Annotated in this window: 47 protein-coding genes (1 of these 47 running past the window's edge); 20 read left to right on the forward strand and 27 right to left on the reverse strand. The window is 64.7% G+C overall.

Annotated elements, in window-relative coordinates:
• Positions 1 to 178 precede the first annotated feature (178 nt).
• The 12 genes from ASE52_RS06640 (at position 179) to ASE52_RS06695 (ending at position 13,653) form a co-directional block, all read left to right on the forward strand.
• Complete coding sequence (locus ASE52_RS06640) at positions 179 to 1,171, forward strand: threo-3-hydroxy-L-aspartate ammonia-lyase (RefSeq protein ID WP_057225279.1); 993 nt, start codon at positions 179 to 181, stop codon at positions 1,169 to 1,171.
• Between the two features lie 406 nt (positions 1,172 to 1,577).
• Complete coding sequence (locus ASE52_RS06645; RefSeq protein ID WP_057224675.1) at positions 1,578 to 2,627, forward strand: hypothetical protein; 1,050 nt, start codon at positions 1,578 to 1,580, stop codon at positions 2,625 to 2,627.
• Between the two features lie 116 nt (positions 2,628 to 2,743).
• The gene (locus ASE52_RS06650; RefSeq protein WP_057224677.1) at positions 2,744 to 4,657 is read left to right on the forward strand and encodes a hypothetical protein; all 1,914 of its coding nucleotides are present in this window, start codon (positions 2,744 to 2,746) and stop codon (positions 4,655 to 4,657) included.
• Positions 4,658 to 5,026: 369 nt separating this feature from the next.
• On the forward strand, positions 5,027 to 5,671 hold the full coding sequence (gene upp, locus ASE52_RS06655; protein WP_057224679.1) for a uracil phosphoribosyltransferase: 645 nt from the start codon (positions 5,027 to 5,029) through the stop codon (positions 5,669 to 5,671).
• A 226-nt stretch (positions 5,672 to 5,897) separates the two neighbouring features.
• Positions 5,898 to 6,908 (forward strand): BMP family protein, encoded by a 1,011-nt coding sequence (locus ASE52_RS06660; RefSeq protein ID WP_057224680.1) that lies wholly within the window; start codon positions 5,898 to 5,900, stop codon positions 6,906 to 6,908.
• A 134-nt stretch (positions 6,909 to 7,042) separates the two neighbouring features.
• Entirely contained in the window at positions 7,043 to 8,008 is a 966-nt protein-coding gene (locus tag ASE52_RS06665; protein ID WP_140426149.1) for a 5'-methylthioadenosine/S-adenosylhomocysteine nucleosidase, read from the forward strand.
• Positions 8,009 to 8,193: 185 nt separating this feature from the next.
• Positions 8,194 to 9,738: an ABC transporter ATP-binding protein gene (locus ASE52_RS06670; RefSeq protein ID WP_057224681.1), complete on the forward strand. Its 1,545-nt coding sequence runs from the start codon at positions 8,194 to 8,196 to the stop codon at positions 9,736 to 9,738.
• A 25-nt stretch (positions 9,739 to 9,763) separates the two neighbouring features.
• Positions 9,764 to 10,825 (forward strand): ABC transporter permease, encoded by a 1,062-nt coding sequence (locus ASE52_RS06675; protein ID WP_057224682.1) that lies wholly within the window; start codon positions 9,764 to 9,766, stop codon positions 10,823 to 10,825.
• A gap of 114 nt (positions 10,826 to 10,939) precedes the next feature.
• Complete coding sequence (locus ASE52_RS06680) at positions 10,940 to 11,863, forward strand: ABC transporter permease (protein WP_057224683.1); 924 nt, start codon at positions 10,940 to 10,942, stop codon at positions 11,861 to 11,863.
• Positions 11,864 to 12,502: a LysE family translocator gene (locus ASE52_RS06685; protein WP_057224684.1), complete on the forward strand. Its 639-nt coding sequence runs from the start codon at positions 11,864 to 11,866 to the stop codon at positions 12,500 to 12,502. It abuts the gene before it with no gap.
• A gap of 36 nt (positions 12,503 to 12,538) precedes the next feature.
• Positions 12,539 to 13,162: a DUF4230 domain-containing protein gene (locus tag ASE52_RS06690; protein WP_057224689.1), complete on the forward strand. Its 624-nt coding sequence runs from the start codon at positions 12,539 to 12,541 to the stop codon at positions 13,160 to 13,162.
• A gap of 47 nt (positions 13,163 to 13,209) precedes the next feature.
• A complete protein-coding gene (locus ASE52_RS06695; RefSeq protein ID WP_057224693.1) occupies positions 13,210 to 13,653 on the forward strand; it encodes a hypothetical protein in 444 nt (147 codons plus the stop codon).
• A gap of 126 nt (positions 13,654 to 13,779) precedes the next feature.
• On the opposite strand, the gene ASE52_RS06700 is transcribed toward ASE52_RS06695, so the two are convergent.
• Entirely contained in the window at positions 13,780 to 14,169 is a 390-nt protein-coding gene (locus tag ASE52_RS06700; protein ID WP_057225280.1) for a VOC family protein, read from the reverse strand.
• Here ASE52_RS06700 and ASE52_RS26420 point away from each other — a divergent pair.
• Both ASE52_RS26420 and ASE52_RS06705 read left to right on the forward strand, forming a co-directional pair.
• Positions 14,168 to 14,296 carry a hypothetical protein gene (locus ASE52_RS26420; RefSeq protein ID WP_255509300.1) on the forward strand — a complete coding sequence of 43 codons (129 nt, stop codon included), beginning with the start codon at positions 14,168 to 14,170 and terminating at the stop codon, positions 14,294 to 14,296. The two genes, ASE52_RS06700 and ASE52_RS26420, sit on opposite strands and share 2 nt — an antisense overlap.
• Positions 14,289 to 15,563, forward strand: a complete 1,275-nt coding sequence (locus tag ASE52_RS06705) for an amidohydrolase family protein (protein WP_057224694.1) — start codon at positions 14,289 to 14,291, stop codon at positions 15,561 to 15,563. Before ASE52_RS26420 ends, ASE52_RS06705 begins: the two co-directional genes overlap by 8 nt.
• A 58-nt stretch (positions 15,564 to 15,621) precedes the next feature.
• On the opposite strand, the gene ASE52_RS06710 is transcribed toward ASE52_RS06705, so the two are convergent.
• The 3 genes from ASE52_RS06710 to ASE52_RS06720 are packed head-to-tail and all read right to left on the reverse strand — an operon-like array spanning position 15,622 to position 20,592.
• Positions 15,622 to 16,755 (reverse strand): ABC transporter permease, encoded by a 1,134-nt coding sequence (locus tag ASE52_RS06710; RefSeq protein WP_010458712.1) that lies wholly within the window; start codon positions 16,753 to 16,755, stop codon positions 15,622 to 15,624.
• A 1-nt stretch (position 16,756) separates the two neighbouring features.
• Positions 16,757 to 19,528 (reverse strand): ribosome-associated ATPase/putative transporter RbbA, encoded by a 2,772-nt coding sequence (rbbA, locus tag ASE52_RS06715; RefSeq protein ID WP_241776932.1) that lies wholly within the window; start codon positions 19,526 to 19,528, stop codon positions 16,757 to 16,759.
• Positions 19,525 to 20,592, reverse strand: a complete 1,068-nt coding sequence (locus tag ASE52_RS06720) for an HlyD family efflux transporter periplasmic adaptor subunit (RefSeq protein WP_010458709.1) — start codon at positions 20,590 to 20,592, stop codon at positions 19,525 to 19,527. Before ASE52_RS06720 ends, rbbA begins: the two co-directional genes overlap by 4 nt.
• 154 nt (positions 20,593 to 20,746) lie before the next feature.
• Between ASE52_RS06720 and ASE52_RS06725 the strand changes: the two genes are divergently transcribed.
• Entirely contained in the window at positions 20,747 to 21,403 is a 657-nt protein-coding gene (locus tag ASE52_RS06725; protein ID WP_057224697.1) for a hypothetical protein, read from the forward strand.
• Between the two features lie 138 nt (positions 21,404 to 21,541).
• Here the strand turns inward: ASE52_RS06725 and ASE52_RS06730 are convergent, their stop codons facing one another.
• From ASE52_RS06730 to ASE52_RS06760, 7 genes are all read right to left on the reverse strand, one after another.
• The gene (locus ASE52_RS06730) at positions 21,542 to 22,171 is read right to left on the reverse strand and encodes a DUF1569 domain-containing protein (protein ID WP_057224699.1); all 630 of its coding nucleotides are present in this window, start codon (positions 22,169 to 22,171) and stop codon (positions 21,542 to 21,544) included.
• A gap of 206 nt (positions 22,172 to 22,377) precedes the next feature.
• Positions 22,378 to 23,577, reverse strand: a complete 1,200-nt coding sequence (locus ASE52_RS06735) for a GGDEF domain-containing protein (RefSeq protein ID WP_057224700.1) — start codon at positions 23,575 to 23,577, stop codon at positions 22,378 to 22,380.
• Positions 23,578 to 23,809: 232 nt separating this feature from the next.
• Entirely contained in the window at positions 23,810 to 25,102 is a 1,293-nt protein-coding gene (locus ASE52_RS06740) for a hypothetical protein (protein ID WP_057224702.1), read from the reverse strand.
• A 169-nt stretch (positions 25,103 to 25,271) separates the two neighbouring features.
• Positions 25,272 to 26,030, reverse strand: a complete 759-nt coding sequence (locus tag ASE52_RS06745) for a hypothetical protein (protein WP_010458701.1) — start codon at positions 26,028 to 26,030, stop codon at positions 25,272 to 25,274.
• Between the two features lie 166 nt (positions 26,031 to 26,196).
• Positions 26,197 to 26,781 carry a hypothetical protein gene (locus ASE52_RS06750; RefSeq protein WP_010458700.1) on the reverse strand — a complete coding sequence of 195 codons (585 nt, stop codon included), beginning with the start codon at positions 26,779 to 26,781 and terminating at the stop codon, positions 26,197 to 26,199.
• A complete protein-coding gene (locus ASE52_RS06755; protein WP_057224704.1) occupies positions 26,778 to 27,068 on the reverse strand; it encodes a DnaJ domain-containing protein in 291 nt (96 codons plus the stop codon). The genes ASE52_RS06750 and ASE52_RS06755 overlap by 4 nt, the downstream gene beginning before the upstream one ends.
• A gap of 67 nt (positions 27,069 to 27,135) precedes the next feature.
• Positions 27,136 to 27,849, reverse strand: a complete 714-nt coding sequence (locus ASE52_RS06760; protein ID WP_010458696.1) for a YebC/PmpR family DNA-binding transcriptional regulator — start codon at positions 27,847 to 27,849, stop codon at positions 27,136 to 27,138.
• Positions 27,850 to 28,087: 238 nt separating this feature from the next.
• On the opposite strand from ASE52_RS06760, the gene ASE52_RS06765 reads away from it, so the two are divergent.
• The gene (locus ASE52_RS06765; protein ID WP_057224706.1) at positions 28,088 to 29,317 is read left to right on the forward strand and encodes a spore maturation protein; all 1,230 of its coding nucleotides are present in this window, start codon (positions 28,088 to 28,090) and stop codon (positions 29,315 to 29,317) included.
• Between the two features lie 98 nt (positions 29,318 to 29,415).
• Here ASE52_RS06765 and ASE52_RS06770 read toward each other — a convergent pair whose 3' ends face one another.
• Positions 29,416 to 30,288, reverse strand: coding sequence for a ZIP family metal transporter (locus ASE52_RS06770; protein ID WP_198928086.1), 873 nt, complete (start codon positions 30,286 to 30,288; stop codon positions 29,416 to 29,418).
• A gap of 388 nt (positions 30,289 to 30,676) precedes the next feature.
• On the opposite strand from ASE52_RS06770, the gene ASE52_RS06775 reads away from it, so the two are divergent.
• The gene (locus ASE52_RS06775) at positions 30,677 to 32,956 is read left to right on the forward strand and encodes an EAL domain-containing protein (protein ID WP_241776933.1); all 2,280 of its coding nucleotides are present in this window, start codon (positions 30,677 to 30,679) and stop codon (positions 32,954 to 32,956) included.
• A gap of 40 nt (positions 32,957 to 32,996) precedes the next feature.
• On the opposite strand, the gene ASE52_RS06780 is transcribed toward ASE52_RS06775, so the two are convergent.
• From ASE52_RS06780 to sbcB, 3 genes are all read right to left on the reverse strand, one after another.
• A complete protein-coding gene (locus tag ASE52_RS06780) occupies positions 32,997 to 34,334 on the reverse strand; it encodes a protein kinase (protein ID WP_057224707.1) in 1,338 nt (445 codons plus the stop codon).
• 31 nt (positions 34,335 to 34,365) lie between these two features.
• Entirely contained in the window at positions 34,366 to 35,613 is a 1,248-nt protein-coding gene (locus ASE52_RS06785) for a cystathionine gamma-synthase family protein (protein ID WP_057224709.1), read from the reverse strand.
• Between the two features lie 150 nt (positions 35,614 to 35,763).
• Positions 35,764 to 37,206: an exodeoxyribonuclease I gene (gene sbcB / locus ASE52_RS06790; protein ID WP_057224711.1), complete on the reverse strand. Its 1,443-nt coding sequence runs from the start codon at positions 37,204 to 37,206 to the stop codon at positions 35,764 to 35,766.
• 265 nt (positions 37,207 to 37,471) lie between these two features.
• On the opposite strand from sbcB, the gene ASE52_RS06795 reads away from it, so the two are divergent.
• Positions 37,472 to 38,791 carry a lytic murein transglycosylase gene (locus tag ASE52_RS06795; RefSeq protein WP_241776952.1) on the forward strand — a complete coding sequence of 440 codons (1,320 nt, stop codon included), beginning with the start codon at positions 37,472 to 37,474 and terminating at the stop codon, positions 38,789 to 38,791.
• 30 nt (positions 38,792 to 38,821) lie between these two features.
• Here ASE52_RS06795 and ASE52_RS06800 read toward each other — a convergent pair whose 3' ends face one another.
• The 4 genes from ASE52_RS06800 to dnaE form a co-directional block, all read right to left on the reverse strand.
• Complete coding sequence (locus ASE52_RS06800) at positions 38,822 to 39,967, reverse strand: hypothetical protein (protein WP_057224714.1); 1,146 nt, start codon at positions 39,965 to 39,967, stop codon at positions 38,822 to 38,824.
• Between the two features lie 300 nt (positions 39,968 to 40,267).
• The gene (clpA, locus tag ASE52_RS06805; RefSeq protein WP_010465500.1) at positions 40,268 to 42,616 is read right to left on the reverse strand and encodes an ATP-dependent Clp protease ATP-binding subunit ClpA; all 2,349 of its coding nucleotides are present in this window, start codon (positions 42,614 to 42,616) and stop codon (positions 40,268 to 40,270) included.
• A 57-nt stretch (positions 42,617 to 42,673) separates the two neighbouring features.
• On the reverse strand, positions 42,674 to 43,042 hold the full coding sequence (gene clpS / locus ASE52_RS06810; protein WP_029414237.1) for an ATP-dependent Clp protease adapter ClpS: 369 nt from the start codon (positions 43,040 to 43,042) through the stop codon (positions 42,674 to 42,676).
• 97 nt (positions 43,043 to 43,139) lie between these two features.
• Complete coding sequence (gene dnaE / locus ASE52_RS06815) at positions 43,140 to 46,673, reverse strand: DNA polymerase III subunit alpha (RefSeq protein WP_057224716.1); 3,534 nt, start codon at positions 46,671 to 46,673, stop codon at positions 43,140 to 43,142.
• A 186-nt stretch (positions 46,674 to 46,859) separates the two neighbouring features.
• Between dnaE and ASE52_RS06820 the strand changes: the two genes are divergently transcribed.
• Positions 46,860 to 47,657, forward strand: coding sequence for an outer membrane protein assembly factor BamD (locus ASE52_RS06820; protein ID WP_057224718.1), 798 nt, complete (start codon positions 46,860 to 46,862; stop codon positions 47,655 to 47,657).
• Here ASE52_RS06820 and ASE52_RS06825 read toward each other — a convergent pair.
• A complete protein-coding gene (locus tag ASE52_RS06825; RefSeq protein ID WP_057224720.1) occupies positions 47,620 to 49,668 on the reverse strand; it encodes an ATP-dependent DNA helicase in 2,049 nt (682 codons plus the stop codon). The genes ASE52_RS06820 and ASE52_RS06825 overlap by 38 nt on opposite strands.
• Positions 49,668 to 49,871 carry a YdcH family protein gene (locus ASE52_RS24970; RefSeq protein ID WP_081474686.1) on the reverse strand — a complete coding sequence of 68 codons (204 nt, stop codon included), beginning with the start codon at positions 49,869 to 49,871 and terminating at the stop codon, positions 49,668 to 49,670. The genes ASE52_RS06825 and ASE52_RS24970 overlap by 1 nt, the downstream gene beginning before the upstream one ends.
• Before the next feature lie 105 nt (positions 49,872 to 49,976).
• Between ASE52_RS24970 and ASE52_RS06835 the strand changes: the two genes are divergently transcribed.
• Positions 49,977 to 50,783 carry a protein phosphatase 2C domain-containing protein gene (locus tag ASE52_RS06835; protein ID WP_010465509.1) on the forward strand — a complete coding sequence of 269 codons (807 nt, stop codon included), beginning with the start codon at positions 49,977 to 49,979 and terminating at the stop codon, positions 50,781 to 50,783.
• Positions 50,784 to 50,943: 160 nt separating this feature from the next.
• On the opposite strand, the gene ASE52_RS06840 is transcribed toward ASE52_RS06835, so the two are convergent.
• The 6 genes from ASE52_RS06840 to ASE52_RS06860 form a co-directional block, all read right to left on the reverse strand.
• On the reverse strand, positions 50,944 to 51,648 hold the full coding sequence (locus tag ASE52_RS06840) for a hypothetical protein (RefSeq protein ID WP_057224722.1): 705 nt from the start codon (positions 51,646 to 51,648) through the stop codon (positions 50,944 to 50,946).
• Positions 51,645 to 52,742, reverse strand: a complete 1,098-nt coding sequence (gene zapE, locus ASE52_RS06845; protein ID WP_010465513.1) for a cell division protein ZapE — start codon at positions 52,740 to 52,742, stop codon at positions 51,645 to 51,647. The genes ASE52_RS06840 and zapE overlap by 4 nt, the downstream gene beginning before the upstream one ends.
• 85 nt (positions 52,743 to 52,827) lie before the next feature.
• Complete coding sequence (lpdA, locus tag ASE52_RS06850; RefSeq protein WP_057224724.1) at positions 52,828 to 54,255, reverse strand: dihydrolipoyl dehydrogenase; 1,428 nt, start codon at positions 54,253 to 54,255, stop codon at positions 52,828 to 52,830.
• The gene (locus tag ASE52_RS25525) at positions 54,248 to 54,709 is read right to left on the reverse strand and encodes a hypothetical protein (RefSeq protein ID WP_140426150.1); all 462 of its coding nucleotides are present in this window, start codon (positions 54,707 to 54,709) and stop codon (positions 54,248 to 54,250) included. The genes lpdA and ASE52_RS25525 overlap by 8 nt, the downstream gene beginning before the upstream one ends.
• A gap of 12 nt (positions 54,710 to 54,721) precedes the next feature.
• Positions 54,722 to 55,996, reverse strand: coding sequence for a 2-oxoglutarate dehydrogenase complex dihydrolipoyllysine-residue succinyltransferase (gene odhB, locus ASE52_RS06855; protein ID WP_057224726.1), 1,275 nt, complete (start codon positions 55,994 to 55,996; stop codon positions 54,722 to 54,724).
• 51 nt (positions 55,997 to 56,047) lie between these two features.
• On the reverse strand, positions 56,048 to 57,671 hold the 3' portion of the coding sequence (locus ASE52_RS06860; RefSeq protein WP_010465520.1) for a 2-oxoglutarate dehydrogenase E1 component. The gene runs 1,256 nt beyond the window's last position; 1,624 of the gene's 2,880 nt are visible here — the last part of the coding sequence; the start codon falls outside the window, past its right edge — the gene reads right to left on this strand; it ends in the stop codon at positions 56,048 to 56,050.

Raw genomic sequence — 57,671 nt, forward strand, 5'->3', positions numbered from 1 at the left:
GGCAGGGCACCTGCGCTGATGCGCGCGTGCCAAACTATCAAAATTCATAGCTACCCACGCTTTCAGGACAAGCGCTGGCGGCCATTTTTACTTAAAACTCCATGCTGACGGGCTATCATGTAGCCGCCCAGGGGTGGGCCATCGCCGCCCCGCTTTCGCCCTGATGGAGGATGCCGCCATGACGCTGCCCAGTGTGACCCCGCCTACCTACGACGACGTGGCCGCCGCCGCGCACCGGCTCAAGGGCATGGCGCACCACACGCCGGTGCTGCGCTCCACCACCGCCGACGAACTGCTCGGCGCGCAACTGTTCTTCAAATGCGAGAACCTGCAGCGCACTGGCGCCTTCAAGTTTCGCGGCGCCTTCAACACCCTGGCCCAATTCACCGACGAACAGCGCGAGCGCGGCGTGCTGGCCTTCTCGGCCGGCAACCATGCACAGGCCATTGCACTGTCCGCCCGGATGCTGGACATGCCCGCCGTCATCGTCATGCCCGCAGACGCGCCCGCCTCCAAGATGGCGGCCACGCGGGCCTATGGTGCCCAGGTCGTCACCTACGACCGCTACACCGAAGACCGCGAAGCCATCAGCCGCCACCTGGCGCTGGAGCGCGGCATGACGCTGGTACCGCCGTTCGACCACCCGCACGTCGTTGCAGGCCAAGGCACCGCTGCCAAGGAACTGTTTGAAGAAGTGCCCGACCTGGACTACCTGTTCGTCTGCGTGGGCGGCGGCGGCCTGCTGGCCGGAAGCCTGCTGGCCGCGCAGGCCCTGGCGCCCCAGTGCCGCGTGGTGGGCGTCGAGCCCGAAACCGGCAACGACGCCCAGCAGTCGCTGCGCGCCGGGCACATCGTCCGCATCCCCACACCCCACACCATCGCCGACGGCGCGCAAACACAGGCCCTGGGCGAACTCACCTTTCCCATCATCCGCGACCATGCCGAAGACATCATCAGCGTGAGCGACGAACAGCTGATGCAATCCCTGCGCTTCTTTGCCGAGCGCATGAAGATCGTGGTGGAACCCACCGGCGCCCTGGCCTATGCAGGCGCGCAAGCCTTCTCGGGCGCGGACAACGGCGGCAAGTTGCTGCACGGCGAACGCGTGGGCATCCTCATCAGCGGGGGCAATGTCGATCTGGCGCGCTATGCGCGGTTTCTGGCAGATTAGGACCTGACCCTGCTGTTTTTGCCTGCTGCTTTGCCATCCAAGGGGCTAGGCGATGGCTCTTGTATGTCTCAGCTTTCTCCAGGGTCGATTTGTTGGGTTATCCCCACATCGTCACCTTCCAAAGGAGCATGCAGTGCCGTCCTCCAGTGCAGGCCTTCCTTTCCTGACAGGCGGCCCAGTCAACCTATCCCGGCCTCTCGCCCCCCAAAAAAGGCCATGCGAGCCGTTTTTCCCGGGGAGGCACGCGAATTGATGCTGCAGCAACACAGGGAAAACTTCAGCGAGACGACCTGCGCGTACAACAGTTAGACACAATCTTTAGCCACAGCGTTACCGAGTGGCAACACTCCTTCAACGGCTCCCTACGTGAAATGGCGCGACCCACCGAGTCACCACGGAGTCCGCCATGCCCCCACCAACCGCCCGCGACCTGCGTGCAACCACACTGTGCCGCCTGATCACCACCACCCTCGCACTCGGCCTGGCCGCGTGCGGTGGCGCTGACAATGACGGCAGCTTTGCCACCGCGGCCGCCCCCCTCGCTCATGAGCAAGCGCAGACAGAAGCCCCCCCAGGGTGCACCCCCACCGCCCCAGCAACACGCACGCTCAGCCCCGACAAAGACCATGACACCCTGTGCTGGGGAAATGCGGGTTGGAACGAGCCCACCCTGGACGGTGCAGCGCTGCAGCAAAACCTGGATTTCTACCCCGCAACCGGCTCGGCCTCAGCGACAACCGCGCCGCTCATCGTGTGGGCCCACCCCAACGGCCGCACAAAGGCACTTGATGCCACCCTGCGGGACACGCTGCTAAAACCAGCGCTGCTCGGGGGCTACGCATTTGCGTCCTTGGAATTCCGCCATCCCGTAGTCAACGCACCCACGCAGCCCAACAGCCCTGTCCCCCACACCGATATTGCCCAGGCCTTGAACTACCTCGTGGCTCATGCATCGGCGCTGCAAGTCGACCCACGCAACATCTTTCTGGTGGGCCAGTCACGCGGCACGCTCGGTGTATGGACGGCCTTGCAACCGCACCTCACCTCCCCCCGCGTGCGCGCAGTGTTTGGGGTCAACGCGCAAACGAGTTACGACGGCAACGACTTCGCGCAGTGGTTTCTCGTCGAACCCGCACGGGACGACTTTCTGCGCGCGTTCAACCGCAAGAACCCCAACGCCGACCGCTATGGCAGCGCCGTGCGCGACGTCACCCGCAATGCCCCGGCTGTGCATCTGCGCTATGACAGCCCCGTGGTAGGCCAGCAGCTCACCCTGGCTGAGATGCAGCAGCAAGACGCGCTGCACTACCCCGACTTTGGCCCTGCGCTATGCAAGGCCTACACGCAAGCCCAGGCCAAGGCCTGCAGTTACGACGCTGACTCTCGCTACCACGACCGTCCCGACCTCGCCTACGAAGGTTACGTGCGCTTTTTTGATCGCCACCGAGCACCTTAAGCCGCGTCCCCACCAAGAAAAATACAAATGCAAGCCAGGGAGGAGACCAGCCACCACGACGACACCAAGCCACACACCCCCTCACCTATCCATCATTCAATGAACCCATTCATTCCATGAAACTCACCCATCACGCCCTGTGGGGCATCCTTCTCGCGAGTCTGCTGCAAGGCTGCGGCGGTGGCTCCGCCAGTACCAGCACCACGCAGTCCACCACCAACACCATCCACGCCAGCACCATTGGCGAAGACGATGGCAACGGCCTTGCCCCGCTGGATACGTCCCTGGTGCGAACACGCCACGCTGGTGGCGCAGCCATCAATCTGGTGGCATTCACCTCCGACAGCAGCGACATGCCCACCATCGACCTGGCCAAGCGCATGCAAAAGTGGAGCCCTACCAGCAAGACCGGCGCATGGGGCTCTGCTCCCTATGAGCGCCTTGACCTGGATGCCAACGGCTGGGTACAAAGCCTGCCAGCCAACCCCGACGAGGCGGGCTACGCCAGTGTCAGCTCCGCCATCCTGGACAACAAAAGCGCCAAGTCCCGCCTGACAGGTATCTATCATGTCTACTACGAAGGAGAGGGCGACTTCTACATTGCAGGTGCTTCGGCCAGAGACTTCAAGAAGGTGGAACCAGGCCACGCCACCTTCAACATGCTGGACGACGCCGGGCTGAGTGAAAACCTGTTCATCAACATCTCCAAGGTCACCCCCGGCAACCATCTGCGCAATATCCGCATCCTCGCACCAGGAGGAATCTGTGGAAACAACCGATTCAAATGGGTTGCGGACAGCAGTGCCTGCGTGGGCACAAGCTACAAGTCACTGGTGGAGCTGTCGCAGACCCAAATATGGTTTCCCAATTTCCTGGGCGACCTCAGCGGCTACCGTGCCTTGCGTTTCATGGATTGGTTCAAGACCAACAGCTCCCCCCTTGCGACATGGGAAACGCGGCCACTCAAAGCCCACTACACCTGGAACACGGACTACGGCGTTCCTGTGGGCATGGCCGTGAACCTGGCCAATACCCTGCAAGCCGATGCCTGGCTCAACATCCCCTTCCACGCCAGCGACGACTATGCGCGGAGCCTCGCCCAGCTCGTGAAGCAGAGCCTCAACCCGGCCGCCAAATTCATCGTGGAATACGGCAATGAACCGTGGAACAACGGCTACGGCTTCTCGCAAAACTACCAGTGGCTCGCGGGTCAGGGCAGTGAAAAATTCAACGGTGAAGGCAGCGTGCACGACCGCGTCATCAACTACTACGCACTGCGCTCCAGCCAGCTGTGCCAGATCATCAAGCAGGAGTTTGGTGCGCAGTCGTCCCGCGTGCAATGCGTGGTCAATCAGCAGATCTCCGTGATAGACCCCGACCTGCCCCTGCTGCGCTGCCCCCTGGCCGTGAAACACGGGCACATTGCAGGCGGCTGTGCCAGCGCCATCGACGCTGTGGCCGTGGCCCCCTATGTGGGCGGCTATCTGGGCGACGGTGAGCACATTGCGGCCGTGGAGACATGGACGCATGAATCCGACGGCGGACTCAGCACCCTCTTCAAGGAACTGCGCGCCAAAGACGCAAATGGCAACTCCATTGCCGACACCCCGCTCAAGTCCCCCGAAATCCCGCATGGCGCCATCGACCAGGTGACCAGCTGGATCAACGGACAAAAGGCTATCGTCTCCGACAAGAATTTCAAAAAACCCCTGTTCGCCTACGAAGGGGGGCAACACCTTGCCGTGGTCACCACGGCCAACGCAGCCGTCACTCAGCTGTTTACCAACGCCAACCGCGACGCACGCATGGGCGATGTGTACCGCGATCTGATGGGCGTGTGGACCAATGCCAACGGCACCGCCCCAGGGCAGGTCTTCACCTACTTCAACAACGTCTACAAGCCCGGCTCCGACGGCGCATGGGGCCTGCGCGAAGCTGCGTTTGACAACGCAGCCAGCAACCCAAAATGGGTTGCCGTTCAGCCCTACCGCGAAAACATTGCCTGCTGGTGGGCCCAGTGCGCCCCATGACGCTGCATTACTCGTAACGCACGCCCCATAACGCACACCCTCGACATCCGCGAGGGTGCGCGCAAGCACCATGCACCGAGAGCGCCGCGCCAGTAACGCCGCCCGGCCCACCACGTGGCCATGGGAGTGCAACAGCAAGTGGCACGGTCGGGGCTCCCTTCGCACAGGAATAGACAGGGAAACGGGCCCTGGAATACTTTCCGAGGCCCCCTGCGGCCCCCTCCTCTCAAGGGGGCGACTCCGGTGGCCTGGCACAGCCAGCTCCACAGCTCCCCAGGGCCTCAAGGCCAGTTTCTACGGACCGGGGAAGAAGGGAGGTCAAAATACGGCCAACACCCTTCATTCATCCCGTAGACCAGAGGCCGCGCCATGAGCTCCGCACCCCAAAGCAATGTCACCGTCATCACCCACCCCCTCGTGCAGCACAAGCTCACGCTGATGCGCCGAAAGGACGCCAGCACCAACAGCTTTCGCCGCCTGCTGGGCGAGCTCTCGACCCTGATGGCTTACGAAGTGACGCGCGACATGCCGCTGCAGGACTTCGAGATCGAAACCCCGCTGGAGACCATGACCGGCAAGGTCATCGACGGCAAGAAGCTGGTGCTGGTCTCCATCCTGCGCGCGGGCAACGGCTTTCTGGACGGCATGCTCAACGTGGTGCCAGGCGCCCGCGTCGGCCACATCGGCCTGTACCGCGACCCGGCCACGCTGCAGCCCGTGGAGTACTACTTCAAGATGCCGTCCGAAATGGACGAGCGCGACATCATCGTGGTAGACCCCATGCTGGCCACCGGCAACTCGGCCGCCGCCTGCGTGGACCGCTTGAAGAAGCTCAACCCCCGCTCCATCAAGTTCGTCTGCCTGCTCGCCGCGCCCGAGGGCATTGCCACGCTGCAAAAGGCCCACCCCGACGTACCGATCTTCACCGCCGCCATCGACCGCGAGCTCAACGACCACGGCTATATCCTGCCGGGCCTGGGGGATGCGGGGGACCGGATTTTTGGCACCAAATAAGCGCATGGCACTGTTGCATGCCCCAGCCACCATCGCGCCTTTGGGCGCTGCGGTGGCTTTTTTTTGATGGAGACAACCGCAGCGCCGCGATTTTTTTACCACTTGGTGGCTTTCCTCTGGCAGACTTGTCTGCGGCCCGCTCCCCTGGCGCTGCGCACGACTGGCGCACAAATTGCATGAGGACCGGACCTCTCCTCCTCATTCGATTGCCTGAAGGACCCCCACCATGACCACTCGCCGTATCTTCACCGGACGCCTGCTCTGCACCTCCATGGCCTTGTCTGCCGCCATGGCGATGGCACCCTCTTTGGCCACAGCGCAGTCCAAGATCAAGGTTGCGGCGATCTACACGGTGCCTTTTGAACAGCAATGGGTCAGCCGCATCCACAAGGCGCTCAAGGCGGCCGAAGCACGCGGCGAGATCGAATACAAGGCCAGTGAAAACGTCAGCAACGCCGACTACGAACGCGTGATGCGCGAGTACGCCACGGGCGGCAACCAGCTCATCGTGGGCGAAGCCTTTGCGGTGGAAGCCGCCGCCCGCAAGGTGGCCAAGGACTTCCCCAAGACATCGTTCCTGCTCGGCTCCTCGGGCAAGCCGCAGGCACCCAACTTCAGCGTGTTCGACAACTACATCCAGGAGCCTGCTTACCTCAGCGGCATGATCGCGGGCGGCATGACCAAGTCGAACAAGATCGGCATGGTGGGCGGCTTCCCCATCCCCGAAGTCAACCGCCTGATGCACGCCTTCATGGCGGGCGCCAAAGAGACCAACCCCAAGGTCGAGTTCACCATCACCTTCATCAACAGCTGGTTTGACCCACCCAAGGCCAAGGAAGCCACCTTTGCCATGATCGACAAGGGCGCCGATGTGCTCTATGCCGAGCGTTTTGGCGTGAGCGACGCGGCCAAGGAAAAAGGCAAACTCGCCATTGGCAACGTGATCAACACGCAGGACAAGTACCCCGACACCGTCATCGCCTCGGCCCTGTGGCATATGGAGCCCAGCATCGACCGTGCGCTCAAGCTGGTCAAGGAAGGCAAGTTCACCCCCGAGGACTACGGCCCGTATTCGATGATGAAGCACAAGGGCTCGGAACTCGCCCCACTGGGCACGTTCGAGAAGAAAATCCCCGCCGACATCGTCGCCAAGGTCAAGGCCAAGGAATCTGACATCCTGGCGGGCAAGTTCACCGTGAAGGTGGATGACAGCCAGCCCAAGTCCACGGCCAAGTAGACACACCTCCATCGCGGGCGCACTGCCCGCTTCGTGTCTAAGAACCTGTTCTAAAGGCCACCCCTGCAACGCGGTGGCCTGTTTGCTTGTATCTCCTCACACCCTTCTGTCTCTGACCCACAAGGCACCACACCATGCACACGCCCCGTACCACCAAGCCGTCTCTGACAACCCGGTGCACCCGCCTGCTGGGCGCCCTGGCCCTGGCCGCAGTGGTCGCGGGCTGTGCCGCCACCTCGCCTGGCAAAACAGCCGTTCGGCTGGATGACACACCGCGCATCGCCGTCATCTCGGCCTTTGCGCCCGAACTGACGGTGCTGCTGCCCAAGGTGCAACAACCCGCCAAGCACAGCGTCAACGGCGTGGAGTTCACCACCGGCACGCTCGAAGGCAAGCCCGTGGTCGTGTTCCTCTCGGGCATCAGCATGACCAACGCGGCCATGAACACGCAGCTGGTGCTGGACCGCTTCCATGTGAGCCACATTGTCTTTTCCGGCATCGCCGGTGGCGTGAACCCCAGCCTGCACATTGGCGACGTGACCGTGCCCGCGCAGTGGGGCCAGTACATGGAATGGCTGATGGCGCGTGAAGACAAGCCCGGGCAGTACAGCGCCCCAGCGTGGATGAAAAGCGAGCTGACGATGCCCGCCTTCGGCATGATGCACCCGCGCCCCGTCGAAGTGCGGTCGGCAGCCAAGCCCGGCATCACCAAACAGTTCTGGTTTGAAGCCGACCCGAAGATGCTGGCCACCGCACGCAGCCTTCAGAACGTAGGCCTGGAGCATTGCCTGGCGAGCACCTGCCTGAAGCAACGCCCGCAACTCGTGGTGGGCGGCAGCGGCGTGTCGGGCCAGGCATTTGTGGACAACAAGGCATTCCGCGAATACGCGTTCAAGACCTTCGAGGCCAACGTGCTCGACATGGAAACCGCCGCTACCGCCATGGTGGCGCACAGCAATGGCGTGCCGTACATCGCTTTTCGCTCGCTGAGTGACCTGGCGGGTGGTGGTGACGGCGAGAATGAAATGGGCACCTTCATGGGCCTGGCAGCTGCCAATTCGGCGAAGGTGCTGCAGGCGTTTCTGGCGGCCTGGAAGTGAGTTCACTTCAACCGCACTGTTCGCTGCGCGCCCTGAGCCCCTTCCCCCTCGTGAGGAAGGGGTTGGGTAGAGGGGGAAGCTGGAAACCGGCGCTGTGCTTGATGCGTAAGCCGCGCCCCTCTCCCGCGAGGGGAGAGGGGGCGACAGCCAACTGCAGTTAGCGCGCGGCACCGTGGAGGACTGACATGGCACCCGTACTGCGCCTCACAAACATCACCAAGTGCTTTGGCAAGCTGGTCGCCAACGACGGCATCAGCTTGACCCTGGCGCGTGGCGAGGTGCTGGCCCTGCTGGGCGAGAACGGTGCAGGCAAGTCCACGCTGATGTCCATCCTGTTCGGGCACTATGTAGCCGACGAAGGACACATCGAAGTCTTCGGCCAACCCCTGCCGCCCGGCCAGCCGCGCGCAGCGCTGGCGGCGGGCATTGGCATGGTGCACCAGCACTTCACACTGGCCGACAACCTCACGGTGCTGGACAACGTGCTTCTGGGTACCGAGCCGCTGTGGCAGCCGTTCTCGCGCCGCAGTAGCGCGCGGGCCAAGCTGCTGGCCGTGGCGCAGCAGTTTGGTTTGCCCGTGAATGCCGATGCCCGCGTGGGCGGCCTCTCGGTGGGTGAACGCCAGCGGGTCGAAATCCTGAAAGCGCTGTACCGGGGCGCGCGCATCCTCATCCTCGACGAACCCACTGCGGTGCTCACCCCGCAGGAGAGCGAGGCCTTGTTCGACACCCTGGCGCAGATGGTGGCGCAGGGCCTGTCCATCATCTTCATCAGCCACAAGCTGGGCGAAGTGCTGCGCGTGTCGCACCGCGTGGCCGTGCTACGCCAGGGCAAGCTGGTGGCCGAGGCGCCCGCGCAGGGCACCACCCAAGGGCAACTGGCGCAGTGGATGGTGGGCCATGCCATCGAAGCCCCTGCGCGGCGCCCGGCCCGGGTGGTGGGTGCTGCCGTCTGCAGCCTGCACAACGTGAGCACCACACCCACCGGCCGTGACCGGTTGCAGAACGTGTCGCTCACCCTCCACGCAGGCGAAATCGTGGCCATCGCGGGCGTCAGCGGCAATGGCCAGGTCGCGCTGGCCGATGTGCTGTGTGGCGTGCGCGCCGCCACTGCGGGCCAGGCCACGCTGCGCGGCGCGCCCTTGCAAGCCCGGCCCGCGTGGTTGGTGAACCAGGGCGTGGCCCGCATCCCTGAAGACCGGCACGCTGTGGGCGTGGTGGGCGATTTGCCGGTGTGGGAAAACGCCGTGTCGGAACGCCTGCGCAGCCACTGGTTTGCGCACCCATGGTTCAAGGCCTTCTGGGTCAAGCGCCGTGCAGCCCGACAACACGCGCAGCACGTGGCCGAGACCTTTGATGTGCGTGGCGGCGGGCTCGACACGCCAGCCCGGTCGCTTTCGGGCGGCAACATGCAAAAGCTCATCCTTGGCCGGGCACTGCTGCCGCCTGAGGATGAGGCGGGCCACAGTGCTACTGCGCCCCAACTCATCGTCGCGCACCAGCCCACTTGGGGGCTGGATATCGGTGCCGTGATGTTTGTGCAGCAGCAGCTCATCAACGCGCGCGACGGCGGCGCGGCCGTGCTGCTGATTTCGGATGACCTCGATGAAGTATTGGCCCTGGGCGACCGCGTGGCGGTGATGCACGATGGGCAGCTGAGCGAGGCGCGGCCTGCGGATACTTGGACGCGCGAGGCGGTTGGGCTGGCGATGGCAGGCGCCATGCACTGACCCAACGTACAAGAACAAAATCACCATGCGACTCGAAAAACGCAATCACACCTCTCCCGCAGCCTACGTGCTGGCACCGGTGGGCGCCGTGGTTTTCACGCTGCTCATCAGCGGCCTGCTGGTGATGTGGGCCGGAGCGCCGGTGGGGCAGACCTATGCGCTGCTGCTGCAAGGTGCATTTGGCTCGGTGTTTGCGCTGACCGAAACACTGACCCGCGCCACGCCGCTGATCCTGACGGGACTGGCGGCGGCCGTGGCGTTCCGCGCGCGGCTGTTCAATATTGGGGCGGAGGGGCAGCTTTACGCAGGTGCTCTGGCTGCCGTGGCCATGGGCGGCATGCATGGCGGCACGGGATTGGAATGGTCGCCTTACCTACTCTTCCCGCTCATGATGCTGGCGGCAGCGCTGGCCGGGGCGGCCTTGCTGCTGGGCCCGGCACTGATGAAGGCGCGGCTGGGGGTGGACGAGGTGGTCACCACGCTGCTGCTCAACTTCATCATGCTGCTGCTCGTCTCGGCCCTGCTCGACGGGCCGATGAAAGACCCGCTCTCCATGGGCTGGCCGCAGAGTGTGGCACTGCAAAGCGACATGGAACTGGGCAAGTTGGTACCCCAGACGCGCCTGCACACGGGCCTGCTGTGGGCCATCTCTCTGGCCGTGATGCTGTGGGCGCTGCTGGCACGCACAGTGCCGGGTTTTGACATCCGCACCGCCGGTGCCAATGCGCGGGCTGCCGCGTTTGCCGGTGTGCCCATCACCCGCACCGTCGTGCTGGTGGCCCTGCTCTCGGGCGGGCTGGCGGGGCTGGCGGGTGCCATCGAGGTGGCGGGCCGCACCAGCTATGTGACGCTCGACATGTCGCCGGGCTACGGCTACAGCGGCATCGTGATTGCCATGCTGGCGGGGCTGCACCCGTTGGGCGTGATCGCAGCGGGCACCTTTGTGGCGGGCGTGCTGGTGGGGGCCGACAGCATGAGCCGCGCGGTGGGCGTGCCCACCTACATTGCGGATGTGATCGTGGCGACCTCGTTGATTGCGGTGCTGGTGGCTGGCTTGCTCACGCAGTACCGCATTCGCTGGAAGTGACACCGCCATGAACAATCACTCAGACCAAAATTTCAAGCAAAATTGGCCTCTAGCGCTTATCCATAAATCGCCAGCAGCTATCAAAACAGAAGTAAATCACTCAGAGGCGAGCGCATGACCGAACTGCTCGACATCCTCGCCAACCCCGCCTTCTGGATCGCCACCCTGCGCGTGGCCACGCCGCTCATCCTGGGCACGCTGGGCGTGCTGCTGTGCGAACGCGCGGGCGTGCTCAATCTGGGCATTGAAGGGATCATGGTCGCGGGCGCCTTCACCGGCTGGCTGGCGGTGTACGCAGGCTACGGGCTGTGGACGGGGGTGCTGGTGGCGGCGCTGACCGGGGCGGTGTTCGGGCTGCTGCACGCGTGGCTCACGGTGGGGCTGGCGCTGTCGCAGCATGTGTCAGGCCTCGGTATCACGCTGCTGGCCACGGCGCTCAGCTACTACGGCTACCGCGTGAGTTTTCCGAAGGTGAACACGCCGCCCACCATCGAGCCGTTTGCGCCCATGGAGTGGCTGGGCATTCCTATCCTGTCTGCACAGACGCCGCTCACGCTGTTGGCCCTGTTGCTGGTGCCGCTGCTGGCCTGGGTGTTGATGCGCACACCGCTGGGCCTGGCCGTGCGCATGGTGGGCGAGAACCCGCAGGCGGCCGAGGGCCAGGGCATCTCGGTGGCGGCCACGCGCACGGGCGCCATCGTGGCGGGCTCGGCGCTGATGGGCATCGCAGGGTCGTTCCTCACGCTGTCGGCGTTCAACGCGTTCTTCTTCAACATGGTGAACGGGCGCGGCTGGATCTGCGTGGCGCTGGTGGTGTTTGCCTCGTGGCGGCCGGGCAAGGCGCTGCTGGGGGCCCTGCTCTTCGCGTTCTTCGATGCGCTGCAGTTGCGGCTGCAGCAGGCGGGCGACGCGTGGCTGCCGTACCAGGTGTATTTGATGCTGCCGTACCTGCTCTCCATCCTGGCGCTGGTGCTGGTGGCGCGCGAGGCAGCGTATCCTCAGGCGCTGATGAAGCCCTACCGCAAAGGAGAACGCTGAATGCCTACGCTGCAAACGCTGCTCATGTTCGCTGCCGCCTCGCTGGCGCTGGCCGTGATCCCTGGTCCCACGATGCTGTTGGCGCTGGCCAATGGCATGGCCGGCGGCATGCGGCGCGCGGCCTGGGGCATGGCGGGTGCGGGGCTGGGCGCGGGCATCCTGATCGCGGTGGTGGCCGTGGGGCTGGGTTCGCTGCTCAACGCATCGGCCACATTGTTCAATGCAGTGCGCATCGGCGGGGTGTTGTATTTGCTGTGGCTGGCGATGCAACTGTGGCGCAGCCCGCCGGTGGATGTGAAAGCTGCCCTGGCCCATGTGCCGGGCCAGCAGGCCGTGGGCCGGGCCGCTTTTGTGCGCAGCCTGGGCGTGGCGCTGTCCAACCCTAAAACGCTGCTGTTCTTTGCTGCGTTTCTGCCGCAGTTCGTGGACCCGGCCCAGCCCCAGACGGTGCAGTACGCCGTGCTGGGTTCGCTTTTTGTGGGCCTGGACACGCTGGTCATGGTGGTCTATGCCACCGCCGGCTGGCAAGCCGTGCGCTGGCTCTCGCAGCGCGGCCTGCGCTGGCTCAACCGCAGTTGCGCCGTGGGCATGGGCGTGCTGGCGGCACTGTTGGCTGGCTACCGGCGCCACGGCGCCTAGCTGCAGCAGCGTGTGCAGCCCCCACAGGTACGGGCCATGAGCCGATTTCAGCTTTTCCTTGCGGCAATGGCGGCCGCTGCCCTGGGCGCGGCCGGCATGTGGTGGGTGGCGTTCAAGCCCGCGCCGCCTGTGCCACCGCCCGCGCTGCTGGCGGTCGAAGGCATGGGGCATCTGGTCTCGGTCAAGGTGCGTTACGCCAACGTCATCGAGTTTACGCAGCAGATTACGCAGGGCATTCCGTGGACGCAGTGGGAACTGCGCCTGGGCGGCACTCAGGTGCTGCTGGTGGCCAAGGGGGACTGCCTGGTGGGCGCCGACATGCGCCAAGCCCGCTATGAAGCCGTGGACCCCGCCGCCCGGACGGCCGTGTTGTGGCTGCCCATGCCCGCCACGCTGTCTGCCCGGGTCCACCACGGCCCCCGGGACCAGGGCGGGTCTTACTTCTATGCCGTGCAGGGGACGGGCATCGAACCGCTGATCCCCGGCACCGCCAACCGCACCCAGGCCATCGACACGGCCCTGCAGCGGGCCCAGCAGGACATGGAGCGCGCCTGCCAGGCTGGCAACACGCTGGCCACGGCCAAGGAAAATGCCGAGGCGGTGCTCAAGCAGTTGCTTGCCGCCACGGGCTGGGCGGTGCAGGTGCGCTGGCAGCCATGAGCTTGCCCAGCCCCACACGGAGGCGGACGGCGTCAGCTTTTTGGGCCATGGTGCTGACGCTGGCCACCATTGCCAGCACCGGCGGCAAAGCCCACGCGCTGGGTGCCGACATTCCTTACGCCGCCTTTGCGGCAGCGCCGGACGTGGACTGGGTGCAGGTGTGCGGCCAATGGCCCATGGCCGCAGCAGAGGGCGCGGGCACGTACCGCATCGTGCACGCCACGCGTTATGCCCAGTCGTTTGTGTATGTGCAATGGCTGCGGCGCGACAGTAATGGCAGCGCGGCAGAGGTGCATACCGAGGGCATTGCGGCGCTCAACAACGACCACGCCGAGATATCGCTGAGCCAGATGCGATGCCAGGCCACCCGGCAGGGCATCCGCTTCACGGCGCGGGCTGAGTCAGGGCACGATGGGGCACTCTTTGGCATCACCATCGACGCAGGACACCGGCCTGGCGCACTGCGCTGGCGCACCACCCCAAGGCGTTGAGCCATGCGCCTGCGCCCCCCCCCGCTCCTCCACTGCACGCCAGCGCGCACCGGTTGGCAGGCCATCATGCACCGCCTCTGCAGTGACAGCTGTCTCCTGAATCCGTTTCAAGGCTGTGCAATACGCTCAGGCGGGCGCCCCCATGGGCGTGCACAGCTCCACCAGCGCGCCATTGATGTCCGCCACATAGGCCACGGTCTGGCCCCAGTGCATCTGCTCGGGGGCCTGTACCAGCCGAGCACCAGCGTCCACCGCACGCTGCAAGGCGGCGGCTACATCGGCGGTGGTGAAGGCGATCTCAAAGCTGGGGGCATCGGCCGACACGCGCTGGGGGTTCTTGCCCAGCTCCACCATCAGCCGCAAGGAAGCAAAAGCCAGCGAAGTGGCTCCCGTGTCCAGCTCGCCAAAATCGCCTGCCTCGTGCAAAAAACGGCGCGCAAAGCCGAAGGCCTGCTCGTAGAAAGCGATGGTTTTCGGAACGTCTTCGACGTAGAGAATGGTGTAGCCAAATTGCATGAAAACTGCCTTTGCAAAAAATGCGTTGAAATGGCTGGATGCCTCCAGCGAAAGCCACAGCTTAGGCATGCAGCCCGCCTTTGTCTTGAATAAACCCGACAGCAACGACCCCACCCGCCATGCTTGACCTGCTCATCACCCACGCCACCCTGCCCGACGGCCGCCAGAACATGTCGATTGCCGTGCAGGACGGCCGCATCGTCGAAGTGACCGAAGGCCTGCAAGCCCCCGCGCACGAGGCGGTGGATGCGGGCGGCCTGCTGGTCAGCCCGCCGTTTGTGGACGCGCATTTCCACATGGATTCGACCCTGAGCTACGGCCAGCCGCGCGTGAACGAGAGCGGCACGCTGCTCGAAGGCATTGCGCTGTGGGGCGAACTCAAGCCGACCCTCACGCACGATGCCATCGTAGAGCGCGCCCTGCGGTATTGCGACATGGCCGTGGCGCGCGGGCTGCTGGCCGTTCGCAGCCATGTGGACACCAGCCACGCCGGCCTGCTGCCCGTGCAGGCCTTGCTGGATGTGAAGCAGCGCGTGGCGCCCTACCTGGATTTGCAGCTGGTGGCCTTCCCGCAAGACGGCGTGCTGCGCGCACCCGGCGGGCTCGACAACCTGAAACGCTCGCTGGACATGGGTGTGGACGTGGTGGGCGGCATTCCGCACTTCGAGCGCACCATGGCCCAAGGGGCCGAGAGCGTGAAGATCCTCTGCGAGGTGGCCGCCGAGCGCGGCAAACGCGTGGACATGCACTGCGACGAATCCGACGACCCACACTCGCGCCACGTGGAAACCTTGGCGTACGAAACCCAGCGCCTGGGCCTGCAGGGCCGCGTGACGGGCTCGCACCTCACCTCCATGCACAGCATGGACAACTACTACGTGAGCAAGCTGATGGCGCTAATGGCCGAGGCAGACCTGGGCGTGGTGGCCAACCCGCTCATCAACATCACGCTGCAAGGCCGCCACGACACCTACCCCAAGCGCCGGGGCATGACCCGTGTGCCCGAGCTGATGGCTGCGGGCCTGACGGTGGCGTTTGGCCACGACTGCGTGCTCGACCCCTGGTACAGCGGCGGCAGCGCCGACATGCTGGAGGCCGCGCACATGGGCCTGCACGTGGGGCAGATGACCAGCCAGGCCGCGATGCGGCAGTGTTTTGACGCAGTGACGGCGAATCCCGCCAAGCTGCTGGGGCTGGAGGGCTACGGTATCGCCCCCGGCTGCCATGCCGACCTGGTGCTGCTGCACGCGCGCAATCCGGTGGAAGCCATCCGCCTGCGCGCCGCGCGCCTGGGCGTGTGGCGGCGCGGCAAGCGGCTGGCCAGCAGCCCGGCACCCGTGGCGCAACTGCACCTGCCGGGCCGGCCCGACAAAGTGCATTTCACGTCAAATTAGCCTCTCACGCTTATGTATCAAGCGCAAACAGCTACACATTCAATAGCATTTCAAGCGTTCACGCCATGCGCGCAATCGTCCTGCGAAACCGCGCCAGCGCCAGGCTGAACAGCACCGCCCCAATCCCCAGCAGCCACACCAGCGACGGCCACACCACCGCCCAGCCCGCGCCCCGGTAGAGGATGGCCTGGGCCAGCTCGGTGAAGTGCGTGGTGGGCGCCAGGGCCATGCCGTACTGCACCCACAGCGGCATGCTCTCGCGCGGGGTGACGCCGCCGGACAGCATCTGCAGCGGCATCATCACCAGCACCATCAGCAGCCCAAACTGCGGCATGCTGCGCGCCACCGTGGCCATGAAGATGCCCATGGAGGTGGTTGCAAACAGGTGCAGCGTGGCCCCCAGCAGGAACAGCGGCACCGAGCCCTCGATGGGCACACCAATCGCCCAGCGGATCACCGCCGTGAGCGAAATCCACGTAGCCACCAGCACCACCAGCGCCATGGCCCAGACCTTGGCCAGCATGATCTCGCCGGGGGTGACGGGCATCACCAGCAAATGCTCCACCGTGCCGTGCTCGCGCTCGCGGATCAGCGCGGCGCCTGTGAGGATGATGGAGAGCATGGTCACGATGTTGATTAGCTCCATCAGCGAGCCAAACCACGCGGGGTTGAGCGCCGGGTTGAAGCGCGAGCGCACCGTGAGCTCGATGGGCTGGGCGGCCACGGCGCGGTCGCGCTGCACGAACTCGGCCACCTCCAGCTGCACGATCTGCTGCACCGCCCCATTGGCCGCAAACGCCTGCCCCATGCGCGTGGCGTCGATGTTGAGCTGCACCTGCGGCACCCGGCCTGCCAGCACATCGCGCTGGAAATGCGCGGGGATGTGCAGCACCAGCGTGAAGCGGCCTGCGTCCAGGCCCGGGTCCACCTCGCGCATGCCGATCATGGCGGGGCGCGTGAACTGGGGCGCGTAGAACGCCGTGGCGATGCGCTGGGACAGCGCCGAATCGTCCTCGTCCACGATGGCAATGGGCACGTGGTACAGCGTCTCGGGCTGCGCCATGCCCGCCGAGTACACCGCCAGCGTGGTGGTGTAGACGATGAGGAATAACATGGCTGGATCGCGCCACAGGCTCCATAGCTCCTTGATGCCCAGGCGGAAAATATTGGACCAGCGGCCACGCAGCGCCATGTCAGGTCTCCTGCTTTTTGAGGAGCGCAATCGCAGCGCCAACGATAACCGGCACTGCCACCAGCATGGGCCAGAACTCGGCCTGCAAATCCTGCAGGCCCAGCGCCTTGTTGAACACGCCCCGGCTGATGGTGAACATGTGGCTGGCCGGGTAGGCCTCGCCCACCCAGCGCGCAAAGCCCGTCATGGACGACACCGGGTTGATGAGCCCCGCAAACTGCACGGCAGGAATGATGGTGCCCACCATGGCAAAGAACATCGCCGCAATCTGGCTGCGCGTGACGGTGGAGGCCAAAAGGCCCATGCCCGTGGAGCACAGGCTGAACACCACGGCGGCCAATGTCAACGTGGCAAAACTTCCCGTCATCGGCACGCCAAACACCGTCACCGCCGCCAGGCACATCAGGCCAAAATTAAACAGCGCCAGCAGCACATACGGCAGCTGTTTGCCCAGCATGAATTCAGTGCGCGTGGTGGGCGTGACATACAGGTTGATGATGGAGCCCAGCTCCTTCTCGCGCACCACGGCCAGGGCCGTGAGCATGGCGGGCAGCATCAGCAGCAGCAGCGGGATCACGGCGGGCACCATGGACGGCAGGCTGCGCACGTCGGGGTTGTAGCGGTAGCGCGGCTCCACCTCCAGCAGGCCCCGGGGCACCACGCCCGTGCGGCTGCGGCTTTGCTCCACCAGCCACTGCTGGTGCAGGCCCTGGGCGTAGCCGATGACGGTTTCGGCGCGCTGCGGCATGGCGCCGTCCACCCACGCGCCAATCTGCACCGGCTGGCCGCGTGCCACATCGCGCGCAAAGCCGGGCGGGATCTCCAGCGCCAGCGATATTTCGGCGGAGCGCATGCGTGCGTCCAGCTCAGCATAGGTGGTGATGGGCGGCTGTTCGGTGAAATAGCGCGAGCCCGCCAGGTTCAGCGTGTAGGCGCGGCTCAGCGCGGTCTGGTCACGGTCCAGCACGGCAAAGCGCAGGTTCTCCACGTCCATGCTGATGCCGTAGCCCATCACGAACATCAGGATCAGCGAGCCCAGCAACGCCATGGCGCCGCGCACCGGGTCGCGGCGCAGCTCCAGTGCCTCGCGCCACTGGGTGCTGTGGATGCGGGCCAGGCTTTGGCGCAGGCGGGTGGGCCAGGGGGGAGTGTTGGGCGCGGACACCGGCAATAGCGCAGCGGGGCCCGAAGCCGCCACGGGTACAGGGGCCTGGGCCGTGCCCGCAGCATCTTCCAGGTAGCCGATGAAGGCTTCTTCCAGCGTGGCGGCGCCGCGCTTTGCCACGATCTCCTGCGGCGCAGCGCTTTCCAGCACGCGCCCTGCGTGCATCAGCGAGATGCGGTCACAGCGCTCGGCCTCGTTCATGAAGTGGGTGGAGATGAAGATGGTGACCTTGTCGCGCCGCGCCAGCTCCACCATCAGGCGCCAGAAGTGGTCGCGCGCCATCGGGTCCACGCCCGAGGTGGGCTCGTCCAGGATCAGCAGCTCGGGCTGGTGCACCATGGCCACGGCCAGCGAAAGGCGCTGGCGCATGCCCAGGGGCAGCTTCATGGGCAGTGCGCTGCGGGCGGCCTGCAGGTCAAAGCGCTCCAGCATGGCCTCCACCCGCGCGGGCACCTCGGCCTCTGGCACGTGGAACAGCCGCGCGTGCAGCACTAGGTTCTGCTCGACCGACAGCTCGCTGTACAGCGAAAACGCCTGCGACATGTAGCCCACGCGCCGCCGCGTGGCTATGTCCTTGGGGTCCACCGGTTGGCCAAACAGCCAGGCCTGCCCGTCGCTGGCGGGCAGCAGGCCGGTAAGCATCTTCATGGTGGTGGACTTGCCGCAGCCATTGCTGCCCAAAAAGCCAAAAATCTCGCCGCGCTGGATGCGAAAGCTCACATGGTCCACCGCCACAAAGTCGCCAAACTGCATGGTCAGGTCGCGCGCCTCGATGGCCACGTTTGCTGCGTCGTCTGCCTGCGACCGGTCCAGCGGCGGAATCTGCACCGCCCGGTGGCCCCGGCGCTTGGCCTCGGGCAGCAGGGCCACAAAGGCCTGCTCCAGCGCATCGTGCCCGGTGCGGGCCATCAGCTCGGCAGGCGTACCCGTGGCCAGGATGCGCCCTTCGTCCATGGCCACCAGCCATTCAAAACGCTGGGCCTCTTCCATGTAGGCCGTGGCCACGATCACGCTCATGCCCGGCCGCGCGGTGCGGATGCGGCCGATCAAATCCCAGAACTGCGCGCGCGCCAGCGGGTCCACGCCGGTGGTGGGCTCGTCCAGGATGAGCAGGTCGGGGTCGTGGATGAGTGCGCAGCACAGGGCCAGCTTTTGCTTCATGCCGCCCGAGAGCTTGCCCGCAGGCCGCGCCAGAAACGGATACAGCCCCGTGCTGCGCGTGAGTTCATCGATGCGCCGGCGACGCTCGGCCGCGTCGTGCCCGAACAGGCGGCCAAAGAACTGCAGGTTCTCTTCCACCGACAGCGTGGGGTACAGGTTCTTGCCCAGGCCCTGCGGCATGTAGGCGATGCGCGGGCACACCCGGCTGCGGTGGCGGCTTTGGGCCATGTCGCCGCCCAGCACCTCCACCGTGCCCTGCTGCACTGCACGGGCACCCGCCACCAGCGCCAGCAGGCTGGACTTGCCCACGCCGTCCGGCCCGATCAGGCCCACCATGCGGCCGGCGGCCACCTCCAGGTCGATGCCATCCAGCGCCACCGTGTGCCCGTAGCGCTGGCCCACGCCACGCAGGCGGGCCACGGGTGCCACGCTGCCGGGGAGGCTCACTGGTCGGCCTTGACGGCGAGATTGGCGGGCCATTCCACCGCAGGGTCCACCCGCAGCCAGGCCACTCCGGGCAGGCCGGTCTTGACCTGCTCCTGGTGGCGCAGCAGCAGCGCCTTGTCGATCTGGGCCCGCACGCGGAACATGAGCTTCTGACGTTCGCTCGCGGTCTCCACCGTCTTGGGGGTGAACTGCGCGGTGCTGGCCACGAACGACACGGTGGCCGGGATCACGAAGCCCGGCGCGGCATCGAGCACGATGCGCACCTCGCTGCCCAGTGCCACGCGGCCTGCCACGGTCTCGGGCAAAAAGAAGGTCATGTACACATCGCTCAGGTCCACCAGCTGCAGCACCCGTGCGCCCGCGCCCACCACCTCGCCAGGCTGCACCACGCGGAACTGCACGCGGCCGTCGCGCGGCGCCTTGAGCTCGCTGTCGGCCAGCTCCACATCGATGCGGGCCAGCGTGGCCTCCAATGCGCGCACGTTCGCCTCGGCACTGGTCACCTGCGTGCGCGATGCCCCAATGCCCGCCTGCGCGGCCTTGGCCTGGGCCTTGGCAGCCGTCACAGCGGCCTGCTGGCTGCGCACCTTGGCGCGGTCATCGTCGAGCAACTGGCTGGAGAAAAAGCCTTCGCGCGCTAGCTGCTCAGAGCGCGGCAGGCGGCGGCGGGCGGTGTCGAGGTCGCTCTCGCGCTGGGCCACCACGGCCAAGGCGGCCTGGTAGTCGCTCTCGCGCTGGGCCACCTGCACCTGGGCACTGCTGATGGCCAGTTGCGCCTGCTGCAGCCGGGCCACGGCCTCTTCGCGCTGGGCCTGCAGGCCGTCGATCTGCATGCGGGCCAGGGGCTGCCCCGCCTTCACAAAATCGCCCTCGGCCACCAAAACATCGAGCACACGCCCCGCCAGCTTGGTGGCCACAGCGATCTCGGTGGCCTCGATGCGGCCGTTGCCGCTCACAAAACCGGGGCCGGGCCCCTTGGCCTGCCAGGGTGCCCAGTGCAACAGCAGCCCTCCTCCCAGCAGCACCACGGCCAGGGCCGCCGCTGTCTTCCAATGCTTGCTCATGGTCCATCCTTGTGGGCACCTGGGCCCATCGGGGGATGGTAGCTTTGCACTCCACGTTGCCCCAAGCTGCAGCACGCCCTCTCTTGACCTGCATCAATCGTCCCCCCAACATCCGGCCTGCACCGGCCGCGCGTGGCTCTCACAACCGAAACCCATGACCGCCTTCACCCCCCCGCCCCTTTCCGACACCCTTGCCTGGTTGCTGGGCCGTCCTGTCAGCGCCGAAGACGGGCCGACGGAAGATGAACTGGCTGCCGCAAGCCATCGCCTGGGGTGCAAGGTGCCCCCTGCCCTGCACGCTTACTACGCCGCCGTGGGCAGGCGTGCCGATTTGATGGCCGGTTTTCAGCGGTTTGCGCCGCTGCAGGATTTGGAGTGCCTGGGCGACAAGCTGCTGTTTCTGGAAGAAAACCAGGCCGTGTGCTGGTGGGCCACCGATGCGCAGCAGCGGGTATGGCAAACCACCGACCTGGACGCCCCCGACTGGCACGAGGAAGACCTGGGCCTGGATGCGTTTTTGCACACCATCGCCTACTACCAGATGGCCCAGGGTGGCTACCCGTTCTGCGGCATGCGCGCGTGCCATGGGTTCTCAACGCAGGGGGGCCTGGCAGCGCTGCTGCACGCCATGCAGGCGCAGGCCGTGGTGGATGTAGCGGGGCTGCGCATCTTCACCGTGGGGCCGCAGGCGCTGGTGTGGTACCTGCATGCCGAGGGGGAGCTTGCAGAGCCGGGCTTGTTCCTGAGCGCCCTGGACGCCGATCGCTTTGAGGCGCTGTGCGCCCAGTGGGACTTTGACGATCTGGGCTGATCTGACAATCAGAAAATGTTAAGAAAATGGCTCCAGCGCTTATTGAACAAGCGCTAATAGCTACATTATTTATAGCAGACAACTCAGTCAGGGTTGAATTCCGCGGCCCACACCGCACGCGTTGCACCAGCCCTCCACTCAGCCCCGCACATCAAACGCCGACAGGTGATTGGCCAAGTGCATGGCGTGCGCCTGCTCGTACTGCGCGCGGCTCAATGCCCCGTAGGCAAAGTGCGGCTGCAGCGGCCCGGCATGGGCGGCAAAGTCCTGCACGGCCTTGCGCAGCCGGGCCAGGGCCGCTGACGCGTCGGGCGTGGACGCATCCAGCGCGGGCGCGCCGGGAATGGGTTCTGCCAGGTTGTGGCTCATGCGGCCGCGCAGGGCAAACACGTTGAAAGCTGCTGCACCCAGCGTGTTCTGGAACAGCGCCGACTTGGGGGCCGGAAAACCCTGCAGCGAGAACTCGATGCTCTGTGCGCAGTGCTCCAGCGTTTGGGACCAGTTCCAGGCCGTGGCGGGCGCAAGCGGCTGGACCTCGGCGCCCGCAAGGCGCTCTACCTCTTGCATGGCCTCGCGCAGGTTGCCAAAGACCAGTTGCCGGTCATTGCCGGGCCGGTAAAGCAGGTAACCCGCCCCGGCGGCCGCTGCCCCTCCCAGGACGGCCAGCCCCGTGCCCGATTTCAGGAACGCCCTGCGCGGTGCAGCGGGTGTGGAGGGCGACGCATCGGACGCGGCGCCCGGGTTGCTGACGTTGGGATTCACTGCCATGGGGTTGTGGTCTGGTGTGGGTGGGCCGAAGGGGTATCCGCCATTTTGCGGCAGGCGAATACTGCGGCAGCACCACGAAGGTCGGGCAGCCGACACAGGCAGCGTTTCGCGTTTCCCGGCTGCCGGGCGGGTGGGCAACGCCAGAAACCACGGCTGGTTGCGCCCGCACGGGGCGCCGCCGCACCGCACCCGGTGCATGGGGCGGTTCAGGCAGCGGTCGCCACCGGGGCTGCCGGGGCACCGCCAGGCTGTTCCGACACCTCCACCCGATTGCGGCCACGTTCCTTGGCCAGGTACATGGCCTCGTCGGCCCTCTTCAGCGCAGCACCGGCCGAGTCGGCATGGGCGCACAGCGTGACGCCCACGCTCACGGTCAGGGGGATGGGCCGCTGGCCAGTGACCGCAGGCTGGGTTTCGACCAGCGCGCGCAGGCGTTCGGCCACTGCCAGTGCGCCGCCAGCGCTCGCATTGGGCAGGAAGATGGCGAATTCCTCGCCCCCCAGGCGCCCCATCCCATCTTCCTTGCGCAGGCAGCGGTGGGCCAGCATCACAAAATGGCGCAGCACATCGTCACCCGCCCCGTGGCCCCAGGTGTCGTTGATGTTCTTGAAGTGGTCGAGGTCTATCACCAGCACGGGCACATCCGTCTTGGTGCGCTGGGCAGCACTGATGGCCTTGTCCAGCAGCGTGAGAAACGCACGGCGGTTGAACACGTTGGTCAGCGGGTCCACCTCGGCCAGGTGCCGCAGCTCGCTGGTGATGAACTCGTTGGCCAGGATCAGCGCGCCAAAGCCCAGCAGCACCACCGCCACAATGGACTCCAGCACCACAAACTGCGATACCCGCGACGCGAGCGAGGCATCCGGCAGGCCCCCGGGCGCCACCGTGCCCAGCTTGAACAAGACGGGCCGCAGCAACAAGAACAGCCCGTGCAGGCCCACGACCATTGCAAACAGGTAGCGCGCCGGCACGCGGCGCGCACCGCCGTCGGCCAGGGTGTGAGCCGTGAGCAAGAAGCAGATGCCCGCGCCCAGGCCCGCAAACACAAACCGCATGCCCAGGTGGGGCTGTACCACGGTGAAATACACCGACGAGGCCACTACCACCCCGATGCCCACAACGGCATAGATGTGCGAAAACGGCCGACGCCCCATGTACATGCGGCTCGCCATCAGGCACAGGTAGGCGGCCAGCGACACCGCGCTCTGCGAGATCACCACCGCCACCACCTGGGGAACCCAGTCCCGCACCAGCAGGCTGACGCTGAACACCGACCCCAGCAGGAATGACAGCACCCACAGGCGCAAGCCGGGGATGTTCTTGTTGAACGACCACACGGCATACAGCACCGTGGTGACCAGCGCGGTCAGAAGCGCTGCGAGGAGGATGAGTGTGGGGCTGTGCACTGGAAGGACGGGCTGACGGGCGGCTGGAATGTTAACCGGGCCGCCGCAAGGCACTGTCCTGCCCGGCGAGGCTGCTTGACCTGTGTAAAGCTGCCGCTTGGCGCAAATGCCGCAAATGGAGCAGACCGGTGCAGCAATCCAGCGGCATCGACGGCAGACAAGGGCCAGAAACCCGCCCCCGGCAACGGGCGCGCAACGCTGCAATCACCATGCGCCGCGCCCCCAGTGGCGGCTACCCCACCACATTGCACTCCCGGCGCAGCAGCGCCAGGGCATCGTGCATCTGGTAGTCCATGTCGCTGAGCAAGGTCTTTTCCGCGTCCTGCACAAAGCTATTCCACAGCGCGGTGTAGTCCTGCTGATGCACGCCGGGCGCGTGGGTGTGGATGAATTCGGTGGCCAGTGCGGGCTGCAGGCCGGACTTGCGCGCCTTGCGCACCAGGCTGGCGGCGGTCTTTTCGGTCAGAAGGGTTTTCTTGGGCACGCCCGCAGCCAGGCACAGGAACAGCGTGAGCAGCGAATGCTCGTCGTCATTGCCCTGCACCGTTTTCGTCCAGGTCTTGCTGGCGGGCAGCGGGGGTTCTCCACCCTCTTCCAGCGCATCCAGACTGCGGTGGAAGTTGTCCACCTCGGCCAAGGGGTCGTCCAGCAAAAAGTAGCGCGCGCGGAAGGCGCCGGTGGGGCGCAGCAGAGTGCGCACGGATGTGGCCGCGTCGAGCAGCTTGGGCAGGTCGGCCAGCACACCGGCGCAATGCGCCTGCACCACCTCGCGCAATTCGGCAGGCAAGCCGGGGGGCAGGCGCAGTTGTGCGGGGGGCGCCAGCTTCTTCTTGCGCTGTGCCAGCAGCACTTTTTCAAATGTGGCGGCGTTGGGCCATTCGCCGAGGTCCATGGCCTTGGGCGCCAGGGCCACCATGAGCAAGCCGGCGCGGATGACGGCTTCTGCGTCGGCGCCCGCAGCCTCCAGCTCGTCGGGGTCCAGATCAAACTGCTCGGCCAGCCACTGTGCCGCATGGATGGCCTGGGCCATTTGCGTGCGGCGTGCCAGCTCGGCCCGGTAGTCGGCATGGCTGCGCAGCGACCACACGGCCAACAGCGGGGTTTCGGCATCGGCATAGCCGGCCATGCCAAAGTTGCTGCTCTCGGGCATGGCAATGAGGCGCTTGAGCATGTCCGAGCCGCCCTTGGAGCGCGACAGCAGCGAATGGTCGCGCAGCGAGATGGCGGCATCGTGCAGGTCGCCCCCGGTCGTGTCCAGCAGGTACAGGCTGATGAGGTTGACCATGCGGTCGCGCGCCTTCTCCAGCTCGGGGCGCAGAAACTCGCTGCCAAAGTAGCGCGCAATCTGCACCATGCCCTTGGGCGCGTCGGTGTTGATGGCCGCCAGTTTCTCGGCACCCAGCACGCCATGCTGAACACCATACGCCAGCGCCTTTTCAAAGAACGGGCGGGCGTCGTGGAGCTGAAGCGCGTTGGCGGCTGCAATCTCGTCAGTCGTTGAAGAAGGCGTGTTGGGCACAGTCATATCAGTATCTATCGCGCTTCGCAGTGCTCGTGGGCCATGAAACTGGCACGCTCCAGGCCAGAACCGCCGCGCAAGGGCCACCCCGCCGCGCTGGCGGTGTCCCCCTTCCCGAATTGCGCAGCAATTGGAGAGAAGGCGGAAGGCGCGAAGCGCCACAGGGAGTTGTCATCTAAATCGCGGATTCTTCGTCAGAGGTGCGGGCTGCCGGCGTGGCCTTGCCGCGATCGGTTTCACTGGTCTCGAACTTGCCATCGTCTTCCTCGGCGGGCTCATCACCCTCTTCCAGGCCCAGGTCAAAGGCGCGGGCCTTGGCGCGCAGCACCAGCAGCGTTTCGATGAACAGGTCGCGGCACTCGTAGCGCAGCAGCCAGGCCATTTGCATCCAGTCACGGTCGGCGACCTCGTCCAGGTCGATGCGGGGCTGCACATAGCCAGAGGCCAGCAATTCGTCGTCGGTCAGCGTGACGCCGTAGTCTTCGACTGCGTCAAATGTGCCGGTGCGGGCAAAGGCTTCGATGCGGCTCCACTTTTCGGCAAAGTAGTTGGCCAGGGCCTCGGCGCCGCCTTCCAGGTTGCCGATGGCAGTGAGGAACTCCACCGGGTCGGCGTCGTCGCGAAAGATGACGGCGTTGACCATGTTGCGCAGGTGGGTGTGCGTGAGGTCCTTGTATTGCTTCTCCAGCACCATGGCCCGGGCAAATTGTTCCGGCGTGACCAGCAGGTTGACCACCGAAGCCTTGGAGTCGTCGTACTCGCGCATCACGGCCAGGATGTCCTTGGGCGCCAGCTGGTCCAGCACCACCATGAGCGCACCATCCCCATCGGTATCGGCCAGTTCGGCCAGCGCCGATTCAGCGCCAACGATGTCGCCCGCCGCGATGAGGCTGGTGGTTTTGGTGATGAGGGCGAGATGGGTGTTGTTGCTCATGCGAAATTCCTTTTCATTGGTCCGTTGCGCCAAGCGCGCCGCGCTGGCCTATGGAACTGGCGCGCCCCAAGCCAGCGGTCGCCGCGCAAAGGCCGCCCCGCCGCGCTGGCGGCGTCCCCCTGGGGGGAAGGCGCGAAGCGACACAGGGGGGCATCATCCCCTGGGGCTAGTCCTTCCGGTCAAAGCCCACGTCCGACAGCCAGTTGGAACTGGCCTCTTCGCGGCTGCGGCTGTTCTTCGGATCAGCGGCGTCATCGGCGCTCAGCGCGTCGTAGTCGTCATCATGCTCTGCGGCGTCTTCACCGTCCTCCGCATCGCCGTCACCATCGCCATCGGCATGCGAGGCCGCCTGGGGCGCCAGACGGGCGTGCTGCTGCAGGTATTCCAGCCCGGCAGCCACGGCCATGAAGCGGGCGCCCTGCGGTTCGCGCAGCACGGTCTGCGCCAGGCTGGTGGCCCAGGGCTCCAGCGTGATGGCATGCGTGAGGCTGTGCCAGTCGGGCAATTCGTCCACCGGCAAACCCAGCAGGTGTTCCACCGCGGCAGGTTTGGAGAACCGAAAGCCGCGATGAAAGACCACCGCCACCATCTCGGGCGCCGGCTCCATCATCTGCACCAGAAAGGCAATCTCGTTGCGCTTTTCGGCCAAACGCTTGCGCAAGACGTCCTTGCCTTCGGAGTCGGACAGCAGGTCATCCAGCTCGGCCTGGTAGGCGGAGCGCAGGTCATAAAAGTAAGGGGAAAGTTTCACTGAGTGGGCGTCAAAATGCGCGTGGAATAGGCTTGCCAGATCTCTTGGGCGGTCTGCAGCGGGTCGTCCAGCAGGTTGCGGCGGCGGTTGTCGTCGTAGGCCTGCCGGGCGGTGTCGTCCGACAAAACCTCGTAGGCCTTCTGCACGGCCTGGAAGCGCTGCGCGGCGTCGGGGGCGTCGTTGCGGTCCGGGTGATAGAACGACGCCTTCTGCCGGAAGGCCTTCTTGATGTCGGCCAGCGATGCGTTGGCCGCCAGCCCAAGGGCGGCGTAGTGGTCTGCGGTCATGGAAGATTGGATGGAGCGGGGACGGGGCGGAACCGGCACTGCGCGCAGAACCAGAAAATCACCGCCATCAGCCGCCCAGGCTCACAAAAACGTTCTGCACGTCGTCGTTGGAATCGATGGCAGCCAGGAAGTTCTCCACCTCTTCGAGCTGTTCGGCCGTCAGGTTGGCGGGGTTCACGGGGTTCTTGGGCTTGTAGCCCAGCTTGACCGACAGCACATTGAAACCATGGGCGGGCAGCGCACGGCTCACCAGGTCAAGGTCGGTGGGGTCGGTCCAGAAGGTGGTGGTGCCTTCTTCGTCGCCCGCTTCAAAGTCTTGTGCACCTGCCTCGATGGCGGCCAGCTCGGGGTCTGCGCCGGGCGTGGCGGGTTCGGCCTCGATCATGCCGACGTGGTTGAAGTCCCAGGCCACCGAGCCGGATGTGCCCAGTTGCCCCTTGCGGAACAGCACGCGCATTTCGGGTGCCGTGCGGTTGACGTTGTCGGTCAGGCATTCGACCATCACGGCGACCTGGTGGGGCGCAAAGCCTTCGTAGATCACACGTTCGTAGTTGACGGCGTCAGCGCCCGTGCCGGAGCCCTTCTTGATGGCGCGCTCCAGCGTGTCCTTGGGCATCGAGGCCTTGCGGGCCTGCTCCACCACCAGGCGCAGGCGGGAGTTGCCGGCCGGGTCAGCGCCGCCGCGTGCGGCCACGGTGATTTCCTTGACCAGCTTGCCAAACAGCTTGCCCTTGGCATCCGCCACCTGTGCCTTGCCTTTTGCTTTCCACTGCGCGCCCATGGTGATGTCTTTCTTGGAGTTGTGGCGCGCCAGGGCGCCTGTCGATAGGTATATGGGGAGGCCCATCCAGGCACCGAAAGCCCCGAAAAAGGCCTTTGCACAGGTTTGAACCGAACCCTATAGGGTACCACTGACCGAGCCGTTGCCCTGCCGCCACGTTCAAGCCAGCGCCAGACCTGGGGGCGGGTAACCTCGCCACCATGCATGCACTCCGCTCCTCCATCCTTCAGGATCACTGATGCTCAACACCTTGTGGCTGGGCTTTTTCCTGACCGCTGCCGTAGCAGCCCTGGCGCAATGGCTGGTGGGCGGCAATGCGCAGATCTTTGCCGCCATGGTCGAGGCGCTGTTTGCCATGGCCAAGCTGTCGGTCGAGGTGATGGTGCTGTTGTTTGGCACGCTCACGCTCTGGCTGGGTTTCTTGCGCATTGCCGAGAAGGCGGGCATCGTGGACGCACTGGCGCGCTGGCTGGCGCCGCTGTTTCGGCGGCTGATGCCCGGGGTTCCCAGCGGCCACCCGGCCCTGGGCCTCATGACGCTGAACTTTGCGGCCAACGCCCTGGGACTGGACAACGCAGCCACCCCCATGGGCTTGAAGGCGATGAAAGCCCTGCAGGAGCTGAACCCAGAGCCCGACACCGCCACCAACGCGCAGATCCTGTTCCTGGTGCTCAACGCCTCCTCGCTCACGCTGCTGCCGGTGACGATCTTCATGTACCGCATGCAGCAGGGCGCGCCCGACCCTACCCTGGTGTTCCTGCCGATCCTGCTGGCCACATCGGCTTCCACGCTGGTGGGGCTGCTCAGCGTGGCGGCGGTGCAGCGCCTGCCTTTGTGGAGCCCCGTGGTGCTGGCCTATCTGCTGCCTGTGGCCCTGGTGCTGGGCGGCTTCATGGCGCTGCTGACCACCTTGAGCGCCACCGCACTGGCCCAGTTGTCGTCCTTGCTGGGCAACCTCACGCTGTTTGCGCTGATCGTGCTGTTTGTGGCCATCGGCGCGTGGCGCAAGGTGGCCGTGTACGAAGCGTTCATCGAAGGCGCGCGCGAAGGCTTCGATGTGGCCAAGGGCCTGCTGCCTTACCTGGTGGCCATGCTGTGTGCAGTGGGAGTGTTTCGCGCATCGGGGGCGCTGGGTTATGTGTTGGACGGCATCCGCTGGTGCGTGCAGATGCTGGGCGCGGACACCCGGTTCGTCGATGCGTTGCCCACCGCGCTGGTCAAACCGTTTTCCGGCAGCGCCGCGCGCGCCATGCTCATCGAGACCATGCAGACCCAGGGGGTGGACAGCTTCGCCGCGCTGGCAGCGGCCACCATCCAGGGCAGCACCGAAACCACCTTCTACGTGCTGGCGGTGTACTTCGGCGCGGTGGGCATCCAGCGCACACGGCACACCGTCAGTTGCGCCCTGCTGGCCGAACTGGCCGGTGTGGTGGCGGCCATTGCAGTGTGTTACCAGTTCTTCGGATAGAACGCAGAGAGAATATTATTGAAAAAGGCACTATCGCCTGTCCAGTAACAATTCATAGCTATTATTAATATAGCAATTGTATTTCCAGCCCGCAGGGATCATCCCAGCGCCGTATCCAGCAGCATCATGATCACAAAGCCCAGCATGAGGCCGCCTGTGGCCCAGGCCTCATGTCCTTTGCGGTGGGATTCGGGAATGATCTCGTGGCTGATCACGAACAACATGGCGCCCGCCGCAAAACCCAGTCCCCAGGGCAACAGGCTCGCGCTGTAGCCAACCACGGCCGCACCCAGCACCGCGCCCACGGGCTCGACCAGGCCCGACGCCATGCCCAGCCCCACGGCCAAGGCCCGCCGGTAACCCGCCGCCAGCAGAGCCACCGCCACCACCAGGCCTTCCGGCACATCCTGAATGGCAATGCCCGTGGCGAGGGCACTGGCGCGCAAGTTGTCGCCGCCCGCATAAGCCACACCAATGGCGAGCCCTTCCGGCAGGTTGTGCAGGCCGATCGCAAACACAAAAAGCCATGTCCGCCGCAAGGTGCGCGCGGTGTGTCCACCTTCCACGCCTTTGATGAAATGCTCGTGCGGCAGCCAACGCTCCATCAGCAGCAGCACCAGCGCCCCGAGCAAAATGGAGGCGCCCACGGCGCCACCCGCAGCCCAGGGCCCCGCTCCGGCAGCCCGCGCGGCGGCGATGCCTGGAATGATCAGGGAGAACGCACACGCGGCCAGCATGACGCCCGCACCAAAGCCAAACAGCGCATCCTGCGTGCGCTCAGGCAGCCGCTGCGACAGCAGCACCGGCAGCGTACCGAGGGCCGTGGCCAGCGCAGCCGCTATGCCACCCAGCAGTGCGGCAAAAACCAGGGGTTGTCCCGCTATCCACTGCCACACTTGCGCGGTGGCAACCACCAGCCCCGCAAGCACGATGGCCAGCCCCACCCACTGCCGACCCTGAAGATGGGGAATCCCTTGGCGCCGGGATACCAGCGCCCGCGACCCAGGCACGTCGTCGGTAGAGCTGGAGGGAGGGAAAGGGTGCATGACGGGCTCCGGTAGAGCCTTTTGCGGTGAACGAAGGTAGCGTACTCAGGCAATCAAATGATAACAATTCTCATTTAAAACCACCACCCCGCTTTTGCCTGTGTCGCCCAGCCCACAGTCCGTCACCCCGGCGAAACCACTGGCCCCTTCCTGAGGCAACACAGCGCCCATTGGTGGTTTCCACCATGCGGGTTGCAGGTCTGGTACCTATGCTCGGCAACATCGGCATACCGGCGGCTTCACGATGGTGCCCCGGTCCTGCCTCCCCTTGTGGCTCCCACAAGTTCCCGGAAAGCGCCCTTCGCCCCATCCCATGACATTGCCCCCCGATCCGATGGCGCCACACGACCCGCAAGAGCGCAGGCACTCAGACGCCCTGCTCCAGCTGTGCAAACGCCTGGAACGCGCCTGGACCCTGTCCGATGTGCTCGACGCCGTGAAACCCATGGGGGAAAGCGTTTTTGACTACCGCCATGTCTGGCTGGCACTGATCGATGACGCTTCGGGGATGCTGGACTTCCTGACCCACACCAGCGGCGGCGAGGAGAGCGCCCTGAGCCGCCAGTTGCAGACCATGAAGATCCCCGTGAAGGGAGATGCGCTGCTCGAGGAAATCATGCAGGCCACGCACGTCGTGGTGGTGGAAGACGCCCGCACCGACCCACGCACCAACAAGGCTGTGGTAGCCGTGCTGCACAACCGCACCATCGTCAATGTGCCGCTGATCATGGCCAACCAGCGCCTGGGCGCACTGGGCATGGGCACCTATGGCGACGAGGAAGGCGTGCGCCCCCCCAAGCCCTGGCAGATTGCGCTGATGCAGGCCACCGCCGGGCATCTGGCCGTGGCGCTGGACCGGGTGCGCTTCATGACCGCACAGCGCGAAGCCGAGGAGGCTCTGCTGCAGGAGAAGGAACGCCTGCAGGTCACCCTGCACTCGATCAGCGACGCCGTGGTCACCACCGACGCTGCAGGGCTGGTTCAGTACCTCAACCCCGCCGCCCAGGCGCTGACGGGGTGGTCGCTGGCCGCAGCCTGCGGGCGCAGGCACCAGGAGGTCCTGGGCTTGGCCATCGAAGCCGGCGCTGACACTGCGCCCGACCTGGTGGGCCGCGCGCTCGCACAAGGTAGCACCCAGTTGCATGGCAAGCTGCGGTCCACGCCCCAGGCGGGTGCGCCCCTGCTGATGGACCTGTCGGCCTCGCCGCTGCTGCGCCCGGGCGGGCATGCCGATGGCGTGGTGCTGGTGTTTCGCGATGTGACCGAAGCCAGCCGGCTGAGCCGCGAAATGGAGTTCCAGGCCATGCACGACACGCTCACGAGCCTGGGCAACCGCCGTGCATTCGAACACCTGCTGGCCCAGGCCTTCGCCGCCACGCGCGACGCCACGGCCCACCACTGCGTGTGCTACCTCGATCTCGACAACTTCAAGGTGATCAACGACACCTGCGGCCATGCCGCAGGCGACGAGCTGCTGCGGCAGGTGGCGCGCCTGTTCCTGGCCCACCTGCAGCCCCAGGACCTGCTGTGCCGATTGGGGGGCGACGAGTTCGGCATCCTGCTGTGGCAACAGGATCTGCAGCAGGCCCTGCAGTTGGCCGAGCGCATGCAGCAGGGCCTGGCCGCTTTCCGTTTTGGTTGGCGCGACCATGTGTTCAGCGTGAGTGTCAGCATTGGGGCGGTGATGCTCGACGCCGCCACCGAAAGCGTGGGCGCCTTGCTGCAGGCGGCAGACAGCGCGTGCTACGTGGCCAAGGATGGGGGCCGCAACCGCATCCATGTCTATGCCGAGAACGACCCTGCCCTGGCGCAGCGCTATGGCGTCATGGAATGGGTCAGCCGCATAGAGCATGCGCTGCAGCACGACCGGTTTGAGCTGTTTGGCCAGCCCATCACCCGCCTGGGCCCGGCACATGGCAGCCAGCCCCATGGCCTGCATTGCGAGATCCTGCTGCGCATGCGCACCGCCGACGGCCAACTGGTCTCGCCGGGCGAATTCATGCCCGCCGTGGAACGCTACCACCTGGCGGCCCGGGTGGACCGATGGGTCATCAAGAACGCCCTGGCCTGGATGGCGGAGCACCAGGATCGCGTGGAGCTGTGCTGCATCAACCTGTCAGGCCAGTCTGTGGGCGATGCCGCTTTTTTGAGCCAGGTGCTGCAGGCCATGGACCAGACCTCGGTACGCTGCGACCGCCTGTGTTTCGAGATCACCGAAACGGCCGCCATGGGCGACCTGGCGGCGGCCAACCGCTTCTTCCACGCACTGCGCGCCCGGGGCTGCCAGTTCGCCCTGGACGACTTTGGCAGCGGACTGTCGTCGTACGCCTACCTGCGCGAGCTGGCGGTGGACATGCTCAAGATCGACGGGCAGTTCGTGAAGCACATGGCAGATGACCCCGTGAGCTTTGCCATGGTGAAGTCCATCCACGAAATCGGTTGCCTGATGGGCAAAAAGACCGTCGCGGAGTTTGCCGAAAGCCAGGCCATCGTGAACCTGCTGACAGGACTGGGCGTGCACTTTGCCCAGGGATACGCCCTGGGCCGCCCCGCCCCGATCGACGAATTGCTGCTGGAAACCGTGGCGCACTGAGAACCTTGCCGCGCCGCACGGCCTGCGCAAACCCGGTGTTTCAACCCCGCGGTGCCGAGGGCGATGCAGGGGCAGCCACCAGCTCCCACTCTGCCAGCTGTTCGTTGGTCGCAATCAGCCGCCCCACCAGCAGCTTGATGAAGGCCTTGTCAAAACACGACTGCAGGTCTTCAGACGCCCCGCGCAGCGCCGGGTTGCGGACCTTGAGCACCAGCACCTCCGTCTCGGCCACGGCGGTGGCGGTGCGAAGCCTGTTGTCGGGACGCAGGTAGGTCATTTCACCCAGGGTGACGCCCACGCCCAGCGTGCTGAGGTTCCAGCCCTGGCGGCTCACGGCCACCTGGCCCTCGATCAGGATGCAGAACGAATCGCCCGGCGTGTTTTCGCGCATCAGCACCGTGCCCGCCCCAAGCCTGCGCCAGTTGCCCAGGCGCATCAGCTCCCACAGGGCCACGTCGTGAAAGTCGGCAAAAAACGGCAGCGCACGCAAGCGCGCAAAACGCTCGGCCTCGGTGTCCTGTGACCGCTGGCGCGGCAGGCCCTGGTGTGCAGTCAGCAGCGCCTGCGCAAAATCGTCCCAGGTCTCAAAACGGTCTGAGGGCTGCTTGGCCAGGGCGCGCAACAGCACGGCGTCCACATGGGCTGGCAGCGATGCACGCAGCAGGCTCGGCGGCGTGGGTGCCTCGTTGCTGATCTTGTAGAGCGTGGCAAAGTCGGTGTCACCGTCGAACGGGCGGCGGCCCGTGAGCAGCTCGTACACCACCACGGCCAGAGAAAACATGTCGCTGTGGTGGGTGAGGTCCTGTTCACGCACCTGTTCGGGCGACATGTACGACGGCGAGCCCACCAGGCCCGACAGCTGCGTGGCATCGCTGCGCAGCGACAGCGCCGCACCAAAGTCCGTCAGCTTGACGTCACCATCCTGCGCCAGCATGAGGTTGGCGGGCTTGATGTCGCGGTGCACCAGGCCTTCGCGGCAGGCGTACTCCAGCGCATTGCAGCACTTGAAGGCAATGTCCAGCACCTGCGGCACGGGCAGCAATGTATCGGGCGTGGCATAGGCCGACAGGGGCTGTCCGTCCACGTACTCCAGCACGAGGTAGGGTGGCAGCGCCTCCTCGTCCGCATCGAGCAGGCGCACGATGTTGGGGTGGCGCAGGCGGCCCGAAAGCGCGGCCTCGTTGCGCAGCAGCTTGCGGTAGCGCTCAGCCTGCTCGGGTACTTTCAGCAGGTGGGCATGCGTCTGCTTGATGGCCACCTTGCGGCCCCGAAAGCCGTCGAGCCCCAGGAACACGATGCCGCTGGCACCCCGGCCCAGTTCGCGCTCGATACGGTACTTGCCAATGCTGGCGGGGGGTGCCGAGGTTGCTGTGGCCATGTGTGGGGCTCCTGGGAAGGTCTTTGGCAGGTCAGCCCCCCGCAAGGGCCTGCTCAAAGTCGGCGAGCAGGTCTTCGGAGTCTTCCAGGCCCACGGACACGCGGATCATGCTGTCGGCAATATCCATGGTGGCTCGCACGGCGGGGCCAGCTTCCCAGAAAATCGTGTGGGCCACGGGGATGATGAGCGTGCGCGTGTCTGCCAGGCCCGTGGCCTTGATCGGCAGCTGCAGCCGGTTGCACACGGGCAGGCACTGGTCGGGGTCGCGCAGCTCGAACGACAGCAGCCACGAACCGGCCTTGAGGTGCTTTTTGGCAAAGGCATGCTGGGGGTGCGAGGGCAGCATGGGATAGAGCACGCGGGAGACGGCAGGGTGCTGCTCCAGCCACTGCGCCAGGGCCAGGGCCGTGGCACTGGTGCGGTCCATGCGCAGCGACAGGGTTTCAGCACCCAGCGCGATCTGGTGCGCGGCGTGGGATGACAGCGTGCCACCCATGTCGCGCAGGCCCTTCTTGCGCAGTTGCTGCAGGCCCCAGCCCTTGGCGTCGCCCTTGCGGTAGGGCGCAAAGATGTTGGGGTACGTGCTCCAGTCGAACAGACCGGTGTCTGTTACGGCGCCGCCCAGCGCCGCGCCCTGCCCGCCAATGCTCTTGGTGAGCGAGTTGAGCACCAGCCCCGCGCCCACCGTGGACGCACGGAACAGGTAGGGCGACGCCACGGTGTTGTCCACCACGTACAGCACGCCGCGCTCACGGCAGACGGTGCCCACGGCTTCCAGGTCGGGGATCTGCGTGCCGGGGTTGGCGATGGTCTCGACAAACACCATACGGGTGTTGGGCCGCACCGCAGCGGCCACGTTGGCGGCGTCGGTCACGTCCACCAGGGTCACTTCAACGCCCAGGTCAGCCAGCGTGCCGAACACGCTGTTGGTGTTGCCAAACACGAACTGGCTGGCCACCAGATGGTCGCCCGCCTTCAGCAGCGTGAGAAAGATGGCGCAGATGCCCGCCATGCCGGTGGCGAACACGATGGTGCCCTGCCCTTTTTCCATCTGCGTGATCTTGGCCTCCAGCGCCGCCGTGGTGGGCGTGCCCTGCCGCGCATAGTTGAAGCCGCCTTTGGCCGTGCCCTGGAACACGGCGATCAGGTCCTCGACCTTGTCGTAGCCGTACTGGACGGACGTATGGATCGGCTTGTGGATGGCCCCATGCTCAGCGCCGCCCTGGCGGTCTGCGTGCAGGATCTGGGTGGTAAAACGTTGGTTCTGCGGTGTCGTCATAAAAATCTGCGGCTGTTTTTACTGGTCTGCGTGCAAGGCATGGCGATGAATACTGGCGCGTCCCAATACCAGCGCACCCGTGGAACTGGCTCCGCCAGGCCACCGGGTGCGTCCCCCTCAGGGGGGAAGGCGCGCAGCGCCTCAGGGGGGTCAGCGCTCCGGCGCGATGTGCTCAGCGTAATCGTACAAGGCGCCCAGGATGTCCTGCGCGCGGTCATCGGCAGTTTCCGACATTTCATCGATCTCGGTGAAGAGTTGCTCGACCGTGCGCGCCCCGCCCTCGCCATCAAACAGGCAGGCTGCGCGGTGCGCCTCCCAGCGCTCTGCCTCTTCGGGCGACAGCGTTTGCGGAAAGTTGCGCGCCCGGTAGCGCCAGAGCAGCTCTGCGAGGCGCGGGTCATCAAAATTCGCCCGGGCCTTGGCCAGCTTGTCGCCCCCCAGGGCGCGCAGATCGTTCAGCAAACGCCGGTCGTTGTTGCCCACAAAACCGCCATACAGATCCTGGTCCACATCCGGTGCAGGTTCTTGCGGGCGGGCAAACACGGCGGGCCAGATGCCACTCATGTCGGGCAGCGCGTGCGCCACCTCGGCGTGCTGGGCGGCCTGCGCCATGTCGATACCCCAGCGCTGCGCCAGCGCGGGCGTGAGCGTGTTCACATTGCCCACCACCATGGGTGACTTGTTCAGGTGGATGGTCTTGACCGGCAGACGTGTCACGCCCTCGGGCAACGCATCGGCCTTGCTGAACATGCGCAGGCGGATCTCGTCGGGGCCCATGGTGGCAAGGGGTGCGGGGTCATGGGCCAGGTCCCAGGCGATGAGTTCATTCTTGTTCGTGGGGTGGCTGGCCAGCGGCCACATGACAGCCAGGCAACCCCGTTCGGCAGGGAACATGCCGGACACATGCAGGAACGGCCGAGCCGTGATGGCGGTGGCCGGCAGGCGCAGTTCAGCCGCCACACGGTCCTTCTTGTGCAGGCTGAGTGCAAAGTCAAACAGCTTGGTGTTGTGCTGGCGAATGAGCCGTGCCAGCGCAATGGTGGCGCGCACATCCGACAGCGCATCGTGCGCCGCCTCGTGCAGCAGGCCGTTGGCTTTGGACAGATGCTCCAGCTTGAAGCTGGGCGAGCCGTCTTCTTTTTTGGGCCAGGTGATGCCGTCGGGCCGCAGCGCGTAGGTCATGCGCACCACGTCCAGCAGGTCCCAGCGCCCACACTGGTTCTGCCACTCGCGCGCATAGGGGTCAATGAGGTTGCGCCAGAACATGAAGCGCGTGATCTCGTCATCGAACCGGATGGTGTTGTAGCCCACACCGATGGTGCCAGGCTGGGCAAATTCAGCTTCGATGCGCGCAGCAAACTGGTGCTCGGGCACCCCCTTCTCCAGGCAGAGCTGCGGCGTGATGCCGGTGATCAGGCACGAGACGGGATCAGGCAGGTAGTCGTTGGCGGGCTGGCAATAGAACATCAGCGGCTCGCCGATCTCATTGAGCTCAGCGTCGGTCCGGATGGCCGCGAACTGCGCAGGCCGGTCACGGCGCGTGTTGGCACCAAAGGTTTCGTAGTCGTGCCAGAGGAAGGTATGGGAGGCCATGGTCGGTGGGCAAACAGGGGCGGGACAAGGGCAGGGCAAAGAAGACATCGAACTGTACCCTGATTCGTAGGCACTTTTTGACCCCTAGCGCATACTGTAAAAGCGCAAGCAGCTATTGGTTTTATAGCAAATGCACATTGCCACCCTGGCAGCCCTTTCACGCAGTGATACACCTGCGGCAGGGCTCGGGCACCGCCGCGCAGGACAATGGCGCATGCAACGTACCCCTCCAGCAGATTCCTCGGTCCCACGGCCCTCCCCTTCCCTGGCGTTCTCGCTCCCGCTGGTAGCGTGGGTGGCGACTTTGGCCCTGGCGGGCTGCGCCTCAGCCCCAACGCCCACCCCTCGCCCGGAAGCGGTAAAAGCACCCTTGCCACCCACCGCGCCACCTGCAACGGTTGGTGCACCGAGCCTGGAAGCGCCCGCATCCACGGGCGGCCCAGTCATGGGCGTGGACCATGTTGCGGGTTTTGCTGCATGGCGCGACGCATTTTCAGCGCAAGCCTTGCAGGCAGGTATCCAGCCTCGCACGGTGCGCGATGTGCTGGGTCGGGCGCAATGGCAACCGCGCGTGGTGGAGCTTGACCGGGCCCAGCCCGAATTCACGCGCGCACCCTGGGCCTACCTTGACAGCGCGGTCTCACCACAGCGCATTGCCCAGGGGCAGGCCAAGCTGGCCGAGCACAGCGCCACGCTGGAGGCCGCGGCCGCCCGCTATGGCGTGCCGGCCACCGTGGTCACCGCCATCTGGGGCATGGAGAGCAACTACGGCAGCAACTTCGGGACATTCCGCACCGTGGACGCACTGTCCACGCTGGCCTATGAAGGCCGCCGCCGCACCTGGGCGCAGGCCGAGCTGCTTGCCGCGCTGCGCATCGTGGACCAGGGCGACATCGCAGCGGACCGCATGCTCGGCTCCTGGGCAGGCGCCATGGGGCACACGCAGTTCCTGCCCTCGGTGTTTCTGGCCTACGCCGTGGATGCCGATGGCGACGGCCACCGCGACATCTGGGGCAGTGTCCCCGATGTGGCGGCATCCACAGCCCACTTTCTGGCTCGGTCCGGCTGGCAAGCCCACGAAACCTGGGGCACCGAAGTGCTGCTGCCGCCCTCGTTTGACCATGCCCGGGCAGACCCGGGCACGCGCCAAACCACGGCGCAATGGGAAGCAGAAGGCGTGAAGGCCATCGACGGCCAAGCGCTGCCGACCCTGAGCGGGGCTTTCATCGTGAGCCCCGCAGGCGCACGCGGCCCGGCCTTCTTGGTGGGAGCCAACTTCCGGGCCATCCTGCGCTACAACAATTCGGTCAACTACGCGCTGGCCGTGGCACTGCTGTCACGCCAGATCGGCGGCGGCGGACCGGTGGTTGCCGCATGGCCCCGCGACCTCGCGCCCCTGTCACGGCAGCAACTGCAGGAGCTGCAGGAGGCACTCAACCGCAAAGGGTTTGCGGCCGGCACCCCGGATGGCGTGATGGGCCCCGCCACCCGCGCAGGGCTGCGGGGCTATCAGCGCAGCATGGGCGTTGTGGCGGACGGCTATCCCACCGTGGAACTGCTGGAGCGGCTTAGGGTGCCCGAATAAACAGCGCGACGGACTCCCCAGCAGGCAGCCTCACGGCGTCACCAGCCCGTCCATGCGCACGACCTCGAAATCCCGGCCCAACACCTGCCGCAGCTCGGATTTCAGGCGGTCGTTGTTCCAGCGCTCGTCCGGCGCCCCGCTCAGGTACCAGTTGGAGCCGTTGTCGGCCACCATCATCCCGTGGGTCTTGAGGGCGGTGAGGATGGCGCGTGTCTCGGCAGAGAAACCCGCCGGGATCGCATAGCCCGCCTTCAGGCGCACGCGCATGCCCATGGGAGGAAGGTTGAGGCTGGTATTGCTCGACGCCCAGTGGGTGGCGGGCGGCACGTAAGCGCGTCGGGTCTGGCTGACGGTGAAGCGCAGCGCGTGGCGGATGCCACCGGGGCCCAGCGAAGCCTCGTCATAGCGCACCAGGCCCGGGAAGATCGGCAGGCCCGCGGCGTCCGCGCTGGTCCATCGCGGCTGCGCGGTCGGGCGCACGTTGTTGTTGTCCAGGTGAAAAACGGCACCACCTGACGCACGCCAGCTGCCATCGGGCTGCGGATAACTGTTGCCGGTTTCATACAGGCGGTTGTTGTCACGGTCGATCACGATCACGTGCCTGTCACCCGCGCTGGAAGGGCCGCCTTCGATAGGCGCGCTGGGCGGAATCGGGTACGGGCCTGCATCACTCTCGTCGCCGTAGTCGGTGAACTGCACAGCCACACGTGGCTGGGTGCCCGCCACCACCACATAGGGAATACCGATGGGCGCGCCTTCCCACAGGCCCGCGCCGAAGTCCGGAAACAAGCCCCGGGTGAGGCCGATGCTGGCGATGAGGTTATCGGAGTTGGGGTCCACCGCGCGCGTGGTGACGTCCGCGTTCCAGGCATTGTCGGCAGGGAACGGCAGTGCGCCATTCAGCGGTGCGCCCACGCCCAGGGTTGCGCCCCGCACATCACCATAGACATTGACCCCAGGGGCTGGTGCGGGTGCAGGCGCGGGTGCGCCTGGCGCTGGCGAAACGGGAGGCGCCGAAACCGGCGACGCGTCACCCTCTCCGCCTCCACCACAACCGGCCACCACCGCGCCCAAACTGGCGATGGCGATGCACCGGCTGATCGCGCCCAGACGCTGCGCGCGAAAGGCGGCACCCTGGACAATCGGGGCGGAGGGTGTCGGGGTGGGAATGGTCATGGGTTGTCTCCTGAATGAGCTCGCAGTATCCCGCCCCGACCCCCTCAGCCTGCTGCAGAACTGTACGAAAACGTTTCAAAGACCTTGGGACTGCGCACGGCGTCCGCACCCACCGATTCGCTGACGCGGCGGATCAATGCCTGTCCCTGCAGGTTTCGCAACCAAGCTGCAGATGCAGCATGGCGGATGGCGAAACCGGTGCGCGACGCAGGGGCGAAAAAAAGCCAGCCATCGCAATGATGGCTGGCTTCAGGAGGGGGCCGGTGCGTGTTGCCAAAGCGCCAGCGGCGCCAATGCCTATCAGTCTGCCGTGGCTTCCTCAGGCTCGGCGGGCTCGGACTTCGCGGAGCGCTCCTTCTTGGCCAGCGGCTGGATATCCAGCAATACCTCGGAGGTTTCCACGCCCTTGTCGTCGGTCTTCAGCTCGATATCGACCGTCAGGCGTCCACCTTCCGTCAGGCGACCGAACAGCAACTCATCGGCCAGCGCACGGCGGATCGTGTCCTGGATCAGGCGTTGCATAGGGCGGGCACCCATCAGCGGATCGAAGCCCTTCTTGGCCAGGTGCTTGCGCAGCGTGTCGGTGAAGGTGACTTCCACCTTCTTCTCGGCCAGTTGCGTCTCCAGCTGCAGCAAGAACTTGTCCACCACGCGCAGGATGATCTGCTCATCCAGCGCCTTGAAGTTGACGATGGCGTCCAGCCGGTTGCGGAACTCGGGCGTGAACAGGCGCTTGATGTCGCCCATCTCGTCGCCCGCCTGGCGCGGGTTGGTGAAGCCGATGGTCGCCTTGTTCATGGTCTCGGCGCCGGCGTTCGTCGTCATGATGATCAGGACGTTGCGGAAGTCGGCCTTGCGGCCGTTGTTGTCCGTCAGCGTGCCGTGGTCCATGACCTGCAGCAGCACGTTGAAGATGTCCGGATGCGCCTTCTCGATTTCGTCGAGCAGCAGCACAGCGTGTGGCTTCTTCGTGATGGCTTCGGTCAACAGGCCGCCCTGGTCGAACCCGACATAGCCCGGAGGCGCACCAATCAGGCGGCTCACGGCATGACGTTCCATATATTCCGACATGTCGAAGCGCAGGAGCTCGATGCCCATGATGTAGGCCAGCTGCTTGGCGGCTTCGGTCTTGCCCACGCCCGTGGGGCCGCTGAACAGGAACGAGCCGATCGGCTTGTCGCCCTTGCCCAGGCCAGACCGCGCCATCTTCACTGAACTGGCAAGCACTTCCAGGGCTTTGTCCTGCCCGAACACCACGCTCTTCAGGTCACGTTCCAGCGTCTGCAACTTGCCGCGGTCGTCATTGGAGACATTGGCGGGCGGTATGCGCGCGATCTTGGCCACAATCTCTTCGATCTCTGCCTTGCCAATGGTCTTCTTGCGCTTGCTCGGCACCATGATGCGCTGCGCCGCACCCGCTTCATCGATGACGTCGATGGCCTTGTCGGGCAGATGGCGATCATTGATGTACTTGGCGCTGAGCTCAGCTGCCGCCTGCAGGGCCGCCGCCGCGTATTTGACGCTGTGGTGCTCTTCAAAGCGCGACTTCAGGCCCTTGAGAATGTCGATGGTTTCGGCCACGCTGGGCTCGACCACGTCCACCTTCTGGAAACGGCGCGACAGCGCTGCATCCTTTTCAAAGATGCCACGGTATTCCGTGAAAGTGGTCGCGCCGATGCACTTGAGCTGGCCGCTGGAGAGCGCGGGCTTGAGCAGGTTCGACGCATCGAGCGTGCCACCCGAGGCCGCACCCGCACCGATCAGGGTGTGAATCTCGTCGATGAACAAGATGGCGTTGGGTTTGTCCTTGAGCGACTTGAGCACGCCTTTCAGGCGCTGCTCGAAATCGCCCCGGTACTTGGTGCCCGCGAGCAGCGCACCCATGTCGAGCGAATACACCACGGCCTCGGCGAGGATCTCGGGCACGTCGTTCTGCGTGATGCGCCATGCCAGGCCCTCGGCAATCGCGGTCTTGCCCACGCCGGCTTCACCCACCAGCAGCGGGTTGTTCTTGCGGCGGCGGCACAGGATCTGAATGGTGCGCTCCACCTCGTAGTGGCGACCGATCAGCGGATCGATCTTGCCTTCCTTGGCGGCCTGGTTCAGGTTCTGGGTGAACTGCTCCAGTGGCGACGCTTTCTCGTTGCGCTCGGACGCGCCCCCCTCTTCGCTTTCAGACGGGTTTTCGGCCTTGGCCGGCTCCGGCGGCTCGCCCTTCTTGATACCGTGGGCAATGAAATTGACCACATCCAGGCGCGTCACGCCCTGCTGGTGCAGGTAGTACACGGCGTGCGAATCCTTTTCGCCAAAGATGGCCACGAGCACGTTGGCACCCGTCACCTCCTTCTTGCCATTGCCCGTGGACTGCACGTGCATGATGGCGCGCTGGATCACACGCTGGAAGCCCAGCGTAGGCTGGGTGTCCACCTCATCGGTGCCAGCCACCTGAGGCGTGTTGTCTTTGATGAAATTCGCCAGCGATGAACGCAGATCATCGATGTTGGCAGAACAAGCGCGCAGCACCTCCGCTGCGCTGGGATTATCGAGCAATGCAAGCAACAGATGCTCCACGGTAATGAACTCGTGGCGCTGCTGGCGGGCCTCAACAAAGGCCATGTGCAAGCTGACTTCCAGTTCCTGGGCAATCATGTGAACTCCTTTGTGCTTGCGTGGAAGGGATAACTGTAGATCGGGATCAAAAACCTGTTATTCAACAGGCTCACTGACACATTGCAGTGGGTGGCCCGCCTTGAGGGCGGCGTCAAGCACTTGTTCCACCTTGGTGGCAGCCACATCGCGGGAGTACACGCCGCAGACGCCTTTGCCATCGAGATGGATCTTCAACATGATCTGGGTGGCTTGTTCACGGTCCTTGCTGAAAAACTCCTGCAATACGACGATGACAAACTCCATGGGGGTGTAGTCATCATTGAGCATGACCACCTGGTACATCTGGGGCGGCTGGGTCTTCTGTGTGCGTCTTTCGAGCACGACCGAACCGCCATCATCCCGCGCTGGCCGGGTCACGGGCGGCGCGGTGGGGGGTGAAGGTGGTTTTGTTGCCATGAAAATCATTCTAGCGACCCACGCGAGGGGCTGCCGCAAGAGAAGTTGGTTGTTGACCCTGTATTTTTCAAGCCAAGTTGCCCCGGATATTTTGGGAAGCGCTGCCTTACTCGTAAACCACCGCAGCCGACCCCGACCCCACCTGCGCCGTCCAGGCAGCCAAAGCGGCGTCAGTAGGGAAAAAGCGTGCGTTTTCGCCCAATTGCAGTTCAGCGACGGCAGTTGCATCTTCGGCCTTGCAGCGCACGCCCATGCGCACGCGCAGGCCATGCATCAATTCGCCTTCGGCAACCTCCTCCCGCCGGGGAGGAAACTCCTGCACCAAACGCGGAACATCCGGCACCTTGTCCCCCACCATCACATGCAGGTATTTGCCAAACCGGCAGCGTGCCCCAGCCAAGTCCCACACCTGCTGCACTTTCACGCGCAGGCCACCGCTGAAGTGGTCAAGTTGCAGGCGTCCCATCATCACCACGAACTCATCTTCCTTGAGCTGATTTCGGTACGTGTTGAGCAAGGCCTCATCGGCAGACGCCTCAATGACGGCAGACTTGTCATCCAGTTTGAACAGGCCCAGTTTGCCCCGCTGTCCATTGATGACCCGGAAATCACTGATGATTCCGGCCAGAACCTGGGGTTCGCGGCTGTCCAGCAACTCGTCGATCTGGGTGCGCACAAAGCGGCGCACCTCGGTGGCCACTTCATCGAACAAATGGCCCGACAGATAGAACCCGACCGCCGTTTTCTCCAGGGTGAGTCGTTCCTTGATCCCCCAGGGAACCGCGTCCACCAGTTCAGGCTCCTGCGTGCTGGAACCATGGGCATCGTCACCCATCATGTCGAACAACCCACCCTGGTTCACGTTGGCCAGCGTGGCGGCCGCAAAGTCAAAAGCCCGGTCGATGGACGCCACCATCGCTGCCCGGTTCATGTTGATCGAATCAAAAGCACCCGCCTTGATCAGCGCCTCCACCGTGCGTTTGTTCATGCGCGCCTTGTCCACACGCAGACAGAACTCGAACAAACTCTTGAAGGGCCCGGTAGTGGTGCCATGCGGCCCCTCACCGCGTCCTTCGCGCGCAGCCACCATGGCCTCGATGGCCTGCTGGCCGGTGCCTTTAACGGCGCCCAGGCCATAGCGGATGATTTTGTCGGTCACGGGCTCGAACCGGTAGAAACCTCGGTTGACGTCCGGAGGCTCGAACGAGAGCCCCATTTTCTGCGCGTCTTCAAACAGCACCTTGAGCTTGTCGGTGTCGTCCATTTCGACCGTCATGTTGGCGCAGAAGAACTCTGCGGTGAAGTGCACCTTGAGCCAACCCGTGTGATAAGCCAACAGGGAGTAAGCAGCCGCGTGTGACTTGTTAAAGCCGTAGCCTGCGAACTTCTCCATCAGATCGAACACTTCGTCAGCTTTCTCCTGGCTGATGTTCTTTTCGGCCGCACCCTTTCGGAAGATCTCCCGGTGCTCGGCCATCTCCTCGGCCTTCTTCTTGCCCATGGCGCGGCGCAACATGTCGGCACCACCCAAGCTGTATCCCCCGAGCACCTGGGCGGTCTGCATCACCTGTTCCTGGTACACCATGATCCCGTAGGTCTCGGCCAGCACGGGCTCCACCAGCGGATGGGGATACTCCACCACTTCCTTGCCGTGTTTGCGGTTCACGAAACTCGGGATCAGGTCCATGGGACCTGGACGGTACAGCGCGTTCAGCGCAATCAAGTCTTCCAGCCGGCTCGGCTTCGCTTCCTTGAGCATGCCCTGCATGCCGCGGCTTTCAAACTGGAACACGGCCTCAGTCTTGCCGTCGGAAAACAGCCGATATGTGGGACCATCGTCCAGCGGAATGGTCTCGAAGGCAAAGTTCTCCTGGCCCTTGTGGCGTTTGATGATGAACTCACGCGCGATTTCCAGAATGGTGAGGGTGGCCAGGCCCAAGAAGTCGAACTTCACGAGGCCAATGGCTTCCACGTCGTCCTTGTCGTACTGACTCACGGCCGATTCGCTGCCAGGCTGCTGGTAGAGCGGGCAGAAGTCCGTGAGCTTGCCAGGTGCAATCAACACCCCGCCCGCGTGCATGCCGATGTTGCGGGTCATGCCCTCGAGCTTCTGCGCCATCTCGATGATGGTCTTGACGTCTTCTTCCTTCTGCACGCGTTCGTACAGCAGCGGCTCCAGCTCCAGCGCGTAGTTGTTCTTGTCGCCGTCCTTTTTCACCTCGGGCGGGTATGCCAGGGTGTAGGACATGCCGGGCTTGCCCGGCACAAGCTTGGAAATGCCATCGCAGAACATGTAACTCATGTCCATCACCCGGCCCACGTCGCGGATGGCCGCCTTGGCAGCCATGGTCCCAAAGGTGGCAATCTGGCTCACGGCGTTCTTGCCGTACTTATCCTTCACATAGTCGATCACCCGGTCGCGGTTGGACTGGCAAAAATCGATGTCGAAGTCGGGCATGGACACCCGTTCAGGGTTCAAAAACCGCTCGAACAGCAGGTTGTACTGCAGGGGGTCCAGGTCGGTGATCTTGAGGGCATACGCCACCAGAGAGCCCGCGCCCGATCCCCGGCCAGGCCCCACGGGGCAGCCATTGTTCTTGGCCCACTGGATGAAGTCCCCCACGATGAGGAAGTAGCCCGGAAAACCCATCTTGAGAATGGTTCCGATCTCGAACTCCAGGCGTTCCACATAACGCGGGCGCTGCTGGTCCCGCTCAGCCTCTTTGGGGAACAGCAGCTTCAGCCGCTCCTCCAGACCGTCGAACGATGCCACGCGGAAATACTCGTCGATCGGCATGCCGTTGGGCGTGGGAAAGTCTGGCAATTGCGGCTTTCCCAGCACCAGGGTGAGATTGCAGCGCTGGGCAATTTCCACGGTGTTCGCGATGGCAGAGGGCACATCGGCAAACAGGGCCTCCATCTCGGCCGTCGATTTGAAATACTGATCCCGGGTGAACTTGCGAACCCGGCGCGGGTTCGCCAGGATCTCGCCCTCGGCGATGCAGATGCGGGCCTCATGGGCTTCATAGTCGTCCGCCGTGGCAAATTGCACCGGATGGGTCGCCACCACCGGCAAACTCAGGCGCGCTGCCAGCTGGGCTGCGGCCACCACATGGCTTTCATCGTCCACGCGGCCCGCCCGCTGCAACTCGATGTAAAACCGGTGAGGAAACAACCCCGCCAGGCGCAGGGCAACCTGGGCGGCCCCCGACTCATCACCCTTCAGAAGTGCTTGCCCCACAGGCCCTGCCTGCGCCCCGGCCAGGGCAATCAGCCCCTCGGATAGCTCTTCCAGCCAGGCCCAGGTGCACAGCGCCAGATTTTTGACGACATTGCGCGTCCACGCACGCGCCAGCAGTTCGGACAGATTGAGGTAGCCCTGCCGGTTCTGCACCAAGACTATCAAGCGCGAGGGCGCTGCGCCCGCCTCACCTTCCAGAAAAATCTCGGCCCCGAGGATAGGCTTGACGCCCTTGCCCCGCGCCTCCTTGTAGAACTTGATCGCGCCAAAAAGATTGTTGAGATCGGTGATGGCCAAGGCAGGCTGGCCGTCTTTGGCAGCCGCCTTGGCCACCTCATCGATTCGATTGGTACCGTCGACGACGGAAAACTCGGTGTGCAGGCGCAAGTGAACAAACATGGGGCCATTGTAGAAAGCCCGGCACCTCTCCCCGGGCGAAAGCTCGCCGCGCAACGCCTCTTGACAGGTGCCGCCCCCGGTACAATGCTTTTGTGCCCCGGATACCAAGGGCGGTCGGTCCGCTGGACCAGCCCAGACATAGATATCCTGCACCCCTGTTTCCTCTTTTGCTGAAAGCTGCCTGCGATGCTGCGTGCCCCACTGCCCCTCGTTTCTGCCCTGCTGCTTGCCGGTCTGCTGGCAGGTTGCTCCAGCACGACCGAAGACAAAACGGCCAACTGGAGCCCCAACCGCATCCATTCGGAGGCACAGGACGAAATGAACAGCGGAGCCTACGACAAGGCCGTTCCCTTGCTCGAAAAGCTCGAAGGACGTGCCGCAGGCACTCCACTGGCCCAGCAGGCCCAGATCGACAAGGCCTACGCGCACTACAAGGCTGGCGAAAAAGCCCAGGCCATCGCGACGCTGGACCGCTTCATGAAGCTGCATCCTGCCAGCCCCGCTCTTGACTATGCGCTGTATCTCAAGGGCCTGGTGAATTTCAACGACAACCTCGGTCTGTTCTCGTTCATCTCTCGCCAGGATCTTTCCGAGCGCGACCAGAAAGCGGCAAAGGACTCCTTCGAGGCCTTCAGCGAGTTGGCCACCCGCTTCCCGGAATCCCGCTACGCGCAGGACGCACGCCAGCGCATGACCTACATCGTGAACTCGCTGGCGCAGTATGAAGTGCATGTGGCGCGCTACTACTTCCGGCGCGGTGCCTACGTGGCGGCCATCAGCCGCGCGCAGCTGGCCTTGGCGGACTACCAGGGCGTGCCAGCCTTGGAAGAAGCGCTGTACATCCTCATCCAGTCCTACGACGCGCTGGGCATGACACAGCTGCGTGACGATGCGCGCCGCGTGATGGACACCTCTTACCCCCAAAGCGCCTATCTGCGCGGCGGCCTCAAGGAAAAGGCTGAACCGTGGTGGAAGGTCTGGTAAGCACCTGAAGGGCGGCGTCAAACTCTGGCTCCGACTCCAGGCGCCGCATCGGAGGCAAGGCCGCCAGCAGGCGCTTGCCATAGCCCATGGTGACCAGGCGGGTGTCACCTACCACCAGAATGCCCTGGTCGGACTCACGCCGTATCAACCGCCCCGCCCCCTGCTTGAGCGCGACGGCCGCCTCGGGCAGCGCATACGACTTGAACGCTTTTCCACCAGATTTTTCAATGCGCTGCGTGCGTGCCTCCACCAAGGGATCTCCCGGAGGAGGAAAAGGAAGCTTGTCGATCACGACGAGTTGCAACGCATCGCCCGGCACGTCAAAACCCTCCCAGAACGTGGCAGACGCCACCAGCACGCAGCCTCGCTGCCCATGATCGCTGCCTTCGCGAAAGCGCTCCATCAGCCGGCGCTTGGGCCATTCGCCCTGCACCAGCACTTCCAGCGCCCCTGACGCGACAAACTGACTTGTCAGCGCGTCGCCAATCGTGCGCAGGGCCTTGAGTGTCGTCGTCAGAACCAGTGTGCGGCCGCCCAGCTGCGCTGCAGCATGTGCCACCCATTGCGCAAGCACCGCGCTGTGCGAAGGGTCGGCCGGAGGCGGCAGGTGGCGTGGCACATACAGGGCCGCCTGGGACGCATAGTCGAACGGGCTCGCGACCCGCAGGACCTGTGCGTCCTGCAAACCCGCCCGCTCCGTGAACCAGCTCAAGTGTTCGTCATCGCCCAAGGTGGCCGAGGTAAAAATCCAGGCCCTGCCGGGCCCTGCGGCAGGCTCCCCGGGCCATCCATCTTCTCCCACCGGTTCTGCGGGTGCAGCCAGCAGGCGCGTGCGCATGGCCTCGGCAATGTCGAGGGGGGATTCCGTCAAGCGCAATTGCGCCCCCACATCGACCCAGCGCACCGTATCCGGGTTGCCAGGACCAGAAAAATGGGCCAAGCGCGCCAGCAGCTCTGTCCCCCGCTCGTACAAGCGCACGAAGTCGGGCGCTATTTCGCTGACGGTGTCGAGTGCCTCCTGAGCCTGGGCGCAGGCTAGCGCCATGCGGCGGATGGCCACGAGCCATTCATCCTGCCCGACCCCCTCGGGTGTTTCATCGGTCCAGCGCAGCTTTGCACCGCCCCGCATATCTCCCGCCGCCAGGCGCAAATCCCTGGCAGACAGATCTACCTGGCTGGCAAGCCCTGACCAATCGGCAAGGCCCCGCGCATGCTGGAGCCCGGCTGCCAGCAGATCCCTGCCAAAATCGATCAGCTGGCCCGTGGACAGCGTCAGCCCCAGAAACTGCACGCCCGTCTCGTTGATCTGGTGCGCCTCGTCAAACACCACCACGCGCACCGTCGGCAAAAGTTCGGCCATACCCGACTCGCGCACGGCTACATCGGCAAAAAAGAGGTGGTGATTGATGACCACGATGTCCGCAGCCAACGCCTCGCGCCGCGCCAGATGCACATGGCATTCACGAAAGCGGGGGCACTGCGAGCCCAGGCAGTTCTCGCGGGTGGAAGTAACCAGCGGTATCACGGGCGACCGTTCGTCCAGCCCCGTCAGTTCCGCAAGATCACCCGAGCGCGTGGCGTGCGACCAACCCTCCACCTTGGCCAGCACACGCGCCACGCCAGGCTCACGAGCGGATACGTCCTGGCGCGCCAGCTCCATCCGGTACAGGCACAGATAACTCGCCCTGCCCTTGAGAAGCGCCATGCGCACCGGCAGGCCCAGGGTCTGCGCCAGGCGCGGAAGATCGCGCGCAAACAGCTGGTCCTGCAGCGCCTTGGTGGCAGTGGACAGCAGCACCCGCTCGCCACTCAGAAGTGCCGGCACGAGATAGGAGAACGTCTTGCCCACCCCCGTCCCCGCCTCCACCACCAGCGCGCCACCCATTTCAATGGTGTGCGCCACGGCCATGGCCATTTCCGTCTGCCCTTCCCGGGGCTGGAAGTGCACATCCGCCCGCGCCAACACACCGCCGGGGGCAAACACCTCCTGCACCATCTCCATCAGAGCCATCAGGCGGGCTCTTGGGGCTGGAGATCCCGTTCCAGGCGATCCAGGGCATCGCGCAGAGCGAGGCGGCGCTTTTTCAGGCGGCGCAGCGTGAATTCGTCCGGCGCCCCCTCAGGTGCACACAGGTCGATCAACGCATCCAGATCAGCATGCTCGATGCGCAGCTCAATGAGTTGTCGCTGGGGGGAATGGAGGCTAGGGTTCAAGGCGGGGGCCGTGGGATGGCAAAAATGCCACAGGCGGGCGGATAATACGCGTTTGGCACCCTTTCCGCGACGGCCGTTTGCGTACGCGCCCCCACAATCACCAGCATGACCAAAGCGTTTCGCCTCATCGCGTCCACCGGCATCCACAAGGGTGACCGGGAGTACCAGCAAGATCAGGTGGCCTTGATCTCCCACGAGCGGCACAACGGCTGCGTGCTGGGTGTCATTGCCGATGGCATGGGGGGCCGAAGTGGCGGGCGCAAGGCGTCTGACCAGGTCATGATGACGGCCCGCCAACTCTTCGAGCGCTATTCGCCAGACACCGACGACCCCGTGGCGATGCTCAAGAGCATGGTGGAAGAAGCTCACATCGTGATCAGGCTCACAGCCATCTCTGCCGAGCAGGAACCACACAGCACCATCGCGGCCTTCCTCATCAACCCCCGGGGCGACTGCCACTGGGTACATGCTGGCGACTCGCGCCTGTATCACTTCCAAGGCGCGCGCATGGTGTTCCGCACCAGCGACCACTCCTATGTCCAGGCCCTTGTGGACCGAGGAGAGCTGACGGAAGCCGAGGCCAACAACCATCCACACTCGAACATACTGGTCGGCTGCCTGGGCACCGAAAGCGACCCGCCCATCACCACCCATGTGATCCCGCAGCTACAGCCCGGCGATGTGCTCATGGCCTGCAGTGATGGGGTATGGCACTACTTTTCCCCCACCGAACTCGGCTCCGTGGTGGACTCTCTCTCGCCACGGGAAGCCACGGAATTCCTGATCGAAAAAGCCCGTTCCCGCGCGCGAGGCGGTGGCGACAATCTTTCGCTGGTCATCGTGAAGATGGAGGCCCTGGCGGAAGAAAAAAAGGTCGTCCGCCTGGTGCCCGCTGACGCAGGCCGCCCTTGAAGTAGTTTTCATTCGTACGTGTTGGCCGGGCAAGCAAAAAGCTTGCACCCCCACCGAACAGAGCGGCGCAGGCGCCATTCCTTCCGGGCCGTTGCTTCTTCAGGCGTCTCTCCGACTCGACGCACCGTGCCGTGCCAAGCGCCCTGGGACACACGCCCTGTCAGCGTGCTGCCGAGCCTGCTGGCAATGGCGCGGCGGGCAGGCGCCCCTGGGCGGCGGCCTCTGAGCGGGATTTCTCGACACGCGCGCGGCGTTCCTCTGCCGCTTGAAGTGTTTGCGCATGGCGTGCGCGAGCCTCTGCGGCACGCTCGGCATTGCCACTGGTGCGTGCTGCCTGCTCCTGTGCCTGCTTTTGCACCTTGCTGCGCTGCTGCTGTGCCCGCTGTTCAGCCTCATGGTCACGCTGTGACTTCAGGCCCTGGGGGTCTTGCGACGGCTTGCGCAACACGGCGCTGGCAGCGCTGCTGCCCTCTGCAGGACGACTCGGTACCGCCCCCTGCTTTTCTTCGATGGATTGGAGGCGTTCCGCAGCTTTTTCCTTGCGCTCGGCATCATTGAGCTCAATTTCCTGCGCGCGCAGACGGGCTTCTGCGTCGCGCACTCCGGCCCGCACAGTGCGCAGGCAGTCCTCCACGGAAAATCGTTGGTAACAGGCCGACTCATCCTGCTGGCGCTTGGCCTTGATGGTCTCGCGTTCGTGGCGGATGCGGTCGTGTTCTGCCTTGCGATGCGCCGCCGTGGCAGCCGCCTGCTGCTGCCGGTGGACCTCCGCGCCCGGGGCCGCCGGCTGCGCGATAGCCGAAGCGGTGAGCCCGCAGGCAAGCAGCGAGAAGATGGTGGAGAAGACCAAGCGCCTGAAGATCATGTCAGCCCCGTATCGACAGTGCGACGCTCCAGCGCCAGGAATTCCTTCGACTGCATCTCGTTGAGCCGCGAAATCGTGCGCGGAAACTCATGCGCCAGAGGGCCTTCGGTGTACAGCTGCTCGGGCGGTACCGCAGCAGACAGGATGAGCTTGACCCGCCGGTCGTACAGCACGTCCACGAGCCAGGTAAAACGCCGCGCAGGCGAAGCCATGCTCACCGGCATGTAGGGCACGTCGGAGAGCAGCACGGTATGGAACTGCGTCGCAATTTCCAGGTAGTCGTTCTGCGACCGGGGGCCGCCGCAGAGGGTCTTGAAGTCGAACCACACCACCCCGCCGGCCTTGCGGCGGGCCCGGATCTCGCGGGCCTCGATGTGCAGCACCGGATCTTCGTCGTGCACTTCGGCCAGCTGGTCGAACGCCTGGCCCATCTCGGCATCCGCCTCGGGGCCCAGCGGCGTGTGGTACAGCCTCACATGCTCCAGAGTACGCCGACGGTAGTCGGTGCCGTTGTCGACATTGACCACTTCGAGCTTTTCGTTGAGCAGTGCAATCGCTGGCAGGATGCGGTCGCGGTGCAGGCCGCCGGGGTACAGGTCGTCGGGCTTGAAATTGGAGGTGGTGACAAAACCCACACCGTTGTCGAACAGTGCCGCCAGCAAGCGGTGCAGGATCATCGCGTCGGTGATGTCCGCCACATGGAATTCATCAAAGCAGATGAGTTTGTAGCGCCGCGCAATGCGCTCGCCCAGCACATCCAGCGGGTTCACCGTGCCCTGCAAGGCTGCCAGCTCGCGGTGCACCTCGCGCATGAACTCGTGAAAGTGCAGGCGCACCTTGCGCTTCAGGGGCACGGCATCAAAAAAGCATTCCATGAGGAAGCTCTTGCCACGCCCCACCCCGCCGTACATGTACACGCCGCGCGGAATGTCAGGGCGGTTGATCAGCTTCTTGAGCGCATTGGAACGCCGGGCTTTGTAGGCAGCCCATTCGTCCGCGCAGCGCTGCAGTGCGTCCACGGCCCGCAGTTGGGCGGGGTCGCTTTGGTAGCCTTTGGCGGCCAGCTCGGCCAGGTAAGCCTGTTTGACAGTCACTGGATGGGCACCACTCTGATACTATGAATTTAATAGCTACCAGCGCTTGATTATCAAGCGCTGGAGCCCTTTTTTATTCAAGATATCAGAAGTTCAGCGTGCGCTTGTCCACCGCCAGGGCCGCTTCCTTGGTGGCTTCGCTCAGGCTGGGGTGCGCGTGGCAGATGCGTGCGATGTCTTCGCTGCTGGCCTTGAACTCCATGGCCACCACAGCTTCGGAGATCAGCTCGCTGGCCTGCGGGCCCACGATGTGCACGCCCAGGATCTCATCGGTGTCGGCATCGGCCAGCATCTTGACCATGCCGGTGGTGTCGCCCAGCGCACGTGCCCGGCCGTTGGCCAGGAAGGGGAAGGTGCCCGCCTTGTACTTGACGCCGTCGGCCTTGAGTTGCTGCTCGGTACGGCCCACCCAGGCGATCTCGGGGCTGGTGTAGATCACCCAGGGCACGGTGTTGAAGTTCACATGCCCGTGCTGGCCGGCAATGCGCTCGGCCACGGCAACGCCTTCTTCCTCGGCCTTGTGGGCCAGCATCGGGCCTCGCACCACGTCACCCACCGCCCACACGCCGGGCAGGTTGGTCTTGCAGTCGGCATCCACCACAATGGCGCCGCGTTCGTCCAGGGCCAGGCCCACGGCTTCGGTGTTCAGACCGATGGTGTTGGGCACGCGGCCGATGGAGACGATGAGCTTGTCCACGTCCAGCGACAGGGCCTCGCCCTTGGCGTTGGTGTAGGCAATGGAGACGCCCTTCTTGCCGGTCTTGATCTCGCCGACCTTCACGCCCAGCTCGATCTTCAGGCCCTGCTTGTCGAACGCCTTCTTGGCTTCCTTGGCGATCTGCTCATCCACCGCGCCCAGGAAGGTGGGCAGGCCTTCGAGGATGGTGACTTCGGCACCCAGGCGGCGCCACACCGAGCCCATTTCCAGCCCGATCACGCCCGAGCCGATGAGACCGAGCTTCTTGGGCACGGCGCCCACGCGCAGCGCGCCGTCATTGGACAGCACGAACTCTTCATCGAACGGCGCGCCGGGCAGCGCGCGGGCGTTGGAGCCGGTGGCGATGATGATTTGCTTGCCGGTGATCGACTCTTCAGCGGCGCCAGCCACCTTGATCTCGTAGCCACCTTCGGCGGCCTTGACGAACGAGCCACGGCCGTGGAAGAAGCTGACTTTGTTCTTCTTGAACAGGTACAGGATGCCATCGTTGTTCTGCTTCACGACGGTGTCCTTGCGGGCAATCATCTTGGCCACGTCCATCTTGACGCCGGTGGCGGTGATGCCGTGGTCGGCAAAGTGCTTGTTGGCGTGCTCGAAATGCTCGGACGACTGCAGCAGCGCCTTGGAGGGAATGCAGCCCACGTTGGTGCAGGTGCCTCCGGGTGCCGGGCCGCCCTTTTCGTTCTTCCACTCGTCGATACAGGCCACGTTGAAGCCCAGCTGGGCAGCGCGGATGGCGGCAACGTAGCCGCCGGGGCCACCGCCGATGACGATGACATCGAATTGTTTACTCATTTGTTTCAACCTTTATCAAATCGGCGATAAGCCCTTGACTCAAAAAGACATACCCGGTCGCGGAAGAGATCGGAGTGTCGCCACCCACGGCACCAAAAACTGAAATGCCACGAGGGACCTTGCAGAGAGAGACAAACGGTGCGCCAAGGCAAGGATGGCCTTCAACAACCGTTTGCTTCCACTCAACGGAAACAGCCAGAGGCTGGTCAGCGAAGTTCGTCACGATCCAATGACCGGTATCGCCCTTGCTGACACGGATTCCTGCCATGTCCGCATTGGAACTACAGTCTTTTCGCAAGCGGGATAGAGCGTCCAATGGACCTTGCAAGGAGTTGCAAACCAACCGGTAGCTACCACGCAGTTCAGCACCGACCGCCTGTGAAGAGACTTTTGCTACGCCACACGAGGTAAGCAACAAAAGCGATGCCGCAGTTGCACAAACAGCCTGCAGCATCGCAGGTCCACCTCAGATATCAAACAACAGGCGCGATGGATCTTCCAGCGCGTCCTTCATCGCCACCAGTCCCAGCACGGCTTCGCGGCCGTCGATGATGCGGTGGTCGTAGGACATCGCCAGATAGTTCATCGGACGGACGACGATCTGGCCGTTTTCCACCACCGCGCGGTCCTTGGTTGCGTGCACGCCCAGAATGGCCGACTGGGGCGGGTTGATGATGGGGGTGGACATCATCGAGCCGAAGGTGCCACCGTTGGAAATCGAGAACGTGCCGCCGGTCATTTCTTCGATGCCCAGCTTACCTTCTGCGGCCTTCTTGCCGAACTCGGCGATCTTCTTCTCGATGTCGGCAAAGCTCATCTGGTCGGCGTTGCGCAGGATGGGCACCACCAGGCCACGGGGCGAGCCCACGGCGATACCGATGTCGAAGTAGCCGTGGTAGACGATGTCGTTGCCATCGACCGAGGCGTTCAGCACAGGGTACTTCTTGAGGGCGTGCACAGCCGCCTTCACGAAGAAGCTCATGAAGCCGATCTTCACGCCATGTTCCTTGGTGAAGGTGTCCTGGAACTTCTTGCGCATGTCCATCACCGGCGCCATGTTCACTTCGTTGAACGTGGTCAGGATGGCATTGGTCGACTGCGATTGCAGCAGACGTTCGGCCACGCGGGCACGCAGGCGGCTCATGGGCACGCGCTGCTCAGGGCGGTCACCCAGGTCTTCCTTGGCGGCAGGGGCCGACACCTGAGGCAGTGCCTTGGTAGGCACGCCCGTGGGAATAGCGCTTGGGGCGGCCACAGCAGCCTTGGCAGCACCACCCGCCACTGCGCTGAGCACGTCGCCCTTGGTCACGCGGCCATCCTTGCCGCTGCCGGCCACGACCGATGCGGACAGGTTGTTCTCGGCCAGCAGCTTGGCGGCGGCGGGCATCGCCACGTCACCCTTGGAGCCGCCAGCAGCGGCCGCAGGTGCGGGGGCAACAACGACGGGTGCCGATGCGGCAACCGCTGGAGCGGCGGCAGGAGCCGCAGCGCCAGCCTTGCCTTCGGTGTCGATCTTGGCGATGAGCTGGTCGGCCACCACGGTGGCGCCGTCGCCCTGCACGATTTCGGTCAACACGCCTGCGGAGGGTGCGGGCACTTCGAGCACGACCTTGTCGGTCTCGATCTCGATCAGGATCTCATCCACTGCCACGGCCTCACCGGCCTTTTTCTTCCACGTCAGCATGGTGGCTTCGGCCACGGATTCGGACAGCTGGGGGACTTTGACTTCTACGATAGCCATATCAATTCTTTCGGAATGGGGTTTTGTTCTGTTGTCGGGTCGCAGCTGGCCTTATTTGGTCAGGACAAAACCCTTGAGCTTGGCAAACGCGCCGTCCACCAGCGCCTTTTGTTGTTCCTGGTGCAGGTGCGAGTAACCGACGGCAGGCGACGCCGAAGCCGCGCGGCCGGAATAGCCCAGCTTCTGGCCTTCGAGCATGTTCTCGTGGATGTAGTGCTGCACGAAGAACCAGGCACCCTGGTTTTGCGGCTCGTCCTGGCACCACACCACATCCGTGGCGTTGGAATAGCGCTTGATTTCAGCGGCAAACGCCTTGTGCGGGAAGGGGTAGAGCTGCTCCACGCGCAGGATGACCACGTCGTCGTCTTCGCGCTCGGTGCGCTTCTTGACCAGGTCGTAGTACACCTTGCCCGAGCAGGCAATGATGCGCTTGACCTTGGAAGCCTTTTTCACAATGGCTTCATCCTGCTCAGGGATCACGGTCTGGAAGCTGCCCTTGGTGAACTCGGACAACGGCGAGGTCGCGTCCTTGTTACGCAGCAGCGACTTGGGCGTCATGATGATCAGCGGCTTGCGCAGATCTCGCACCATCTGGCGGCGCAGCACATGGAAGATCTGGCTGGCCGTGGTGGGTTGCACCACTTGCATGTTGGCATCGGCCGACAGCTGCATGAAACGCTCCAGGCGGGCCGAGCTGTGCTCGGGGCCCTGGCCTTCGTAGCCGTGGGGCAGCATCAGCGTGATGCCGTTGACACGACCCCACTTCACTTCGCCCGAGGCGATGAACTGGTCGATCACAACCTGTGCACCATTGGCGAAGTCGCCGAACTGGGCTTCCCAGATCACCAGCGTGTTGGGATCGTTGGATGCGTAGCCGTATTCAAAGCCCAGCACCGCCTCTTCCGACAGGATGGAGTCGATGACAACAAAAGGAGCCTGGTTCTCGGCCACGTTCTGCAGCGGCGTGTAGGTACCGATGTCCCACTTCTCGCGCTTCTGATCATGGATGACCGAGTGGCGGTGCGTGAACGTGCCACGGCCACAGTCTTCGCCGGACAGGCGCACGGGGTAGCCGCTGGCCACCAGCGACGCGAACGCCATGTGCTCGCCCATGCCCCAGTCCACAGGGATGTCGCCACGGCCCATGGCAGCGCGGTCGTCGTACACCTTCTTGACCAGCTGGTGTGGCGTCACGCTCTCAGGAATGGTCGTGATCTTCTCGGCCAGACGCTTCCACTCGGCCAAGGGGATGGCGGTATCACCTGCGTCCGTCCACTTCTTGCCCAGGAACGGGCTCCAGTCCACGGCGTACTTGCTCTTGAAGTTGGTCAGCACCGGATCAACCGTGTGCTTGCCCGCGTCCATGGCGGCTCGATAGGCCTTGACCATGTCGTCGCCCAGCGTCTCGCCCAGGCCTTGCGCGGCCAGTTTGTCGGCATACAGCCTGCGGGTGCCAGGGTGGGCACCAATCTTCTTGTACATCAGCGGCTGGGTCAGCGCTGGGGTGTCCTGCTCGTTGTGGCCCAGTTTGCGGAAGCAGATGATGTCCACCACCACATCCTTCTTGAATTCCATGCGGAACTCGAGAGCGAGCTGGGTGGCCAGCACCACGGCCTCGGGGTCATCACCGTTCACGTGCAGCACGGGCGACTCGATCATCTTCACGATGTCGGTG

This window comes from Acidovorax sp. Root275 (genome assembly GCF_001428965.1).
Lineage (GTDB): Bacteria > Pseudomonadota > Gammaproteobacteria > Burkholderiales > Burkholderiaceae_C > Acidovorax > Acidovorax radicis.

Bases quoted from the DNA above. Each gene is read 5' to 3' on its own strand.
- ASE52_RS06640 (WP_057225279.1), top strand. From the start codon at position 179: ATGACGCTGCCCAGTGTGACCCCGCCTACCTACGACGACGTGGCCGCC.
- ASE52_RS06645 (WP_057224675.1), top strand. From the start codon at position 1,578: ATGCCCCCACCAACCGCCCGCGACCTGCGTGCAACCACACTGTGCCGC.
- ASE52_RS06650 (WP_057224677.1), top strand. From the start codon at position 2,744: ATGAAACTCACCCATCACGCCCTGTGGGGCATCCTTCTCGCGAGTCTG.
- upp (WP_057224679.1), top strand. From the start codon at position 5,027: ATGAGCTCCGCACCCCAAAGCAATGTCACCGTCATCACCCACCCCCTC.
- ASE52_RS06660 (WP_057224680.1), top strand. From the start codon at position 5,898: ATGACCACTCGCCGTATCTTCACCGGACGCCTGCTCTGCACCTCCATG.
- ASE52_RS06665 (WP_140426149.1), top strand. From the start codon at position 7,043: ATGCACACGCCCCGTACCACCAAGCCGTCTCTGACAACCCGGTGCACC.
- ASE52_RS06670 (WP_057224681.1), top strand. From the start codon at position 8,194: ATGGCACCCGTACTGCGCCTCACAAACATCACCAAGTGCTTTGGCAAG.
- ASE52_RS06675 (WP_057224682.1), top strand. From the start codon at position 9,764: ATGCGACTCGAAAAACGCAATCACACCTCTCCCGCAGCCTACGTGCTG.
- ASE52_RS06680 (WP_057224683.1), top strand. From the start codon at position 10,940: ATGACCGAACTGCTCGACATCCTCGCCAACCCCGCCTTCTGGATCGCC.
- ASE52_RS06685 (WP_057224684.1), top strand. From the start codon at position 11,864: ATGCCTACGCTGCAAACGCTGCTCATGTTCGCTGCCGCCTCGCTGGCG.
- ASE52_RS06690 (WP_057224689.1), top strand. From the start codon at position 12,539: ATGAGCCGATTTCAGCTTTTCCTTGCGGCAATGGCGGCCGCTGCCCTG.
- ASE52_RS06695 (WP_057224693.1), top strand. From the start codon at position 13,210: ATGGTGCTGACGCTGGCCACCATTGCCAGCACCGGCGGCAAAGCCCAC.
- ASE52_RS26420 (WP_255509300.1), top strand. From the start codon at position 14,168: ATGAAAACTGCCTTTGCAAAAAATGCGTTGAAATGGCTGGATGCCTCC.
- ASE52_RS06700 (WP_057225280.1), bottom strand. From the start codon at position 14,169: ATGCAATTTGGCTACACCATTCTCTACGTCGAAGACGTTCCGAAAACC.
- ASE52_RS06705 (WP_057224694.1), top strand. From the start codon at position 14,289: ATGCTTGACCTGCTCATCACCCACGCCACCCTGCCCGACGGCCGCCAG.
- ASE52_RS06710 (WP_010458712.1), bottom strand. From the start codon at position 16,755: ATGGCGCTGCGTGGCCGCTGGTCCAATATTTTCCGCCTGGGCATCAAG.
- ASE52_RS06720 (WP_010458709.1), bottom strand. From the start codon at position 20,592: ATGAGCAAGCATTGGAAGACAGCGGCGGCCCTGGCCGTGGTGCTGCTG.
- ASE52_RS06725 (WP_057224697.1), top strand. From the start codon at position 20,747: ATGACCGCCTTCACCCCCCCGCCCCTTTCCGACACCCTTGCCTGGTTG.
- ASE52_RS06730 (WP_057224699.1), bottom strand. From the start codon at position 22,171: ATGGCAGTGAATCCCAACGTCAGCAACCCGGGCGCCGCGTCCGATGCG.
- ASE52_RS06740 (WP_057224702.1), bottom strand. From the start codon at position 25,102: ATGACTGTGCCCAACACGCCTTCTTCAACGACTGACGAGATTGCAGCC.
- ASE52_RS06745 (WP_010458701.1), bottom strand. From the start codon at position 26,030: ATGAGCAACAACACCCATCTCGCCCTCATCACCAAAACCACCAGCCTC.
- ASE52_RS06755 (WP_057224704.1), bottom strand. From the start codon at position 27,068: ATGACCGCAGACCACTACGCCGCCCTTGGGCTGGCGGCCAACGCATCG.
- ASE52_RS06760 (WP_010458696.1), bottom strand. From the start codon at position 27,849: ATGGGCGCGCAGTGGAAAGCAAAAGGCAAGGCACAGGTGGCGGATGCC.
- ASE52_RS06765 (WP_057224706.1), top strand. From the start codon at position 28,088: ATGCTCAACACCTTGTGGCTGGGCTTTTTCCTGACCGCTGCCGTAGCA.
- ASE52_RS06775 (WP_241776933.1), top strand. From the start codon at position 30,677: ATGACATTGCCCCCCGATCCGATGGCGCCACACGACCCGCAAGAGCGC.
- ASE52_RS06780 (WP_057224707.1), bottom strand. From the start codon at position 34,334: ATGGCCACAGCAACCTCGGCACCCCCCGCCAGCATTGGCAAGTACCGT.
- ASE52_RS06785 (WP_057224709.1), bottom strand. From the start codon at position 35,613: ATGACGACACCGCAGAACCAACGTTTTACCACCCAGATCCTGCACGCA.
- sbcB (WP_057224711.1), bottom strand. From the start codon at position 37,206: ATGGCCTCCCATACCTTCCTCTGGCACGACTACGAAACCTTTGGTGCC.
- ASE52_RS06800 (WP_057224714.1), bottom strand. From the start codon at position 39,967: ATGACCATTCCCACCCCGACACCCTCCGCCCCGATTGTCCAGGGTGCC.
- clpA (WP_010465500.1), bottom strand. From the start codon at position 42,616: ATGATTGCCCAGGAACTGGAAGTCAGCTTGCACATGGCCTTTGTTGAG.
- clpS (WP_029414237.1), bottom strand. From the start codon at position 43,042: ATGATTTTCATGGCAACAAAACCACCTTCACCCCCCACCGCGCCGCCC.
- dnaE (WP_057224716.1), bottom strand. From the start codon at position 46,673: ATGTTTGTTCACTTGCGCCTGCACACCGAGTTTTCCGTCGTCGACGGT.
- ASE52_RS06820 (WP_057224718.1), top strand. From the start codon at position 46,860: ATGCTGCGTGCCCCACTGCCCCTCGTTTCTGCCCTGCTGCTTGCCGGT.
- ASE52_RS06825 (WP_057224720.1), bottom strand. From the start codon at position 49,668: ATGGCTCTGATGGAGATGGTGCAGGAGGTGTTTGCCCCCGGCGGTGTG.
- ASE52_RS06835 (WP_010465509.1), top strand. From the start codon at position 49,977: ATGACCAAAGCGTTTCGCCTCATCGCGTCCACCGGCATCCACAAGGGT.
- ASE52_RS06840 (WP_057224722.1), bottom strand. From the start codon at position 51,648: ATGATCTTCAGGCGCTTGGTCTTCTCCACCATCTTCTCGCTGCTTGCC.
- lpdA (WP_057224724.1), bottom strand. From the start codon at position 54,255: ATGAGTAAACAATTCGATGTCATCGTCATCGGCGGTGGCCCCGGCGGC.
- ASE52_RS25525 (WP_140426150.1), bottom strand. From the start codon at position 54,709: ATGCTGCAGGCTGTTTGTGCAACTGCGGCATCGCTTTTGTTGCTTACC.
- odhB (WP_057224726.1), bottom strand. From the start codon at position 55,996: ATGGCTATCGTAGAAGTCAAAGTCCCCCAGCTGTCCGAATCCGTGGCC.